The sequence below is a fragment of the Marinobacter sp. PE14 genome (genome assembly GCF_053566155.1).
The window spans coordinates 170,113-214,723 of the sequence record NZ_JBQXNY010000006.1 but is presented as its reverse complement, the minus strand read 5'-3'; the positions used below and the strand labels follow the sequence as shown (position 1 = coordinate 214,723).

Annotated in this window: 43 protein-coding genes and 1 tRNA gene (1 of these 44 cut by a window edge); 29 read left to right on the top strand and 15 right to left on the bottom strand. The window is 58.4% G+C overall.

The genetic code is table 11. The annotated features are described in order from the left end of the window. Nucleotides 1-279: 279 nt before the first annotated feature. Nucleotides 280-1,482 (bottom strand): tyrosine--tRNA ligase, encoded by a 1,203-nt coding sequence (tyrS, locus tag ACWJ62_RS18280; RefSeq protein ID WP_449287474.1) that lies wholly within the window; start codon nucleotides 1,480-1,482, stop codon nucleotides 280-282. Between the two features lie 304 nt (nucleotides 1,483-1,786). On the opposite strand from tyrS, the gene ACWJ62_RS18275 reads away from it, so the two are divergent. Both ACWJ62_RS18275 and ACWJ62_RS18270 read left to right on the top strand, forming a co-directional pair. Continuing rightward, entirely contained in the window at nucleotides 1,787-3,196 is a 1,410-nt protein-coding gene (locus tag ACWJ62_RS18275) for a peptidoglycan DD-metalloendopeptidase family protein (protein WP_449287473.1), read from the top strand. 7 nt (nucleotides 3,197-3,203) lie between these two features. Then, nucleotides 3,204-4,301 (top strand): anhydro-N-acetylmuramic acid kinase, encoded by a 1,098-nt coding sequence (locus ACWJ62_RS18270; protein WP_449287472.1) that lies wholly within the window; start codon nucleotides 3,204-3,206, stop codon nucleotides 4,299-4,301. Nucleotides 4,302-4,313: 12 nt separating this feature from the next. Here ACWJ62_RS18270 and erpA read toward each other — a convergent pair whose 3' ends face one another. The 4 genes from erpA to argC form a co-directional block, all read right to left on the bottom strand. Continuing rightward, complete coding sequence (gene erpA / locus ACWJ62_RS18265; RefSeq protein ID WP_008173146.1) at nucleotides 4,314-4,667, bottom strand: iron-sulfur cluster insertion protein ErpA; 354 nt, start codon at nucleotides 4,665-4,667, stop codon at nucleotides 4,314-4,316. Between the two features lie 63 nt (nucleotides 4,668-4,730). After that, nucleotides 4,731-5,216 carry a bactofilin family protein gene (locus tag ACWJ62_RS18260; protein ID WP_449287471.1) on the bottom strand — a complete coding sequence of 162 codons (486 nt, stop codon included), beginning with the start codon at nucleotides 5,214-5,216 and terminating at the stop codon, nucleotides 4,731-4,733. Between the two features lies 1 nt (nucleotide 5,217). Beyond that, the gene (locus ACWJ62_RS18255) at nucleotides 5,218-5,958 is read right to left on the bottom strand and encodes a DUF6776 family protein (protein WP_449287470.1); all 741 of its coding nucleotides are present in this window, start codon (nucleotides 5,956-5,958) and stop codon (nucleotides 5,218-5,220) included. 16 nt (nucleotides 5,959-5,974) lie between these two features. Further along, on the bottom strand, nucleotides 5,975-7,012 hold the full coding sequence (gene argC / locus ACWJ62_RS18250) for an N-acetyl-gamma-glutamyl-phosphate reductase (protein ID WP_449287479.1): 1,038 nt from the start codon (nucleotides 7,010-7,012) through the stop codon (nucleotides 5,975-5,977). A 154-nt stretch (nucleotides 7,013-7,166) separates the two neighbouring features. Between argC and ACWJ62_RS18245 the strand changes: the two genes are divergently transcribed. From ACWJ62_RS18245 to ACWJ62_RS18220, 6 genes are all read left to right on the top strand, one after another. Further along, nucleotides 7,167-8,942 (top strand): chloride channel protein, encoded by a 1,776-nt coding sequence (locus ACWJ62_RS18245; RefSeq protein ID WP_449287469.1) that lies wholly within the window; start codon nucleotides 7,167-7,169, stop codon nucleotides 8,940-8,942. A gap of 3 nt (nucleotides 8,943-8,945) precedes the next feature. After that, on the top strand, nucleotides 8,946-9,368 hold the full coding sequence (hemJ, locus tag ACWJ62_RS18240; protein ID WP_449287468.1) for a protoporphyrinogen oxidase HemJ: 423 nt from the start codon (nucleotides 8,946-8,948) through the stop codon (nucleotides 9,366-9,368). Nucleotides 9,369-9,409: 41 nt separating this feature from the next. Then, nucleotides 9,410-10,168, top strand: coding sequence for a bifunctional hydroxymethylpyrimidine kinase/phosphomethylpyrimidine kinase (thiD, locus tag ACWJ62_RS18235; protein WP_449287478.1), 759 nt, complete (start codon nucleotides 9,410-9,412; stop codon nucleotides 10,166-10,168). After that, entirely contained in the window at nucleotides 10,165-10,824 is a 660-nt protein-coding gene (gene thiE / locus ACWJ62_RS18230; RefSeq protein WP_449287467.1) for a thiamine phosphate synthase, read from the top strand. Before thiD ends, thiE begins: the two co-directional genes overlap by 4 nt. Before the next feature lie 15 nt (nucleotides 10,825-10,839). Then, nucleotides 10,840-12,120: a glutamate-1-semialdehyde 2,1-aminomutase gene (gene hemL, locus ACWJ62_RS18225; protein ID WP_008173155.1), complete on the top strand. Its 1,281-nt coding sequence runs from the start codon at nucleotides 10,840-10,842 to the stop codon at nucleotides 12,118-12,120. Nucleotides 12,121-12,447: 327 nt separating this feature from the next. Continuing rightward, nucleotides 12,448-13,368: a lipase family alpha/beta hydrolase gene (locus tag ACWJ62_RS18220; protein WP_449287466.1), complete on the top strand. Its 921-nt coding sequence runs from the start codon at nucleotides 12,448-12,450 to the stop codon at nucleotides 13,366-13,368. A gap of 34 nt (nucleotides 13,369-13,402) precedes the next feature. On the opposite strand, the gene ACWJ62_RS18215 is transcribed toward ACWJ62_RS18220, so the two are convergent. The 4 genes from ACWJ62_RS18215 to ACWJ62_RS18200 are packed head-to-tail and all read right to left on the bottom strand — an operon-like array spanning nucleotide 13,403 to nucleotide 16,449. Continuing rightward, entirely contained in the window at nucleotides 13,403-14,725 is a 1,323-nt protein-coding gene (locus ACWJ62_RS18215; protein ID WP_449287465.1) for a tetratricopeptide repeat protein, read from the bottom strand. Between the two features lie 53 nt (nucleotides 14,726-14,778). Then, entirely contained in the window at nucleotides 14,779-15,162 is a 384-nt protein-coding gene (locus ACWJ62_RS18210) for a hypothetical protein (protein ID WP_449287464.1), read from the bottom strand. Then, a complete protein-coding gene (locus ACWJ62_RS18205; RefSeq protein ID WP_449287463.1) occupies nucleotides 15,159-15,857 on the bottom strand; it encodes an anti-sigma factor family protein in 699 nt (232 codons plus the stop codon). Before ACWJ62_RS18205 ends, ACWJ62_RS18210 begins: the two co-directional genes overlap by 4 nt. A gap of 4 nt (nucleotides 15,858-15,861) precedes the next feature. Further along, a complete protein-coding gene (locus ACWJ62_RS18200) occupies nucleotides 15,862-16,449 on the bottom strand; it encodes an RNA polymerase sigma factor (protein WP_449287462.1) in 588 nt (195 codons plus the stop codon). A 224-nt stretch (nucleotides 16,450-16,673) separates the two neighbouring features. Between ACWJ62_RS18200 and ACWJ62_RS18195 the strand changes: the two genes are divergently transcribed. After that, nucleotides 16,674-17,615 (top strand): DUF4382 domain-containing protein, encoded by a 942-nt coding sequence (locus ACWJ62_RS18195; RefSeq protein ID WP_449287461.1) that lies wholly within the window; start codon nucleotides 16,674-16,676, stop codon nucleotides 17,613-17,615. A gap of 58 nt (nucleotides 17,616-17,673) precedes the next feature. Here the strand turns inward: ACWJ62_RS18195 and ACWJ62_RS18190 are convergent, their stop codons facing one another. Together ACWJ62_RS18190 and mrcB are read right to left on the bottom strand one after the other, a co-directional pair. Further along, nucleotides 17,674-18,255: a tetratricopeptide repeat protein gene (locus tag ACWJ62_RS18190; RefSeq protein WP_449287460.1), complete on the bottom strand. Its 582-nt coding sequence runs from the start codon at nucleotides 18,253-18,255 to the stop codon at nucleotides 17,674-17,676. Further along, a complete protein-coding gene (gene mrcB, locus ACWJ62_RS18185; RefSeq protein WP_449287459.1) occupies nucleotides 18,252-20,582 on the bottom strand; it encodes a penicillin-binding protein 1B in 2,331 nt (776 codons plus the stop codon). The genes ACWJ62_RS18190 and mrcB overlap by 4 nt, the downstream gene beginning before the upstream one ends. A gap of 157 nt (nucleotides 20,583-20,739) precedes the next feature. Between mrcB and ACWJ62_RS18180 the strand changes: the two genes are divergently transcribed. Genes ACWJ62_RS18180 through ACWJ62_RS18170 form a run of 3 tightly spaced genes read left to right on the top strand, consistent with a single transcriptional unit; the run spans nucleotide 20,740 to nucleotide 23,067 of the window. Continuing rightward, nucleotides 20,740-22,290, top strand: coding sequence for a bifunctional aminoglycoside phosphotransferase/ATP-binding protein (locus ACWJ62_RS18180; RefSeq protein ID WP_449287477.1), 1,551 nt, complete (start codon nucleotides 20,740-20,742; stop codon nucleotides 22,288-22,290). Nucleotides 22,291-22,330: 40 nt separating this feature from the next. Next, the gene (locus tag ACWJ62_RS18175) at nucleotides 22,331-22,699 is read left to right on the top strand and encodes a pentapeptide repeat-containing protein (protein WP_014575923.1); all 369 of its coding nucleotides are present in this window, start codon (nucleotides 22,331-22,333) and stop codon (nucleotides 22,697-22,699) included. Then, entirely contained in the window at nucleotides 22,696-23,067 is a 372-nt protein-coding gene (locus ACWJ62_RS18170) for a Rieske (2Fe-2S) protein (RefSeq protein WP_449287458.1), read from the top strand. The genes ACWJ62_RS18175 and ACWJ62_RS18170 overlap by 4 nt, the downstream gene beginning before the upstream one ends. On the opposite strand, the gene sfsA is transcribed toward ACWJ62_RS18170, so the two are convergent. Beyond that, nucleotides 23,051-23,782, bottom strand: a complete 732-nt coding sequence (gene sfsA / locus ACWJ62_RS18165) for a DNA/RNA nuclease SfsA (protein WP_449287457.1) — start codon at nucleotides 23,780-23,782, stop codon at nucleotides 23,051-23,053. The two genes, ACWJ62_RS18170 and sfsA, sit on opposite strands and share 17 nt — an antisense overlap. Before the next feature lie 179 nt (nucleotides 23,783-23,961). On the opposite strand from sfsA, the gene dksA reads away from it, so the two are divergent. The 10 genes from dksA (at nucleotide 23,962) to pgi (ending at nucleotide 35,841) form a co-directional block, all read left to right on the top strand. Continuing rightward, nucleotides 23,962-24,402, top strand: a complete 441-nt coding sequence (gene dksA / locus ACWJ62_RS18160; RefSeq protein WP_008173182.1) for an RNA polymerase-binding protein DksA — start codon at nucleotides 23,962-23,964, stop codon at nucleotides 24,400-24,402. Nucleotides 24,403-24,463: 61 nt separating this feature from the next. Then, nucleotides 24,464-25,336 (top strand): tRNA glutamyl-Q(34) synthetase GluQRS, encoded by an 873-nt coding sequence (gluQRS, locus tag ACWJ62_RS18155; protein ID WP_449287456.1) that lies wholly within the window; start codon nucleotides 24,464-24,466, stop codon nucleotides 25,334-25,336. 50 nt (nucleotides 25,337-25,386) lie between these two features. Continuing rightward, nucleotides 25,387-25,563, top strand: coding sequence for a hypothetical protein (locus ACWJ62_RS18150; RefSeq protein ID WP_048497702.1), 177 nt, complete (start codon nucleotides 25,387-25,389; stop codon nucleotides 25,561-25,563). After that, nucleotides 25,553-28,516 (top strand): ATP-binding protein, encoded by a 2,964-nt coding sequence (locus ACWJ62_RS18145; protein ID WP_449287455.1) that lies wholly within the window; start codon nucleotides 25,553-25,555, stop codon nucleotides 28,514-28,516. Before ACWJ62_RS18150 ends, ACWJ62_RS18145 begins: the two co-directional genes overlap by 11 nt. Before the next feature lie 7 nt (nucleotides 28,517-28,523). Then, nucleotides 28,524-29,927 carry a sigma-54-dependent transcriptional regulator gene (locus ACWJ62_RS18140; protein ID WP_449287454.1) on the top strand — a complete coding sequence of 468 codons (1,404 nt, stop codon included), beginning with the start codon at nucleotides 28,524-28,526 and terminating at the stop codon, nucleotides 29,925-29,927. 669 nt (nucleotides 29,928-30,596) lie between these two features. Further along, nucleotides 30,597-31,961 (top strand): polynucleotide adenylyltransferase PcnB, encoded by a 1,365-nt coding sequence (pcnB, locus tag ACWJ62_RS18135; protein ID WP_449287453.1) that lies wholly within the window; start codon nucleotides 30,597-30,599, stop codon nucleotides 31,959-31,961. Beyond that, a complete protein-coding gene (gene folK, locus ACWJ62_RS18130; RefSeq protein WP_449287452.1) occupies nucleotides 31,961-32,458 on the top strand; it encodes a 2-amino-4-hydroxy-6-hydroxymethyldihydropteridine diphosphokinase in 498 nt (165 codons plus the stop codon). Before pcnB ends, folK (ACWJ62_RS18130) begins: the two co-directional genes overlap by 1 nt. A gap of 59 nt (nucleotides 32,459-32,517) precedes the next feature. Next, a complete protein-coding gene (gene panB, locus ACWJ62_RS18125) occupies nucleotides 32,518-33,312 on the top strand; it encodes a 3-methyl-2-oxobutanoate hydroxymethyltransferase (RefSeq protein ID WP_449287451.1) in 795 nt (264 codons plus the stop codon). After that, entirely contained in the window at nucleotides 33,309-34,157 is an 849-nt protein-coding gene (panC, locus tag ACWJ62_RS18120) for a pantoate--beta-alanine ligase (RefSeq protein WP_449287450.1), read from the top strand. Before panB ends, panC begins: the two co-directional genes overlap by 4 nt. A 22-nt stretch (nucleotides 34,158-34,179) precedes the next feature. Next, nucleotides 34,180-35,841, top strand: coding sequence for a glucose-6-phosphate isomerase (gene pgi / locus ACWJ62_RS18115; protein WP_449287449.1), 1,662 nt, complete (start codon nucleotides 34,180-34,182; stop codon nucleotides 35,839-35,841). Here pgi and folK (ACWJ62_RS18110) read toward each other — a convergent pair. After that, nucleotides 35,824-36,348, bottom strand: a complete 525-nt coding sequence (gene folK / locus ACWJ62_RS18110) for a 2-amino-4-hydroxy-6-hydroxymethyldihydropteridine diphosphokinase (protein WP_449287448.1) — start codon at nucleotides 36,346-36,348, stop codon at nucleotides 35,824-35,826. The genes pgi and folK (ACWJ62_RS18110) overlap by 18 nt on opposite strands. Beyond that, nucleotides 36,348-36,704 (bottom strand): dihydroneopterin aldolase, encoded by a 357-nt coding sequence (locus ACWJ62_RS18105; RefSeq protein ID WP_449287447.1) that lies wholly within the window; start codon nucleotides 36,702-36,704, stop codon nucleotides 36,348-36,350. The genes folK (ACWJ62_RS18110) and ACWJ62_RS18105 overlap by 1 nt, the downstream gene beginning before the upstream one ends. Before the next feature lie 140 nt (nucleotides 36,705-36,844). On the opposite strand from ACWJ62_RS18105, the gene plsY reads away from it, so the two are divergent. Next, nucleotides 36,845-37,435 (top strand): glycerol-3-phosphate 1-O-acyltransferase PlsY, encoded by a 591-nt coding sequence (gene plsY / locus ACWJ62_RS18100; RefSeq protein WP_449287446.1) that lies wholly within the window; start codon nucleotides 36,845-36,847, stop codon nucleotides 37,433-37,435. A gap of 3 nt (nucleotides 37,436-37,438) precedes the next feature. Here the strand turns inward: plsY and tsaD are convergent, their stop codons facing one another. Continuing rightward, nucleotides 37,439-38,494, bottom strand: coding sequence for a tRNA (adenosine(37)-N6)-threonylcarbamoyltransferase complex transferase subunit TsaD (tsaD, locus tag ACWJ62_RS18095; RefSeq protein WP_449287445.1), 1,056 nt, complete (start codon nucleotides 38,492-38,494; stop codon nucleotides 37,439-37,441). Nucleotides 38,495-38,732: 238 nt separating this feature from the next. Here tsaD and rpsU point away from each other — a divergent pair, with 238 nt between their 5' ends. From rpsU to ACWJ62_RS18065, 6 genes are all read left to right on the top strand, one after another. Next, complete coding sequence (gene rpsU, locus ACWJ62_RS18090; RefSeq protein WP_007153483.1) at nucleotides 38,733-38,948, top strand: 30S ribosomal protein S21; 216 nt, start codon at nucleotides 38,733-38,735, stop codon at nucleotides 38,946-38,948. 149 nt (nucleotides 38,949-39,097) lie between these two features. Next, nucleotides 39,098-40,825 carry a DNA primase gene (gene dnaG / locus ACWJ62_RS18085; protein WP_449287444.1) on the top strand — a complete coding sequence of 576 codons (1,728 nt, stop codon included), beginning with the start codon at nucleotides 39,098-39,100 and terminating at the stop codon, nucleotides 40,823-40,825. A gap of 133 nt (nucleotides 40,826-40,958) precedes the next feature. Continuing rightward, the gene (gene rpoD, locus ACWJ62_RS18080) at nucleotides 40,959-42,806 is read left to right on the top strand and encodes an RNA polymerase sigma factor RpoD (protein ID WP_449287443.1); all 1,848 of its coding nucleotides are present in this window, start codon (nucleotides 40,959-40,961) and stop codon (nucleotides 42,804-42,806) included. Nucleotides 42,807-42,902: 96 nt separating this feature from the next. Then, a tRNA-Ile gene (locus ACWJ62_RS18075) sits at nucleotides 42,903-42,979 on the top strand. 199 nt (nucleotides 42,980-43,178) lie between these two features. Then, nucleotides 43,179-44,516, top strand: a complete 1,338-nt coding sequence (aupA, locus tag ACWJ62_RS18070; RefSeq protein WP_449287442.1) for an alkane uptake protein AupA — start codon at nucleotides 43,179-43,181, stop codon at nucleotides 44,514-44,516. A gap of 12 nt (nucleotides 44,517-44,528) precedes the next feature. After that, nucleotides 44,529-44,611: the 5' end (the start) of an Ig-like domain-containing protein gene (locus tag ACWJ62_RS18065; protein ID WP_449287441.1), read on the top strand. Its footprint extends 3,145 nt past the window's final position; the window shows 83 of its 3,228 coding nt (coding positions 1-83); the start codon lies at nucleotides 44,529-44,531; its stop codon lies beyond the right edge, outside the window.

Genomic DNA, 44,611 nt, shown 5'->3' with positions numbered 1-44,611 from the left:
CAACCGTTTATTTTTCGATGTTTTCCGTCTCCGGAAAGCGCCGAAAAATGACCCGGCTTACTGCTTGTTTCGAGGCGCGCATTCTACAGTGAATCGCCTGCCTGTCAACTGCTTTCTGAAGAATTTTGAAACTCATTTTCTTCAGCGCTTTCAAACAGTTATCTTTCGATTTCTGAGCCGCCTCAGCGGTGCTCCCCTCGAAAGAGATGCGCATTCTACAGACCTGCCCGAGGGTGTCAACGGCGATTCTGGAAAAAACTCAAAATCGCCCAAAATCGATCAGACAGTAATCAGAACCCGGGCAATCTTCTTCTTACCAGCCTGGATTACGCAATCATCGCCTTCCACAAACATCCGATCGCCTTCGAATTTCTGACCATCGACAAATACCGCACCGCGCCCCAGGACATCCCTGGCTGCTGCGCCGTTCTTTACCAAGCCCGCCAGGCGAAGCACCGCCGCCATGGGAATCTCGGACTGCCCCTCCAAAGACACCTCAACAGTCGGCACATTGTCAGGGATCTCGCCGAGAGCCACTCGGTTACCGGCGGACTTGTGAGCAGTCCGGGCTGCCTCTTCATCGTGAAAGCGGGTAATAATCTCTTCCGCAAGAAGCTTTTTATAGTCCTGGGGATTGGCGCCACCAGCAACGGCCTTTCGGAACTCGTCCACTTCAGCAAGCGGCCGGAAGCTCAACAGCTCAAAGTAGCGCCACAGGAGGTCATCCGGCATGGAAAGCAGCTTGGTGTACATTTCGCCAGGCGAGTCGTTTACGCCTACATAGTTGCCCAGAGACTTGGACATCTTCTGGACACCATCGAGGCCCTCCAGAATTGGCATGGTGAGGATCACCTGCGGCGACTGGCCGTATTGCTTCTGCAAAATACGCCCCATCAGGAGATTGAACTTCTGGTCGGTACCGCCCAGCTCAACATCCGCCTCCATGGCCACGGAGTCGTATCCCTGAACCAGAGGATAGAGGAACTCGTGAATCGCAATCGCCTGCTCGGCACGGTAGCGCTTAGTGAAGTCATCCCTCTCCAGCATGCGCGCAACGGTGTATTGTCCCGCCAGCTTGATCATATCCGCGGCGCTCATCTTGCCCATCCAGTCGGAATTGAACATGACGCGCGTTTTTGCGGGATCAAGAATTTTGAACACCTGCTCTTTATAGCTGACCGCGTTCTCGGCAACCTGCTGCCCTGTTAGAGGAGGACGTGTGGCGCTTTTACCGGTGGGGTCGCCGATCATTCCGGTGAAATCTCCAATCAGAAACATCACTTCGTGACCAAGATCCTGGAACTGCCGCAGCTTGTTAATAAGAACGGTGTGCCCAAGATGAAGGTCCGGCGCAGTGGGGTCGAAACCCGCCTTAATCCGCAGCGGACGACCTTCCTTCAATTTTTCGATGAGCTCATCTTCCGGAATGAGTTCGTCTACGCCTCGCTTGATTATCGCCAACGCTTCATCAATGGATGCCATGAACAACACGTCCCCGCTTTGATCTTGGAAAGATTCTGTCAGTTACAGAGTTCAACAAAAGAAATCTGTGAGTTACCTGTTCCCCTGCTACAGTATGTTGACCAGAATTTGACCAACACCGACTTTGCAGGGCGGCGTATTATAACAACGCTGTCAAAAGAAATCCGGAGGATGGAACAGCAACCGTAATGTTCCACGCTGTCCCGCATGCATTTTATACGGTAATCTGTTGGACTATACTTGAACAACAGCTTTAATTAGGTAGTACAAGCTGCCGTAATACCGATTAAAACGGGTGCGATACGTGCTGAAAATGTTTCCTAAAACTCACATTACCATTGCTGCCGCGGTTACCGTCGTTGTTACTGCTGCCATTCTTATGAGCCCCAGCAGCAACGTTGAAGCCAAACGGATGTCCTATGCCCTGGACCTGGAGCAAGGCACCGTTTCCGAAACCGGCGCAGCGCCGGAGCAAGCAACCCCGCCAGAGGCTTCCGTTGCAGACACTCAGCCGAAAGCGCCTGAATCCGATGTCGCGACAGAGGCCACGCAGCAGGCGAGACTTTCCGCTCCCGAACAACCTGTCGCTCCGAAGCCGCCGGAACTCGAATGGCAAACCTTCGCGATCAAGTCTGGTGACACGCTCTCCTCTCTGTTCAAGAAAGCTGGCTTTAATGATGGCATCATGCTCTCGGTTATTCATGGCGACGGTGAGGCCGAAAAACTTCAGCGCCTGTACGCCGGCGAGACCATTCGTTTTGCGACAACCGAAGACGGCGGGCTTGCTGCCGTTGACTTGCAAAGGAACCGACTGGAAACCCTGAAGATTAGCAAAGAGGGCGAAAGCTTTACCGGCGAAACCGAAGTTCGCAAACCGGAAGCGCGGCCAGCCTTTGCATCAGGCACCATCGACGGGTCCCTCTATCTGGCTGCGCGCGAAGCGGGCCTTAACGACAGCCTGACCATGGAACTGGCCGGCATTTTCGGCTGGGATATCGACTTTGTTTACGATGTCCGAAAGGGCGACCAATTCGAAGTGGTTTATGAAGAACTCTACCTGGACGGCGAAAAGTTCGACACCGGCCGGATCCTGTCTGCACGATTTGTTAACCGCGGCGAAGAAAACCTCGCACTGCTTTATACCGACAGCAATGGCGATAGCGATTACTACGCCCCCAATGGCAAGAGCATGCGCAAGGCATTCCTTCGAACCCCCATCAATGCCCGGATTTCTTCTCCGTTCAACCTTCAGCGCCGCCATCCCGTTCTGGACGTTGTGCGTCCGCATGAAGGCACCGATTACGCAGCGCCTCCCGGCACCCCCATCAAGGCGGCAGGTTCCGGTCGGGTGAAATTTGCCGGCTGGAAGGGCGGTTACGGACGAACCGTTATCCTCCAGCACGGTGACAACATCACCACGCTGTATGCGCATATGAGCCGCTTGGGCAAAGGCATCAAGAATGGCACCCGTGTCAAGCAGGGCCAGACCGTCGGACATGTTGGCTCGTCGGGCATGGTTACCGGACCTCACCTACACTACGAGTTCAGGCTGAACGGGGCGCCGCGCAACTCCCGCACGGTCAAGTTACCGGACGCCAAGCCCATTCCGTCTTCCGAGATGGCCCGGTTCAAACAATTCACCGAACAACGAATCGCACAGTTTGACGTGTTCCGCGAGAGCTATCAGCAACTCGCACTGGCTTCAGACGACTGAGCGACAAATGGAAGCCTGGATTGGATTGATGTCAGGCACCAGCATGGACGGCATTGATGCCGTGCTGGTGTCTTTCGGCCACAGTGCCGTAAAAATCCACGCATCACACACGATCCCCTACCCCGATCAGATTCGCCACCGACTGATTGCCGCCAGCCAGAACCAGGCCGAACCCGACGAAATCGGCGAACTGGACACTCTGGTCGGCACACTGTTTGCCCAGGCCGCGGACGCGGTCATACAAAGGTCGGAATTCGATCGCGCAAAAATTCTCGGCATTGGCAGCCATGGACAAACCATTCGGCACCAGCCGTCCGGCGCCGCACCTTTCTCCATACAGATCGGCAATCCTTCCGTGCTGTCCGAAGCCACCAACATTACAACGGTTGCGGATTTCCGACGACGGGACATGGCCGCCGGAGGCCAGGGCGCACCGCTGGTCCCAGCCTTCCACAAGGCCTTTTTCAGCTCAGACACGGAAAACCGCTGCATTCTCAATCTCGGCGGAATCGCCAATATCACCTGGCTCCCGGCCAGTGACGACATACCCGCAACCGGTTTTGACACGGGGCCTGCCAATGCGCTGATGGATGCCTGGTGCCTGGACCAGACCGGGCTGCCTTTCGACAGCGACGGTCATTGGGCCCTGGAAGGCTCGATTAACCAGGAGCTTCTTGATGACATGCTTTCCGACGCCTACTTCTCGAAGGCACCACCGAAAAGCACGGGCAAAGAGCGGTTCAATCTTGACTGGGTAAAAACACTGGTAAGCCGCCACCCGGGCATTCCAGCCGAAGATATTCAGAGGACCTTGCTGGAATTGACCGTTAAAAGCGTCGTTCAGCAACTGCCCAAGATCTCGGATCTCAGGATTTACGTGTGCGGTGGCGGGGCACGCAATCCGCTGCTGATGGATGCATTCGCCAAAGCGCTTCCCGGCGTCTCGCTCTCACTCACATCGGAACTGGGAGTAGACCCTCAAATGGTGGAGCCTGTTGCCTTTGCCTGGCTGGCAAGGCAGGCACTGGAAGGAAAGCCCGGAAACCTGCCGGACGTAACCGGGGCAGCTGGCCCTCGTATTCTGGGCGCCATCTACCCGGCCTGAAGCCACGGCCGATCAGATAGAGAAGGAGCTACCACACCCGCAGGTGGAACTGGCATTGGGATTCTGGACCACGAACTGCGAGCCTTGCAGGCCTTCCTGATAATCAATGGTAGCGCCCACCAGGTACTGGTAACTCATCGGATCCACCAAAAGAGAAACCCCGTCACGCTCGATCACGGTGTCCTCCTCGTCCTGGCTTTCATCAAACGAGAAGCCGTACTGAAATCCGGAGCAGCCCCCGCCCGTCACAAAGACACGGAGTTTGAGTTCGGGGTTCTCCTCTTCCTCAATCAACTCACGTACTTTGGCAACGGCACTGTCACTGAAGAACAGCGGTGTGGCTATTTGTTGCTGAACTGCGCTCAAGTTCGCCTCCGGATTATTATGAACAACTCAGGCGATTATGGTATTCCTGACTAAAACAATCAACTATTCGGACTTTCCACCATCGTCCGGACCACTGGGCTCCGCGGCTGAATCGCCAACGGAAGCCTGCTTTTCGCCGGATCCGGCGGATTTGGAATCCTGGGAGAGCAACCCGACCGGCTCCCGCTGATGCACCAGATTTCCGTTTACAGACGCACCCATCGCCATTTCAATGAGATTGTAGTAAACGCTGCCATTGATAGAAGCTTTTTCCGCCAGTTCAAGATGTGCCGATGCGTAAACATCGCCATTCACGGTCCCGTTGATAATGACGTGAGGCGCATTGATATCTCCCGTCACTTCCCCAACTTCTGAAATCCTCAGTACCGCGTCGGTGCCCTCATCGGCAACTACCTTGCCGCGAATCCGGCCATCCACGTGAAGCCCGCCGCTGAAATGCACATCGCCTTCAACCGTCGTGCGGGAAGAAATCAGGGTGTCAAAATGGCCCGTGGGCCGGCGCGGCTTCTGCTTTTTTTTGCCAAGCATGTCAGTTCTCCGTTAAATCGTCCCAGTTAAAGGTGCGCTCGGCTTGCGAGGATTTTTTGCCCTCTGCCTGGGCAACCACCTGGATCTCAAGTGGCTCAAATTGTTCCGGTAGTTTCAGGGCGCCTTCAACATCCTGAAAGTACCGGAAACGGAATTTCACACCGAGATCGGCTATGTCCTCAGAGAGATCACGCAAGGCGATGACCTCTTTTTCCTCATCACGCAAACCAATGACATTGACCGCCACCACACCGGAAATGTAGCTCTTGTTGTTGCCGACCTGGGTCAGCACCAGCTTGAAGTCATAAATTTCCTGATTGCGGGCCCGAACCAGTGTAAAGCTGTCTACCTGAAGCCCCTTGCTGGTTTCCGAAGGAGCCATGATGTTTTTATAGAAAGTCAGGTCCGATTGCAGTGACACAATGCGGGTTTCCAGATTCACGATGGTTTTTCGCGCCTGGTTCAGTGCCTGCTCGTCAATCACCTGCCCACGCTCCAGGTTGATCAGCTGCTGCCGAGCCTTGCGATAATCATCCCGGAGCTTCTCGACCTCGTTTTCAAGCGCCTGGTTCGACTCCTCGGCACTGGAAAAACGGAAACCGCCCTGGGCAAGCCCGGTGGCATACCCTGCAACCGCAGCCACCACGGTAAAAACCAGAAGGATGGCTGTTCTGCGCAGGCGATAACCCGGTCGATGCCGGATGACCACATACTCTTCAGCCGGCTTTCGCTGTTCGCTCACAATTTTCCCTTGGGTATCAAGGCAAAAGCGCCGGGGCCTCAAGCCCCATGGTTTCTTTCAGGCCAAACATGATGTTCATATTCTGGACCGCCTGCCCGGCTGCACCTTTAACCAGGTTATCGATGACAGAAGAGACAATAACAATGTTGCTCTGCTCTTGCCTGTGCAGCGCCATGCGACACTGGTTCGCCCCACGCACGCTCCGGGTTTCCGGATGGCTGCCGAAAGCCATCACATCGACAAAAGGCTCGTCACTAAAACGCTGCTCGAACAGGGTCTGGAGCCGATCAAAGTCCGCCGGGTTCTGCAGCTCGGCGTAAAGCGTCGCCTCGATACCGCGGATCATCGGGATCAGGTGGGGCACGAACGTTACACCCACATCACCGCCGGCAGCGCCACACAAACCCTGCCGGATTTCCGGCAGATGACGATGACCCGAGGCGCCGTAGGCCTTGAAGCTTTCACCGATCTCCCCGTGAAGCATGCCGATCTTGCCCTGCCTGCCCGCGCCGCTGGCGCCGGATTTGGCATCGGCGATCAGGCGGCTGGGATCCACCAGCCCCTGCTCCAGCAGTGGGAGGAACCCCAGCTGAACCGCTGTCGGGTAGCAACCCGGGTTGGCAACCAGTTGAGCAGTGCGGATTTCATCGCGCACCACTTCCGGCAACCCGTAGACCGCCTTCTCCGCCCATTCCGGGCTCTCATGGGCCATGCCATACCAGTTGGCCCAGACATCCAGATCTTTCAGACGGAAATCGGCGGACAGATCCACCACACGCACGCCGGCGGACATAAGTTCCGGCACCATTCTCATGGCCACGCCATGGGGCGTGGCGAAGAACACCAGATCGCAGGCCCCAAGCACATTAACGTCCGGCTCCGAAAACGCGAGATCGTAGTGGCCGCGCAAATTGGGGTACATATCCGCGACCGGCATGCCCGCCTCGGACCGGGAGGTAATGCAACTGACCGAAACTTCAGGATGAACCGCGAGAATTCTCAGCAGTTCCACACCGGTGTAGCCGGTGCCACCAACGATGCCTACTTTAATCACCATTTTCTCCAGCGACGTCGTATCAGAATTAAGAGCTTTAACGCCGTAGTCTACCATGATAAACCAATGACTTATTGCAGCCCTCAGGGCGACCGTTACAATGTTGTCAGAATCCTTCTGACAGACCACCCAAATCCACCGGAACTCTGGCCTCATGCAGAAAATCTGGCACCAGATTACCGAGCATCTGATCCCTGTTTTCCGGCGCCGACTATCCGGTGTTGATGCTTTGCCGCAACTGGCCGTGCTCGGCCTGCTGTCCGGATTGATAACCGGGGGCGTGATCCTGGTTTTTCGCCTGGCTATCGAATGGCCCCTTGAGCATTTCCTGCCCGGGGATGGCTCAGAATCCTTCGAACAACTGGACCTGCTGACCCGTGGACTCCTGCCCCTGGCTGGCGCACTCGGTCTGGGGCTGCTGATGCATCGTCTGGCCACCCACGACCGCAAGGTCGGGATTGTGCATGTAATGGAGCGCCTGAATTACCACCAGGGCTACATTTCAATGCGCAGCGCGATCGTGCAGTTCATCTCGGGCGTTGCCACCGTGATCAGTGGTCAGTCGGCCGGTCGTGAGGGGCCCGCCGTGCACCTGGGAGCGGCTTTTTCCAGCCTGATGGGGCAATGGATGCGGCTGCCGAACAACAGCATCCGGACACTGGTGGCCTGCGGTTGTGCGGCCGCCATTTCAGCCTCTTTCAACACGCCGATCTCCGGCGTCATCTTCGCCATGGAAGTGGTGATGATGGAATACACCATTGCCGGTTTTACACCGATCATCCTGGCCTCTGTCAGCGCCGCCATTGTTACCCAGGCGGTCTATGGCACAGAGCCGGCCTTTAACGTGCCGGCACTGACCATGAACTCGTTAACGGAAATCCCTTGGATACTCGCCATAGCGGTGATTATCGGCATCTCGGCCGCGCTGTTTATCCAGCTGGTCGACACCATGGGCAAGCACCACCACCGTCCGGTTCTGTTGCGCATCACCATTGCGGGCCTTCTGATGGTGCCATTCGCCATTTTTATTCCGGAAACCATGGGTATCGGTTACGACACCGTCAACGAAACCATTAACGGCGAACTCGGGTTCTGGCTCCTGCTCGGAGCCGGCGCCGCCAAACTGGTAATTACATCACTCTCCATCGGGCTGGGCATGCCCAGTGGCGTGATCGGTCCCACTCTGTTTATGGGGGCAACCCTGGGTGGCGCCATGGGGCTGATTGGCGCCCAGATCATGCCCGAGCAGGCTTCCTCCGTCGGCTTTTACGCCATGCTCGGCATGGGAGCCATGATGGGGGCCGTACTGCAGGCGCCACTCGCAGCCCTGATGGCATTGATGGAGCTCACGCGAAACCCCAATATCATTCTTCCGGGCATGCTGATTATTACCACCTCAAGCCTGGTTACCAGCGAGGCCTTCGGCAAAAGATCGCTATTCCTGACCATTCTCAAGAACCAGGGGCTTAGTTATCAGAACTCCCCGGTGATTCAGGCGCTGCGACGGGTATCGGTTGGCGCGATCATGGACCGTAGTATCTTGCGCACCGAGCGGCATCTGACTGTGGAAGAGGCGCGAAAAGTCCTGAAATCCGAGCCAAAGTGGCTGGTGGTTGAGGGCAGCAGCGGGCCGACCGCCCTGTTGCCGGCCGTGGATCTGGCCAGATACCTGGAGGACACGGAGAAGCTGGTATCCGAGGAAGAGACCGAACCGCCGGAGGCCATTGACCTGATGGACATACCCGCGAACCGTCGTGACGTTGCCCCGGTGCAATATCAGGCCACCCTGGAGGAGGCATTAAACGAGTTTGAAGCAACCAATGCCGAGGCCCTCTACGTACAACGTCATGTTGCGCCATTGATTCAGCGGGTTTACGGCGTGGTGCTGAAATCCGATATCGAAAGTTACTACCAATACCGACGGAGCTGACGAATGCTGTGGGTGAAAGCCTTCCATATTATTTCACTGGTGTGCTGGTTCGCCGGCATTTTTTATCTGCCCAGGCTGTTCGTCTACCACGCGGCCTGCGAGGACGAGCCCGGTCGTGAGCGCTTCAAGATCATGGAACGCAAGCTTTACCGGGGCATTACCACCCCTTCAATGGTCGCCACCGTCGTCTTCGGTGTCTGGTTGATCAGTTACAATGCCTCCGGCTATTTCAGCCAGGGCTGGATGCATGCCAAGCTATTTCTGGTGGCCATTCTGATCATTTACCATTTCTACTGCGGGCACCTTGTAAAGGTCTTCCGGGACGACCAGAACACCAGAAGCCACGTGTTTTATCGGTGGTTCAACGAACTGCCGGTGCTGATTCTTCTGGCCGTTGTTATCCTGGCTGTTGTCAAACCGTTTTGAGGAGCTGAGTCATCAAACGCTATACCCGACCACAGGTTCTGATTCTTTCCGGCCTTGATCCGTCCGGCGGCGCTGGCATTCAGGCCGACATCCAGGCGGTCACCTCCCTCGGCTGTCATCCCTTGCCGGTTCTTGCCTGCCTCACCGTGCAGGATACCCGTAACGTTTATGGCGCCGAGCCCGTATCGGCGGATCTGATCCAAAAGCAACTCCAGTGTCTCGCCGATGATTCGCCGATTCATGCGATCAAAACCGGTGCCCTGGGCAATGCTGCGGTGGTGGATGTGCTCGTGGATTTCATACGTAAACACCCGGGCATTCCGGTGATTACCGACCCGGTGATCAAGGCCGCAGGTGGCGGTGATCTGGCCGACGACGAATTGGTCAGCGCCATGAAGGAGAAGCTCTTCCCCCTGGCCGAGATGATCACGCCCAACGGCGTCGAACTGGCAATGCTGGGCAACAGTGAAAACGCCGATCAGGCCGCTGACAATCTGTTGAAGGGCGGCTGCGAATCCGTGCTGGCCACCGGTGGGCACGGCACCGGCATTCACATTATCAACACGCTCTATAATCACGCCCCTGAGCCCATGCGCTGGGAAATTGAACGCATCGGTGGCGAGTACCATGGCACCGGCTGTACCCTGGCAGCGGCCATTTCTGCCGGCAGGGCCTCCGGGCTGTCGCCCCGCGCCGCCATTTCCCAGGCCCAGAACTATGTCCATCGCGCCATCCTGCACGCCCTGGAAGTCGGCAAAGGCCAGCCGGTTCCGGATCGAGGCATTCTGTGGGAGCGATGAGTAAAGGGCTGCGCCCGGGGCTTTACGCGATTACCGACAGCGTACTGACACCGCCCGAAACGCTGATCGAATCGGTTGAGGCTGCGCTTCGGGGCGGCGCGGTCATGGTACAATACCGTGAAAAGAGCGCGCCGATGGCCGAACGGTTTTCCCAGGCGGCAAGTTTGCAGGCTGTATGCCGAAATGCGGGCGTTCCGTTGCTGATCAATGACGACCCGGGTCTGGCGAAACGGGTCGGTGCTGCCGGGGTACACATGGGGCAGACGGACGGTTCAGTGGCGGAGGCCCGCCGGCTTCTCGGTGATGGGGCCATAGTCGGCATAACCTGTCACGCCGATCTCGCACTTGCGAAGGCTGCACTGGAAGCGGGCGCAGACTATCTGGCGTTCGGGCGATTTTATACCTCATCGACCAAACCCGGCGCCCCGGCAGCGCCTCCCGGTGTACTGACCGAAGCGAAGCATTTCGGCCTCCCGATCACCGGCATTGGCGGGGTGACCACAGACAACGGCGAACTTCTTATCCGTGCCGGCGCCGACATGCTCGCCGTGGTAGGGGGTCTGTTTGGCGGCGACACTGACAACATTGAGATGCGAGCCAAAGCTTTTAAGCGCCTGTTCGCAAGCCATCACCCACTTTTTTCACTTCCAGAATAACAGGAGCCCAGATCCATGACGCACTCCGAAACCCTGTTCGAGCAGGCCCAGAAATACATCCCCGGTGGCGTGAACTCCCCGGTGCGGGCCTTTCGAGGCGTTGGCGGCACGCCGATTTTCTTCAAGCACGCCCAGGGTGCCTATCTGTACGACGAAGACGATCAGCGCTACATCGATTACATCGGCTCCTGGGGCCCCATGATTCTTGGTCACGGTGACCAGCGCATCAAGGACGCCCTGCATGCGCAGGTTGATCTGGGCGTTGGCTACGGTGCCCCCACGGCCCTCGAAACCGAGATGGCCAAGAAAGTGTGCGAACTGGTGCCATCCATCGAACTGGTCCGAATGGTGAATTCCGGTACCGAGGCCACCATGAGCACTGTCCGTCTGGCCAGGGGCTACACCGGTCGCGACAAGATCGTGAAATTCGAAGGCTGCTATCATGGCCACGTGGATTCACTGCTGGTAAAAGCAGGCTCCGGGGCTCTCACCCTGGGCGTGCCAAACTCCCCTGGCATCCCCGCCAGCCTGGCCGAGCACACCATCACGCTGACCTATAACGATATGGACAGCGTTCGGGAATGCTTCCGGGAAATGGGCGACCAGATCGCTGCCATTATCGTTGAGCCGGTCGCTGGTAATATGAACTGTATCCCGCCGGTCCCCGGCTTCCTCGAGGGGTTGCGGGAAGTGTGCGACGAGCACGGCACCGTGCTGATCTTCGACGAAGTAATGACCGGGTTCCGGGTTTCCCTCGGCGGCGCGCAGGGGCTGTATGGCGTAACCCCGGACCTCACCGCACTGGGCAAAGTGATTGGTGGCGGGCTTCCGGTCGGCGCCTTTGGCGGCAAACGGGAAATCATGGAGCACATCTCACCGCTGGGACCGGTTTACCAGGCAGGCACTCTAAGCGGTAACCCCCTGGCCATGTGCGCCGGCCTGACGACCCTGAATGCGATTTCCGAACCCGGTTTCCACGACCGGCTGACCGAGAAAACCAATGCCGTTCGCGACGGCCTGAAGGAAGCCGCTGATGCCACCGGCATCCCGTTGACGGTCCAGAGTGCCGGGGCCATGTTCGGGTTCTTCTTCACCGAGGAAAGCTCTGTTACCCGCTTTGACCAGGTGATGGGCTGCGATGTCGAGCGCTTCAAGAAGTTCTTCCAGGGCATGCTTAAAGAAGGCGTATATCTGGCACCATCCGCCTTTGAGGCAGGCTTTACGACAGCGGCACTGTCCGAACAGGACATCGCCGATACGGTAGCGGCGGCCAAAAAAGTCATGGCCACGCTCTGATATTTCCGCTGTCCCCATCGCTGCCCCGCAGGTCGGAACATGTCCTGCGGGGCCACCCATGTGATGGGCATCACACTTCCACGGCGAACACCCCTGCCTGGCCTCTTGTGCCGTTGACTTACTATCCCGACTGATCAAATGTTGATCTAATCTCTACCGAGATGCTCTGACGGCACCAATCTAACAAACACAAGAATCAAGTCAGCGCACGGAAGCACTCGGTCTGCCAACAGGCAGATGCAGTACGAGCAGGAAGTCTCTGGAGCAACCCGTTAGGTTGAGCCGCAGTTTGAATAACAAACACAACATCAAACTGTAGGAACGACAATGAAACTCTGGATCCAAGCAATGGCCCTGGCCCTGAGTGTGGCCTGGTCTGCCCCCTCCGCCGCGTGGTGGTGGAACTCTACCCCTTCAAACTATACGGATACTCGCTACCCGGTTGTGCTGGTGCATGGCATGTTCGGCTTTGATTCCATTGCCGGCGTGGACTACTGGTACGGCGTCGCCGAGGATCTCCGCAAATACGGCGCCGATGTCTACACCACCCAGGTGCCCGCCCTGGACAGCACCATTGCTCGCGGCGAAGCCCTGCTGCCGCAGGTACAGGCCATCGCCGCGGTGCACGGTAAAGTCAATCTGATTGGCCACAGCCACGGCGGCCCCACGGCGCGCTACATAGCAAGGGTGCGGCCAGACCTCGTTGCCTCGGTGACGTCCGTCGGCTCGCCACATAAAGGTTCACCGGTCGCAGACCTAATCTACGGCTCTCCCGCGGAAAGCCTTGCCGCCAACCTGGGTAATGCATTGGGTGGTCTGATCGATTTGCTCTCCGGCGGCGGCTACAACCAGGACCTGCGCTCCAGCCTGGAATCCCTCACCACACAGGGCAGCGCCGAATTCAACAACTTTGCCCCTGCCGGCATTCCAACCACCGCTTGCGGTGAAGGCGCCTACTCGGCTAACGGCGTACGCTTCTACTCTTGGGGTGGCACTGGTGTTCTGACCAACGTACTGGATCCGTCCGACGCGTTGTTGGGCACCACCAGCCTCGCCTTCGGCTTCAGCCAGAATGACGGCCTGGTGGGCCGCTGCAGCAGCCGGTTTGGCAAGGTTATCCGCGACAACTATTTCATGAACCACCTGGACGAGGTGAATCAGGCGCTGGGCCTGCATAGCCTCTTCGAGACAGACCCGAAAGCCGTTTTCAAACAACACGCCAACCGGCTGAGGAACGCCGGACTGTAATTGATAGCTGGCCTTCTGGCTTTGCATTGCAGTGCTAGAAGGCCCCTTCCAGGGTCAACATCAGCGTCTGGCGCTGATAATCATACTGCGACAGGCTGCTTCTGTTGTCACGAAACAACCACTCTCCCCGCACCAGCCAGCTGCTGTCCAGGGGCTTCTCCGCCAGCAATCCAATCTCCAGACGGTTATCTTTTCTGCGACCGCTCTCGCCTTCCCCGGCCACCAACTGGTGAGCGTCCCGGTACCGACTATGGCGAACAGAGCCCGTTGTTCCGAATACGATATCTGGCCGCCAGCGATAGCGACCGGCAAACTCCAGGGAATGGTGGGTAGGCGAGACACTGACAAACTCATCGGCTGTCTGCAGATCCCGCCGGTCGTTGATTTCAAGGGAATACGCGCCGTCAAATCGCCAGAAGCCGAGGTACTTCCGCGCATGGATACGTGCTCGGTACCACTGGCCATCATAGGCTTCGAAGCCGGAGCCACCGTTAACAGTGGCCGCTGCCAGGGATACGCCACATTGGTCAGGTGCCAACGGCAAGGAACACTGGCGCCAGCGATAAAACCCTTCCAATCCGTATCGCGTTTCAAGGGACTGGCTATCAAACCAGGATTTTGCTATCGACAACAGCACACCACGCTCACCGTCAGCCAGAGTCTCGGACAAGGCTACCCGCCCCTGTAAAACCTGGGTGTCGTATTGTTCATAGGACGGATGCTCACGGGAGTAGGCAGCGGCCTCCAGGGCGAACCGGGCGCGGCTGGCCACTGTCTGTGCATAGGTTCCGGCAGCCAATGCTTCGAGAAAGACGCCACCCTGACTGGATGCGGCATCATCGGGCAGGCCGGCAATGTTCGAGTCGTATCCACCGGTGATGCCCAGATAACCATCCATTAAAGGTTCGCTGTGCTGTGGCCGAATATCGCTTCCCAGTTTGTCCAACTGGGCGCGGGCCAACGCCCGGATTTTTTCGGTTTCGCTCACTACCCATGCCTGTTCAAACCAGTGGCGGGCTTTGACGAAATCCTCCCGGGCGAGCGCCACGAGACCGAGGTTGTAGCGCGCCAGGGCGCCATTGGCCCCATCAAGCAACACCCGAAACGCCGATTCAGCCTCAGAATAATCGCCAAGCTGATAGCACGTAACGCCGAGGTTGTAGAAGAGGGATGGAGATGACAGTCCAGCCGCAGCGGCACGCTGGAAGCGCTCTTTCGCGGCACTCAGATCGCCGGCTTCAAAGGCTTCAACACCGGCACGAAAATCGTCCATGCCTGCAGCTGTCTGAGCCGCGTGAAGGCCCACTGTAGGCATCAACAAAACGATCAGTAACAGGGCTCGCCAGAATACCAGCAAAAAGATCTCTCCGGATTAATCCACGGAAGGCAGAACCGATTGACTATCCGGCTTCAGCGATCCAGCCCTGGCGCATCCGGCATCTCTGGGCGTTCCGGCCGCTCAGGGCGCTCTGGCAACTGGGGTTTGCCTTTGATCAGTTCCCGGGATTCCCTGGCTTTTTCGGACATGGATTCACCGAACTCTCGCCCCCTTTCCCGGGCCTCGCTGGCCGCATCCGCTCCCCGGGAGCCGGACTGGCCTGGGCCTTCAGGTCTTTCCAGAGTGCGAGGCAATTCGATTTCCCGTACAACCGAATCGGTGAGCTCTGCGTCGTCAGTCACCATTCGCATGGTAACATCGAGGTCGTCATTAGCCAGTGCTGTCGACGAAATCCAGAACCCAACCATCAGCATTCCGGCCAGCCTCGCGCTCACTGGAAACCTGTCACCTGTCATGATTCGGGATCCTCGACCTGACGTTGTGGATACTCGGGAATCGGAGCCCGAAAGGTTTTCTGTCGATCTCCGGTGTCCAGTCGGGCCACTAACTCACCAGCACCGGGGAAGAGGAGTTTCAGAGGCAGCGACAAGACGTTCTCCCCGGCATTCAGGCTTACCTTCCAGCTAAGCTCACGATGCCCTGGCCAGGAGGCCAGTTCCACGTTAGGAGGCAGCTCGAGGGTAAGCGTAACGTTTTCCAGGGCCTCGCCGGAACGGAAGGCAAGACGCACGGTTTTCTCAACCGGCGCAGCAATGCCGGAGGCCGAGTTTTCAGCGGCATTTTCCGGCGACGCGACAACAGGCTCGGTGGTGTCAGTCACACTATCAGGCTGAAACAGCAAACCCAGACCAAGACCCAGTACCAGAGCCGCTGCAATAGCGCCACCCAATGCCCCGTGACTCCATCCAGACTTCGGACTGGTTCCGCCTCGGGCAGAGGACAAGACACGGCTGTAAAAATCAGGGGAAGGAGCGGGAACGCTGAATTGTTCCTGCAACGCCCGGGTCAGAGCACGCTCCGAGGCAAGCCTCTCGCTGCATGCCGGGCAGGCGGCAACATGCTCCTGCACGCGGTCACGGGCGGGGGCGGCAAGCTCATCGTTGATGTAGGCGGGTAGATCCACCCGGATTTCGTTGCAGGACATAGTCATCACCTCATTCCCCCACACGTCCGGCCGGCTTGATTGGTTCCAGCTCCCGCTGCAATTTCTTTCGCAGGGCCGCGCGACATCGATGCAGGCGCGATTTTACGGTTCCCAGCGGAATATCCAGCACCTCCGCGATGTCTTCCTGGCGCCAGCCGTCGACATCATGCAGGAGCATCAGGGTTCGCTGATCCGGCGTCAGGGTCATCATCACTCGATCCAACGCCGGCCCAAGGCGGGCCTGCTCCAGTTGCAGATCCGGCCCTATGCTGTCCGATTCGAGACTGTCCAGCCAGTCAGCCTGGCTTTCAGTGCCGACCAACTCGGTCAACGGGCGGTCGCCCTGGCGATTTTTGCGCCGAACCTGGTCAATAAACTGCCTGTAGAGCACCCGATTCAGCCAGGGCCGGAGCTGATCAACGCTTTCCAGCTCATCAAGTTTTGGAAATAGCTTGACCACGACGTCCTGAACGAGGTCCTCGGCATCCTGTTGCTGACCCGCCAAACGGTAAGCAAAACGGTACATCGCGTCCAGATGAGGCTGCACCAGAGCATCGAAACGCCGGGACCTGGAGGGCTTGAAAGGGAAGATTGCCAAAACCGTTGTTTACCTGCGTGGGTTCATGCCAGCGGCGCAGTCTATATCAAGTCGCCGTGCCGATGCATTTGCCGAGTTCCCGATCTGCCGATTCAACGATTGCCCGGACATTAGGGAACGTTAACAAAATTTCCGGAACTCTGCCCTCCACCGCAGCGTGATGGTGGAGTCAGGTAGCGATGTTGCTTCGCTATGATTCCAGCAAATAAACCTTGGAGGTTTATATGAAACGTTCGGTACAACTTCTTGCCATTTCGACTCTCGCCGCGGGCATGGCGGCCTGTGGTGGCAGTGGCGGCGACAGTGACAGCTCAGCCTCTTCAGGGACGGGCACGGTGTCCTTCGGCATTACCGACGCCCCGGCCATGGACCTGAGCAATGTCACCATTGCGTTCACCGAAATTCGTCTGAAACCCTTGAACGGTCAGTGGGTGGAGTTTCCTCTCGAGGGATTCGAACAGGTAAACCTGCTGGATCTCCAGGGTGGCCTGAGCGAACCACTGATTACAGACGAGGAGGTTCCTGCCGGCACCTACACCGAACTGCGCCTGATTGTCGACACGGACAACTCCTTCGTGAAGCTCGAATCCACAGGTGACAGCGAGTACTCACTGGCAGTGCCCTCTGGGGAGCAAAGTGGCCTCAAGCTGAAAGGCGATTTCCTGGTGGCCGCAGACACAACCACCAATTTCACCATCGACTTTGACGTGCGCAAGTCGATAGTCAACCCGCAGGGTAATGCCCTGGCCGATTATATGCTGAAACCGTCCCTGAGACTGGTCAATAACCTTGAGGTTGGCTCTATCAGTGGTGAGGTGGACGTCGCCCAAATCACTTCCACTCGTATGGCGGATGAAACTCTGGCTGACTGTCAGTACGAGGGCGCTGTGTACGTCTTCTCCGGTGAGAATGCCGAAACCTCGGATCTGAACGTAAACAACGAGGAAGGCAACCCTCTCATGATTGTACCCGTTCAGCTCGACGATGAATCAAGCCTCTACAGCTACACGGCAGCATTCCTGCCGGAGGGTAATTACACCATCAGTTACAGCTGCCAGGAGGATAACAACGAGCTGGATGACAACCTCGACTTCGAGGGAACCCAGAGCCTTGAGGTTGTTGCCAACCAGACAACCGAAGCCGCGCTGATTCCTCTCGTCGAATAAGCCTCTGTCCAGGCAGGCGGTCGCTGAACAACAGGGACCGCCTGCTGGCAAAACAGAGTTACAGTGCGGAGGCTCTTGCCTCCGCCTGATCCGCACCTGCCACATTACCTCGAGCCCGGCGAATATCCGCCAGCAGAAGCCAGCCCGCTCGCTGAAGCCGTGTATCAGTACCCGCCAGCGACAACCCCTTCAGTGTGAACTGCTCCGCAGAGCCCAGCTGATTACCCGCCACATAGGCCTCGGACAGCTTGAAATACACCTCGGCAGATCGGGGAGCAATCCGCTGTGCGCGCTCGAGGCGCGCAATAGCGCCGGATACGTTACCTTGGGCCAACAGCTGATCGGCCTCACGTACCAGGCTCAGCGCCGCCGGCGAGAGCCCATCCCCGGTTTCCCGATAGCTGGGGGAACTTGAACGGGACGGTTCCCGGGTTTCCGGAGCCGCCTCTGGCTGTTCGCTCTTGCGCCATACCGGGGCTTCGCTTTCTTCGCTATCAGTGCTGGTTCTGGGTGGTTCGGGCGCCTTGGCCGGCTCACTGCCGATCGGCACGTAGATTCCGCCTCCTGGCCCGGAGGCACAACCAGCCACTGACAGCAGCGTGGCGATCAGGGCAGCCCTTAACGACATTCGGTCAATCATTGAAACAGTCCTTCAAACCAACCCCGGATTCGGCGTTCCAGATTTCCGGAGCATGAAATTGTGTGCGTGGGTTCACTGCCAGCAATGTAGGGCAACAGCCGGGCATTGTCGCAGTATTCGTCTGTCAGTGCCTGCCGCTCCGAATTCACCCAGTGATAACTGACTCCGTCGGGTACCACCGGCGAGAAGCCGTGCTGGGGAACCTGCGCCATAAACCTCGACCACACCGGCAGAGCGCCACTGGCCCCGGTCAGTGATGTGGGCCCGTTATCATCCCGCCCAACCCAGGCCACCGCAAGCAGGTCGCCACTGAACCCGGCAAACCAGGAATCCCGGCCATCGTCGGTGGTGCCGGTCTTGCCGGCAAGACTCAGCTCTTGAGGCACGGTGTAGTATGCAGAGCGTCCCGTCCCCTCCTGCATGGTTTCCTGCATGGCGTATTGCACCAGGTGCACGGCGGCGGGATCAGCCACCTGCTCAACCTCAAGACTGTAGCGGGATAACGCCTCACCGCCAGCATCGGTCACTTCCCGGATCGTACGCAGAGGGGTGTTGAAGCCGGATGTCGCCAACCCCTGATAGATCTGCGCCACCGTCACCGGGCTCATGGAAACCGAGCCCAGAAGCATCGACGGGTAACGGGAAATCGGAGTATCAACGCCGAACGCCGTCAGCCTCTCCCGCACCTGATCCACCCCGATATCCAGCCCGACGCGAACGGCAGGCAGGTTGTAAGAGTGTGACAGGGCCTTGTGCAGGGGTACTTCGCCCCGCTCCTCGCCATCGTAGTTCTTGGGCTGCCAGCGTTTGCCATCGTCGAATTCCAGGGTGAAACTCTTGTCCAGCACCGGTGTGGTCAAGGTATACCTCTCCGGCTCCTGCAACGCCGACAGATAGATAAACGGCTTGATCAACGACCCGATGGGACGGTTGGCATCCAGTGCCCGATTGAACCCGGCAAATTGCGGGTCCCGCCCACCCACCAGTGCCAGCACCTCTCCGGAATCCTTCGCCGTTACCACCAGAGTGGCTTCCAGCGCCTCGGCATTCTGCCCACCACCCAACTTCGGAAGGGTATCGGTTACCGCATACTCTGCCGCGTACTGGATCGCCGGGTTCAGGGTCGTGAAAACCCGCAAACCTTCACTGCGCAGATCCTCTTCCTTGTAATCGCGGGCAAGGTGTCGCCGGACCAGATCGATATAGGCCGGGTACCGATTTTCCGAATACGACGGGCGCTCACTGACGCCCAGCGGCAATCCACGGGCCCTGGACGCGCGACCCGGCTCAATGAGGCCGGCCTGTTCCATTTCAGAAATCACCAGATTCCGCCGCTCGGTTGCGCGCTCTGGGTGGCGGCGCGGATTGTAGTAACTGGGGCCTTTGACCATGCCCACCAGCAAAGCGATCTGGTGCACGTCCAGATCCTTGAGGGATTCGCCAAAATAGAACTGGCTGGCAAGACCGAAACCATGAATGCTGCGTGTACCGGCTTGTCCGAGGTAGACCTCGTTCAGATAGGTTTCGAGGATATCGTCTTTTTCATAGTGCAACTCCAGGAGCACCGACATCAGGGCTTCGTTGGCCTTTCTCACCAGCGTCTGCTCGCGAGTCAGGAAGAAGTTTTTCACCAGCTGCTGGGTCAGCGTGCTGCCACCCTGAACGATGCGCCCGGCCTGGATGTTGGCAAGCATGGCCCGGCCAATAGAGAGTGGCGCAATGCCGAAATGATCGTAGAAATTACGATCCTCCACCGCCATCAGAGTGGTGGGTAACAGGGCCGGTACTTCGTCCAACTGGACCAGCACCCGGTCCTCCTTGTGCGCCGGGTAGATACCGCCAATCTGAGCCGGCTCTAGCCTCACAATCGCGGCATTATCGCCTTCAATCACCGAAAAGCCCTGAACCCGATCGCCAGAAATCATCAATGAGATCCTGCGCCTGGGTTCATCGCCGTCCGGGAACGAAAAGCCCCGGGTACTGATAACAAAGCGATTTCCCGAGCGCTGGTAACTGCCGGACTTCCTGCCGTCACCCTTGCGGAAACCGGAGAGGCTCAGCTCCCTCTCCAGGGCACCGGCACTGACGCTGGCACCGTCGAAAAGCTCCAGCGGGCGCGCGTATACCCGGGACGGAACTTCAAAGCGCCGGCCTTCGAAACGGGAGGTCACTACGGCATCGAGATAAACCATCCACCCAGCCAGCAAAACGAGACCGATGGCACACAACCGGAACATAAAACGCCAGAACCACGGCCGGCGACCGTTGTTGGAGGAACGTCGGGAGGGCTTTCGTCTGGGGCTGGAAGATGCTTTGGATTTTTTCATGGCGCGATTATAACGAAGGGAGCGGTGGGTAAGGCAGGCCAACCGTGTGTTATTTCTGTAATCTGCCCGTTATGATAGGGCAAGAAAAATCAATGGGTTCAGGGAACGCGAGGAGAACACGGTGAGTGAGACATCCCCAGGCAATCTGATTCTGTCCATGCAGGATCCAGACCTGTACGACCATCCTGTCGATGGCTTTCAGGTTATCGAAACTCACATCTCTCAGGTTATCCTGACCGGTGACTACGCCTACAAGATCAAGAAGCCCATGGATTTCGGCTTCCTGAACTTCTCCACCCTCGATCGCCGGAAACATTTCTGCGAGGAGGAGCTGAGACTCAATCGACGGCTGGCCGAAAAACTGTATCTGGAAGTTGTGCCCATCTCTGGCACGCCGGAAAACCCGATCCTCGGTGGCGAGGGCGAAGCCTTCGAATATGCCATCAAAATGCGCCAGTTCGGCCAGGAACATCTCTTCGATCATTTACAGGAGCAGGGAGGGTTGGCCCCCGAACCGCTGACAGACCTGGCCCGCCAGGTCGCTGCCTTTCACGACCAGTTGCCGCCCGTGCCCGATGAAAAACCGCATGGAACGCCAGAGGCGGTGTTTTCCGCCATGCAGGAGAATTTTGACCAGATCCGCCCGATGATTGACGACCCGGATCTGCTCATGCAGCTGGATAACCTCCAGGCCTGGACCGAATCCACCTTCGAGCGGCACCGGGAGCTGATTGCACACCGCCGCGCCAGCGGCATGGTCCGGGAGTGCCATGGCGACCTCCATCTGGCCAACATCACCCGCTTCGAGGGCGAGGTGACCGTCTTTGATTGCATCGAATTCAACGAACCGTTCCGCTGGATAGATGTCATCAACGATCTCGCGTTCCTTCTGATGGATCTCGAATCCCGTGGGGAAAACGCCCTGGCCAATCAGGTGCTCAATTCTTACCTGGAATACCGGGATGACTTCGAGGCACTGCCGTTACTGCCGCTCTACAAGGCGTACCGCGCCATGGTCCGCGCCAAGATCGCCCTGTTCACTATGGGCAACCCCGGAATCACTGACGCCGAAAAGGCCGACCTGATGCAGCGCTATCGCGATTACGCCCAGTTGGCGGAGGATTACGGCACTATTCCCAACCACTACCTGCTGGCAACCACCGGCCTGTCCGCCAGCGGCAAGACCTGCGTCAGCGCCGCCATGGCAAACGAGCTGGGGCTGATACGCCTGCGTTCCGATGTCGAGCGCAAGCGCCTGCATGGGCTGGCTCCGCTGGAAAGCTCGCGCTCACCGACCGGTGGCAACCTGTACACCGAGGAAGCAACAGAGAAAACCTATCAGCGGCTGGCCGAGCTTGCCAGTCACGTTCTGGCAGCCGGTTTCCCGGTGATTGTGGACGCCGCCAGCCTGAAACAGAAAGAGCGGGCGCTGCTGACATCCATAGCCGAAGATCAGGGTGTACCCTTTGCCCTTATTCATTGCGAGGCGCCGGAAGATCTGCGCCGGGAATGGATCCGCAACCGCACGGGCGATGCCTCCGAGGCAACCGAGGAATTGCTGGACGCCCAGCAAACCTGGTTTGAACCGTTAACCACGGAAGAGAAGAGCCACACCATCCACCTGCACACTGATCAGGAGCATGTGGCAGAGGCGGTGGCCGACCGGATCCGTCAACATCTGGGCATCCCTGGCGGCAAGGCCGACTAAGAACAACAACTGGCTCCCACTGGCGAGCGCGAGGTTCGATATGGACGATAAAAGCGAACACGAAGTACATCAGATCAGCCACCCGCTCTACGATATTCTTCGTAGCGAGGACATGCAGGCGTTCAATGCTGAAAAGGCAAAGCTCGCAGAGCTCCCCAGTTTCGCCCATGGCGATTTCCGGGGGCTGGATCTGAGAGGAATGGATGCCAAGGGACTGGATTTCCGCCACGCCTACTTCCGGGGCGCCGACCTTCGGGGCGTGGACTTCTCGAAGTCCAGGATGGAAGGCTCCAGCATTGCCAGCGCCAAGATTTCCGGCTGCTATTTTCCGCACCGCCTGGACGCAGACGAGATTGTCATGTCCCTGAATCACGGGACCCGCATGCGATACACGATTTTGCCGAAATGAGCAGCAACCCGCGCCCCTGGCAGCCCGTCTGTCCTGCATCTGAGTTGACAGCGGGCCAGTTCGTCGAATTCCGGCTTCGGGAGAAGGCCCGGGAGCCGGCAGGCATGCCGCTAACCGGATTCCTGTTTCTGGACGGTGGCGCGCCCCGCGCCTACCTGAATATCTGCCCGCATCTGGGCGTTGAACTGAACTGGATGCCCGGCCGGTTCATGGATTCCGACAACCTGTTTATCCAGTGTTCGACCCACGGCGCCCTGTTCAAGCCCGCCGACGGGGAATGCATTGCCGGGCCCTGCCAGGGCGATGCTCTCACTCAGTTGGACTTGCGGGAGCGGGACGGCCAGATCGAGATCAGACTTCCAGAATAACGGGCACCGATTCGGTTAGAGTCAACACACCTGTTGGCGTACCGTCGCTCTCACTCAAATCGGCACGATAGGCAATCACTTCCACGCCAGCATCGCAGGCCTCCCGCAGCAACTCACCGTATTTCCGATCGATATGGTCCGCCGGGCGAACGGTTTGAATGCCGGTGTGATTCACCACGAAAAACAGCACCGCGCGATCGCCCTGCTGGACCTGGGCAATCAGTTCTCGCAGGTGCTTCTGGCCGCGCTCGGTCACCGCATCGGGGAAAAAACCCTGAGCATCTTCCGCCAGCGTGACATTCTTGACCTCCACCCAGGCATCGGCCGCGGTGTCATGGCCGGAAAGCAGCAGGTCGATCCGGCTTTTCTCCGAACCATACTTAACCTCGGCGCGGCACTCGGAATAACCGGCCAACTCAACGACGGTGCCGGCCTGCACGGCCTCCCGGGCCTGACTGTTAGGCCGAGCGGTGTTCACACAGGCCAGTTGCCCGGGCGACGTTTCCACCAGCTCCCAGGTGTACTGGAGTTTGCGCTTGGGGTTATCACTCCGGCTGAGCCAGACCCGAGCATCCTCTGGCTGACAGCCCAGCATGGAGCCGGTGTTCGGGCAGTGGGCGGTTACCTCCGAGCCATCCGGCAGCCGTACGTCTGCCAGAAAGCGTTTGTACCGGCGGATAAGCCGGCCTTCAACCAACGGTTCTGGAAACTTCATGTGATCTCCATACAAAAGTCGATGTCACAAGGCTGGCACCCCCGTGACTAATCTGCTATTTTCCGCAAATTCCCGTTTCAGGACGAATGCTTCATCCAGGGTATAACCGCGCAGCCACGGGGGCTCACGCGGAGGGAAGCAAACCGTTCTTGTGAAGTACAAACAAGAGGCCGGGTTCAATGGCAACGACTGCAGAACAACCACGCGAACGTTTTACCAACTTCACCCCCTATGAAATGAAGAAGGGTGAAGAGTACATGAGTGCGGAAATGCTCCAGCACTTCAAAGATCTGCTGCTGCAATGGAAGCAGGAGCTGATGGAAGAAGTCGACCGCACCATGCACCACATGCAGGAAGACGCCGCAAATTACGCGGATCCCAGCGATCGCGCAACCCAGGAAGAAGAGTTCAGCCTGGAACTGCGCACCCGTGACCGGGAGCGGAAACTGATCAAAAAGATTGACCAGACCATCGACCGCATCGACAAAGACGACTATGGCTTCTGCGATCAGTGTGGCGTGGAAATCGGTATCCGCCGTCTGGAAGCGCGTCCGACAGCCACCCTGTGCATCGATTGCAAGACACTGGCTGAGATTCGCGAACGCCAGACCGGCATCTGAGCCCACCACTCAACAGCTGCCGGCTGGGACTTTTTCCAGCCCCGCCGGCTGACTGACCGCCATGAACAATCCTTCGTATCGGGGGCGCTTTGCGCCCTCGCCGACCGGCCCACTGCATTTCGGCTCCCTGGTTACCGCACTTGCCAGCTTTCTGGAAGCCCGAAGTCAGGGCGGCCAGTGGTTTATCCGCGTTGAAGATCTGGATCCTTTGAGAGAACCGCCGGAAGCGACCGGCCAGATCATTGCCAGTCTTGACGCCCACGGACTGTTTCCCGACGAGCCGGTGCGCTTTCAATCCAGACGTCACGACGCCTATCAGCACGCCGTTAACCGGCTGCTCGAAAGCGGCTACGCTTATCGTTGCCAGTGCTCGCGCAAGGAGTTGCAGGCCAACGAGGGGCGCCACCCGAACCACTGCCGCGGTTGCACAGAAATGGACGGTGCCCGGCCATTCGCAATTCGCTTTGCCCTCGAAGACGAGGACTGCCACTGGCAGGACCAGCTGTTGGGGCCACAACACCAGACGGTGCAAGCAGAGCTTGACGATCCGGTCATCCTCCGCAAGGAGGGGTTCTACGCCTATCAGCTGGCGGTGGTGGTCGATGACATTGATCAGGGCATCACGGACGTGGTGCGCGGCTCGGATCTGCTCGACATGACGGCGCAGCAGCAACAGATTTATCGGGCTCTGGGCGCTCTTCCTCCACGGTGGCTGCACATCCCGGTCATACTCAACGAGCAGGGTCAGAAACTCAGCAAGCAGACCCATGCGCCAGCTCTTGATGACGACAAGCCTGTCGACAACCTGTTCGGGGCGCTTATTGCCCTTGGCCAGAACCCGCCTGCCGACCTTGCCAACGGTTCGCTGGATTCGCTGTTGGAGTGGGGCCGGAGCAACTGGCAACGGGGCGCCATCCACCTGACATCCCGGTGAGGGACATGGTATAAAGCCCTTCTCACACCTCAGCGCGGATAGCATGCCTGATGTATATCTACCGTCTGGTCTTCCTGTTGGTACTGGCCATCTATATCTTTTCGCCCAACATCCTTGACTGGTGGACTTCGCCGGGAAACGTCTGGTATAGCCCCTACATTATCTGGGCCGGGCTGATTGCCATCGGTTTCTGGCTTGAATGGCGGCGGGACCCCAATGAGTTTTAGTCCCTCCGGCCTGCTGCTCGCCAGCCTCCTGTATCTGATTCTGCTGTTCGGAATTGCCTGGTTCACCGAAAAAGGCATGGTCCCCCGGCGCTGGGTACGCCACCCCCTGGTTTATGTGCTTAGCCTGGGCGTATATGCCGGCATATGGGCGGTCTACGGCGCGGTTGGTATGGCCGCCGAATCCGGCTACGGCTTTCTGGCCTACTATCTCGGCATCAGCGGCGCTTTCCTGCTGGCCCCGGTGCTTCTGAACCCGGTCATGAGGATCGGACGCGCCTATCAGCTCACGTCCCTCGCCGATCTGTTTGCCTATCGCTACCGAAGCCAGTGGGCTGGCACCCTGGTCACTCTCTGCTCCGGCGGGGCCATTCTGGCCTTGCTGAGCATGCAGATACAGGCCGTCGCCACCTCTGCCAGCATCCTCGCGCCGGACACGTCGCCTGCGGTGATCAGCGTGATGTTCAGCATGATCGTGGTGCTTTTCGCCATGCTTTTCGGGGCAAGGCGCGACCAGAACTCGGAAAATCATCAGGGGCTGGTGCTGGCCATCGCTTTTGATTCGCTGGTAAAACTTGTGGCATTGCTGGTGCTCGGGGGCGTCATTCTCTTCGGGGTCTTTGACGGCATGAGCGGACTGGAAAGCTGGCTCGACAACCGGACGTCGCCAGCCACTACCATGACCCTGAGCATTGACGACGGCAGTTGGCGGGCACTGATGCTGATGTCCTTTGCCGGCGCTCTGGTGCTGCCGCACATGTATCACATGACCTTCAGCGAAAACCCCTCACCCAAGGCCCTGGCAAAAGCCAGCTGGGGCCTGCCACTTTACCTGTTGCTGCTCGGCCTGCCGGTGCCCCTGATTCTCTGGGGCGGCCAGGAGCTGGCGGTGACCACAGGGCCCGGATTCTTTGCCATCGGGGCAGCCCAGGCTATGGAAAGCCCGGCACTTACACTGCTGATGTACATTGCCGGCCTGTCAGCGGCCAGCGGCCTAATGATCGTCAGCACCCTGGCACTGGCGGGCATGGCCCTGAACCACGTGGTGTTGCCCCTGAAAACCCCGAAAGACCAGGGCGATATCTATCGGTGGCTGCAGTGGATCAAGCGCCTGCTCATCGCCGTGATCATTTTCCTGGCGCTGCTGTTTCATGAAGTTGTGGGCAAAAACCTCGACCTGTCCATTCTGGGCGCAATTTCCCTATCCGGCACCTTGCAACTGCTGCCCGGCGCCCTGGGCGTGATTTACTGGCCCGAGGGCAATCGCCGCGGCCTGATCGCCGGTCTGATTGTCGGGCTGGCCATCTGGGTGGTAACGCTGGTGCTGCCGTTCTCGCACACGGCTAATCTGCTGGCCTGGCTGGATGCGCCACTGATACCGGATTACAGCAACTGGCATATCTTCACGTTCGTCAGCCTGACCGCAAACATTACCGTATTTGCGCTGATTTCCATCCTCAGCACCAGCACCAGTGAAGAGAACAGCGCAGCGCAAGCCTGCTCACTGGGCGCGCTATCGCGACCCCAACGCCGTGAATTGCTGGCCACCTCCTCCAGCGACTTTGTTCGGCAGTTGGCGGAGCCCCTTGGCTATGGTGTCGCACGGAGGGAAATTGAGCGGGCTCTGGGCCAGCTGAAGCTACCGAATGTGGAGTACCGTCCATACCAGCTCAGGCGACTGCGGGACCAGGTAGAAATAAACCTGTCCGGCCTGCTCGGCCCCTCCGTGGCCCGGGACATGGTCAAACGCCATCTCGGCTTCAAGCCCATGGCCCAGGGCGGCACCGCCCAGGACATTCGATATGTGGAGCGCGCCCTCGGCGACTACCAGAACCGATTGACCGGCCTGGCTGGCGAGCTGGACAACCTGCGGCGCCATTACCGCCAAACGCTGCAAAACCTGCCGATTCCCGCCTGTTCCGTGGGCGAAGACGGTGAAATTCTCATGTGGAACCACGCCATGGAGGCGCTCACCGGCATTACCGCCGACGATGTGGTCGGTGCCAGGCTGATGGCACTGCCCGAACATTGGCACCTGCTGCTTGATGACTTCAACCGTGGCCCGGACCTGCATCGTTACAAGCACCGGCTGGATCTGCGTGGCAAACCCCACTGGCTGAACCTTCACAAAGCGGCCCTGAGCGGACCGGACCACACCGAAGGTGGCAGCATTATCCTGGTGGAGGACCAAACTGAAACGCGGCTGCTTGAGGACGAACTGATGCACAGCGAACGGCTGGCATCCGTGGGAAGGCTCGCGGCCGGTGTCGCCCACGAGATCGGAAACCCCGTCACCGGTATTTCCTCCCTGGCCCAGAACCTGAAACTGGAAACCGACAACCCGGACATCCTGGACACTGCTGACCAGATCCAGCAGCAGACCCGGCGAATCTCTACCATCCTGCAGTCGCTGATGAACTTTGCCCGCACCGGCAATCACGCCCAGGCCAACCGATACGAGCCGGTAACGATTCACCGCTGCGTTGAAGAGTCGATCAACCTGCTGTCTCTCAGCGACAAGGGTCTGGGCATTCACTATGTCAACGACTGCCCACCCTCTTTGCAGGTGCTGGGAGATGAGCAGCGCCTTGTGCAGGTATTCGTCAACCTGCTGGCCAACGCCCGCGATGCGTCACCGGAAGGCGGCACCATCCGGGTCAGTGGAAAGGGCGATGGCTACTCCGCTATCATCGAGGTGGTTGATGAGGGCTCCGGCATTCCCGGAGATCAACTCGATCATATCTTCGAGCCGTTTTACACCACCAAGGCCCCCAACAAGGGAACCGGTCTTGGCCTTTCGCTGGTGTACAGCATTATTGAAGAGCACTATGGCAACGTTCAGGTGGAAAGCCCGGCTAATGCCGACACCGGCCGCGGAACCTGCGTGAGGCTGAGATTGCCAGCCTACGAACCGGAAACCGGCACTATTGCCATCAGCCAGAACCAAAGGTCTTGAGACTGTTATGCCTCGCATTCTGATCGTGGAAGACGAAGACATTATTCGCTCGGCAGTGCGCAAACTGTTGCTGCATGCCGGCTATGAGGTCGCCGATGCTGCCTCCGTTGAGGAAGCCGAACAGAACCACGAACCCGATCAATTCGATCTGATCATTTCCGACCTGCGCCTGCCGGGCGCAGCGGGCACCGAACTGATCAATCGCGCACCCAACACGCCCGTGCTGATTATGACCAGCTACGCCAGCCTCCGATCAGCGGTGGACTCCATGAAAATGGGCGCCGTTGAGTACATCGCCAAACCGTTTGATCACGATGAAATGCTGGCTGCGGTCGAAAACATTCTGGCCCGGAAACCCGCCGGCCGGAACTCGGGTGACGACTCGGCGCCAGCCCTGGAAACGCCGGAAAGCAGCGATCCTGCCAACATCATGTTCGGCCAGTGTGAGCCGATGCAGCGGGTGTTCACTCTGATCCGTAAAGTGGCACCGACAGAAACCACTGTTTTGATCCAGGGCGAATCAGGAACCGGCAAGGAGTTGGCGGCCCGTGCCCTGCACCTGCTCAGCCCCCGCGCCGCCAAGCCGCTGATTTCGGTGAACTGCGCGGCCATCCCCGAAAGCCTGATTGAATCGGAACTGTTCGGCCATGAAAAAGGCGCTTTCACCGGTGCGGTATCGGCAAGGACCGGCCTGATCGAGGCCGCAGATGGCGGCAGCCTGTTTCTGGACGAAATCGGCGAACTGCCGGCCGAAGCCCAGGCGCGTCTGCTGCGGGTTCTGCAAGAAAGCGAGATCCGGAAAGTCGGCTCCACCCAGAGCCGCACCGTCAACGTGCGGATGATTGCCGCCACCCACCGAAACCTCAAGGCCATGACGCGCACCGGGGAATTCCGTGAAGACCTGTACTACCGGTTGAACGTCATGCAGATTCGTATCCCGCCCCTACGTGAGCGCCAGAGCGATATTCTGGGCCTGGCCGGCCGCTTCCTGAAGCGCCAGGGCGAGAGGATGGGCAAACCCGATCTCAATCTCAGCCCCGAGGCCATGCGCGCCCTCGAACGCCATCGCTGGCCGGGAAACGTACGGGAACTGGAAAACGCCATCGAGCGCGCAACCATTCTGTGTGACCGGGACGTGATCACGCCCTCATTGCTGGACCTGGACAGCGAAGGCAGCGACGAATACATCCCCGAGACCCTCGTGGACGGCAATAACGAGCAGACACATACCCGGGAGGTGGACGCGTCCAACGATCTCTCCCTCGAAGATTACTTCCAGCATTTTGTTCTCGAGAACCAGGACCGCATGAGCGAGACGGAACTGGCCCAGAAACTTGGCATCAGCCGAAAATCGCTCTGGGAACGTCGCCAGCGTCTCGGTATCCCCCGGAAAAAATCCTCGGGCAACTGAGTCCGGCATAATATGAACCCGGACTCAGTTGTTACCCCATGTTCCTGTCGGTAACACTCCTCACGGAAGTAACGTGACCTCAGTAACACTTAGGTTGAATACGGGGTAACACTTATGGCCTACAAAATCGTAAGACTCTGTTAATAAACGAAATTTAAAAACTGGCACATGGACTGCAACCTATTTGGCGCACAACAACAAAAACAAGAGTGACAAAGCAGCGCCAACAACAAGAACAAAAAGCTGCAGAGAACGTTCGGTAACAAAAACAACAACAGAACGTGAGCGAACTGAGTGTTTTGGGTACTTTGCTTTTTAGTGGTCCCACGGCACGTGCGAGTTGTAGATGTAGAGAAGAATCACCTTGGAGGTGACGCTGCAGCTACTCCAAACCCGCCCGATGTCTCTGACTGCTCTGTGTATTCAAAGCTTTCCGTTTGCACTGCTGAGATGCCCCTTAATGGGGATATGCAGTGGGGTACAAAAACCAAGAAAAATCCCGGCAAAAACAAAAACAATGCAGATCGTCAACGCTTTGAGGGCGGATTCGTGAGAACGGATCCGCCTTTTGATTTTCTGGGCTCCGGAAGGTAATCCACGGCAAACGTGTGCAAATCCTGCTCAAACCGTTAAACTCTCGGTTTTTGCTCATCGCAACCACGGATTTCAATGCCTAAACGACTCGTCGATAAACTCCGTTCCTTCATGCCCGGCAACGGAAAAAAGAAAGCCCGCACCTACCAGCGACGGGAAATCCCCCGGGACCAACATAACGTCTCACGCTCGGTGATCAGCGAGCCTGCCAAGAAAGTTCTGCATCGTCTGAACAAGTCAGGCTATGAAGCCTACCTTGTAGGAGGCGGCGTCAGAGACATCCTGCTGGGTGGGAAGCCCAAGGATTTTGACATTGCAACCAATGCCACACCGGAGGAAGTTCACGATCTGTTCCGCAACTCCCGGTTGATCGGACGGCGGTTCCGGATTGTCCACGTGGTGTTTGGCCGTGAAGTGATTGAGGTGACGACCTTCCGGGGCAACGCCACGGAAGCCGATACCGACACCGATGATGACGATCGCAGGACCAGTGAACACGGCCTGCTTCTGCGCGACAATGTGTACGGCAACCAGGAAGAAGACGCCCTGCGTCGGGACTTTACCGTCAATGCCCTGTACTACTGCATCCGCGACTTCACCGTTATTGATTTCGCCAACGGCATCGAGGATCTACGCAACCGACAGCTGCGCCTGATCGGCGATCCGGAGACCCGCTACCGGGAGGACCCGGTACGCATGCTCCGCGCCATCCGCTTTGCCGCCAAGCTCGACTTCGACATTGAGCCCGAGACTGAGGCCCCCATCGGGGAACTGGCGCCACTCTTAACCCACATCCCGCCGGCTCGCCTGTTTGAGGAAGTACTCAAACTGTTTTCCGCAGGCCAGGGCGAAGCCACTTACGACCTGTTGACCCGTTACAACCTGCTGGAACCCTTGTTTCCAGAGACGGTCAGGGCCATTGAGAACGGCGAGCCGGACGAGCTCATTCGCCAGGCCCTGAGAAATACGGATGCCCGGATTGCCCAGGGCAAATCGGTCACGCCTTACTTCCTGTTTGCCGCCATGCTCTGGCCGGCACTCCAGTCGGAATGGCATCGCAGGCAGGACAACGGTGATCCAGTCCAGCCGGCACTGCACGGAGCCATCGGCAAGGTGATTGGCCGCCAGGTACAGGCAACCTCCATTCCGAAGCGCTTCTCAGGGCCCATGAAAGAGATCTGGGAACTCCAGATGCGCCTGCCCCGTCGGCAGGGCAAGCGGGCCTTTGCCACCATGACACACCCCAGATTCAGGGCCGCTTACGATTTCCTGCTGGTTCGCGAAGCGTCTGGCGAGATTGAACCCGGGCTTGGCCAATGGTGGACCGAGTTCCAGGCGGAGGACGAGCGGGGGCAGGAACGGATGCTCTCTCAACTGAGCACCGATGCCCCAAAAAAGCGTCGTCGCCGCCGCAAACCGGTCAAACGCCCCGCCCAGTAATGATGACAGACGCCTTTATCGGTCTTGGCAGCAACCTGAAAGACCCAGCTGCCCAACTGGCCCGGGCAGTCTCCGCCCTGGCCAACCTGCCGGAAACGGTTCTGGTGGCCCAATCGCCGTTTTATGCCAGCCGCCCGGTCGGCCCCCAGGACCAGCCGGACTTCGTCAACGGTGCGGTGTGGCTGAGGACATCCCTGCCACCACACCAACTGCTTGACGAACTGCAGAGCATCGAACAGAAGCATGGCCGGGAACGGCTCATACACTGGGGCCCCCGCACGCTCGATCTGGACATACTGCTCTACGACGAACAGGTCCTCGACGATGAGCGCCTCACCATCCCCCATCGGGAGCTTCGGAACCGGGACTTTGCAATCCAGCCCCTGCTGGACCTGAAGGCCGACCTGACTCTGCCTGACGGCACCCCCATTGCCGAACTGCGCCGCCAATGCCCCGACAACGGCTTGCGCAAGCTTCCACCGGCGGATTACCCTTAACACTTCAATGCCGATACCCCGGCACGCCCAGGCCCATCCACCCAAAAGGCAAGGATTCTATGGCTGTTACCATCAATACCCTGCGTGAGTTCAAGCAGAAGGGCGAAGCCTTCTCTGCCCTTACCTCCTATGACGCCACCTTTTCCCAGGTGGTCAGCGAAGCGGGCGTTCACGTAATCCTGATTGGCGACTCCCTCGGCATGGTACTCCAGGGACATGACAGCACCCTGCCGGTGACCATGGACCAGATGGTGTATCACGTCAGCTGCGTGGCCAAAGGAAACCGTGGGTCCCTGATCATGGCCGACATGCCCTTCATGAGTTACGGCACGGTGGAGTCTGCCCTCGAAAACGCAGCAGAACTGATGCGCGCGGGCGCCCACATGGTAAAACTCGAGGGTACGGACTGGATGAAAGAAACCATTACTGCTCTGACCGAGCGCGCCGTGCCCGTGTGTGCGCACCTTGGCCTGACGCCGCAGTTCGTCAATAAATTTGGCGGCTACAAGGTCCAGGGCCGTGATGAGAAAGCGGCGGAGATGATGATCGAGCACGCCTGCGAGCTGGAAGCCGCCGGCGCCGATGTCATCCTGCTGGAGTGCGTTCCCGCGCCGCTGGCGGCGCGCATCGCCCAGGCCGTCAAAGCACCTGTCATCGGGATAGGTGCCGGGCCAGACACCGACGGACAGATTCTGGTATTGCACGATATGCTGGGTATTACCACTGGCCGCAAGCCACGATTCGTCAAGAACTTCCTGGCTGAAACAGATTCGGTACAGGAAGCCCTCCAGGCCTACGTGAAAGCGGTAGGTGAGCGCTCATTCCCCGCTGAGGAGCATACGTTCAAGGCATGAGAACCGTACATTCCCTGAAAGAATTGAGAACCATCCTTCGCGGCTACCGGCAGCAGGGCAAGACCATCGGCCTGGTGCCCACCATGGGCAACCTGCACGAAGGCCATATCTCGCTGGTGCGCAAAGCGGCGGAGATGGCGGATGTGGTGGTCACCAGCATCTTCGTGAATCCGATGCAGTTCGGAGCCGGCGAAGATCTTGAGACCTACCCGAGAACCCTGGCTGAAGACCAGGACAAGCTCGCCTCGGCCGGCAACACACTGGTATTCGCGCCCGCCGCCGAGGAAATCTATCCGGAAGGGCTGGCAAGTCAGACCCAGGTGGTCGTGCCGGATGTCAGCGATGGCCACTGTGGCGCCAGTCGCCCGGGTCACTTCGAGGGCGTAGCCACGGTGGTCACCATGCTGTTCAATATGGTGCAGCCGGACTTTGCCGTATTCGGCGAGAAGGATTTTCAGCAACTGGCCGTGATCCGGAAAATGGTCCGAGATCTGATGCTCCCTGTGGATGTGGTGGGCGGCCCCACGGTGAGAGAGGACGACGGCCTGGCGAAAAGCTCGCGCAATGGTTACCTGACGCCTCAGGAACGGCAAATCGCGCCGGCGGTCTACCAGACTCTTCAGGCCACGGCGGCCAAGATCACCGATGGTCGTACAGACTTCCAGGCTCTGGAAACCGAAGCTGAGCAAAGTCTCGGGGACGCAGGGCTCAGGCCGGATTACTTCAATATCGTCAACAGTCAGACACTCAAACCGGCGACGGCCGAGGATCGGGAGATTACCATCCTGACGGCAGCTTTCCTGGGCACCACCCGTTTGATCGATAACCTGTCCCTGACCCGATAAGCCAACAGAAAAGGAACCTCTGATGCCCGCACATCCTGCAGTACTGACCTCGAAACCCGAATGGCAGACACTGAAGGAGCAACGGCAACGCCTGGACGGCGTTCTCATGAAGGATCTGTTCAACCAGGATCCCGGGCGGGCAAAGCGCTATTTTATTGAAGGCGCAGGACTGTCACTGGATTTTTCCAAGAATCGGATCACTGACGAAGTGCTCGACGCTCTTCTGGCGCTGGCCAGCGGCTGCAACCTGGAAGCAAGGCGGGAGGCCTTGCTCAGCGGAGCGAGAGTCAACGTTACCGAAAACCGTCCTGCCCTGCACACGGCATTGCGCAACCCGGGAACCGACGCCATCACCGTTGACGGCGAAGACGTAGTCGCCGAGGTGCAGCGCACCCTGCAACGCATGGAAAGCCTGGTGGAAGAGGTGTTGGGCCAACGCCGCACCGGTTACACCGGCAAGCCTTTCACCGATGTGGTAAGCATCGGTATCGGCGGCTCCTACCTGGGACCGAAGCTGGTGGGCGAAGCCCTTCAACCCTATGCCCAGGCCGGCATTCGCTGCCATTACGTGGCCAACATTGATGGCACCGAGATTTGCGAGGCACTGCGCCAGGTCAATCCGGAAACCACTCTGTTCCTGATCCAGTCCAAGTCATTCCGCACCCAGGAGACCCTGGAGAACAGCAAAGTCGCGAAACAGTGGTTTCTTGATCACTGCGGTGATGAGCAGGCGGTTTCGCAGCACTTCATGGCCGTGACTGCCAATGTGCCGGCGGCGCAGGACTTCGGCATCGACCCGGAAAACGTCTTCCCGATGTGGGACTGGGTGGGCGGCCGTTACTCGCTGTGGTCAGCCATCGGGCTACCCATTGCCTTTACCGTTGGCATGGCCAACTTCCGTGCCCTGCTGGCCGGCGCCCATGCCATGGACCAACACTTCCGCAATGCGCCATTGGCGGAGAATCTGCCGGTGGTGATGGCCATGCTGGGCATCTGGTACACCAATTTCTGGGGTGCCGAGACCCATGCGATCCTGCCCTACGATCATTACCTTCGCAGCCTGCCCGATCACCTCCAGCAGCTGGATATGGAAAGCAACGGCAAGAGCGTGACGCAAGCGGGCTCCCCCCTCGCCTGGCAGTCGGGCCCGATCATCTGGGGCGGCGTCGGAGCCAATGGCCAGCACGCCTATCACCAGCTGATCCACCAGGGCACCCGTCTGATTCCGGCGGACTTCATCATACCCCTGAAAACCCACAATCCGGTGGCCACCCATCACGCCGACCTGTTTGCCAACTGTCTGAGCCAGTCCAGGGCCATGATGGCCGGGAAATCACTTGAGGAAGCCAGGGCCGAACTGAAAGCCGAAGGGCGGGATGAAAGCGAGATTGAACAGCTTGCGCCACACAAAGTAATCCCTGGCAACAAGCCAAGCAACACACTGGCTATGGAGAAGGTAACCCCGGAAACCGTGGGCGCGCTGATCGCGCTCTACGAGCACCGCACCTTTGTGCAGGGGGTTATCTGGGACGTGGATTCGTTTGACCAGTGGGGTGTGGAGCTCGGCAAGCAACTGGGCAAAGGCATCCTGCCGCGGCTATTGGGCGAGGAAGGTGGCAGCCAGGCCAGCGACAGCTCGACCGATCACCTCATTGAGCTGTTCCGCTCAACCGGCAGCGTGTGAAATCTGCCGACCCTGCCAGCTGAAGCCCACCGGCCAGAGCTTCTGGCCGGTATTGTACTCCCGCCATAACTGGCCATAGGTTTTCCCGCACACCGGGTGCTCTGCTTCAGGCGCTATGTCGGCCAATGGCCGAAGCACAAAAGCGTTTTTCAGGATTTCACCCCTTGGCAGTTCGACGCCATCGATGCGCCCGACGGCACTGCCATAGGTGAGAATATCGAGGTCCAGCGTTCGCGCACTGAATTTAGGCACATCCCGACGCCGGCCGTTATCCGCTTCCAACTGTTTGAAACGCCTCGAAAGCTCGGCCACCGACAGGGACGTATCAACGCCCACTACGAGGTTCAGGAAGGGAGAGCCATCAAATCCGACCGCTTCGCTGTCGTAGACCGGGGAGATGGTCAGCTCGCCAAACCAGGCGGAGAGCGCATCGAGCGCTGCCCTGACGTAGCGCTCCCTGTCGACATTGCTGCCAATACTGATGTAGACCCGTACGGCCGCTGCCATCACCGAACTCCCCTCTCGATTTTCACACCCACCGCCTGTGCCGCAGGTACGGCGCCCGGCTTGCGTATCGCCAACCGCAGCCACGTGATACCAAATTCATCCTGCAAGGTTTTCGAGAGCACCTCAGCGCCGTGCTCAAGGAGTTGCGGCCTGAGCGCCTGCAGACAGGTCTCCACCCGGGCACTGACCGCCGCATAATCCAGGGCATCGGCGACATCGTCTGTTTGACCCGGCACCCTGTTATCCCAGGCCATTTCCAGATCGATCAACAAGTTCTGGGTGACTTCCCTCTCCCAGTCGTAAACGCCGACCACAGTTTCCACAACGAGGCCTTCGATCAATACAGTGTCTGCCAAGGGTACTCCGGAGTTCTTCCACTCTTTGGTGATTGAATAACGCACAACCAGGGGATACTGTGAAGAGAATGGCCTGCGCTTTCAGGGCGGGCATTTTCGCACATATTGGTTGTATACGTCTTTGCTTCCGAGCCCACAGCATGTTTCCCAGTGACCCGGTTTTAACGGTTTTACTCTGCGCCGCCGCTTACCTTGCAGGCTCGGTGCTGTTTGCCCTGCCGATCTGCCAACTCTGGAAACTCCCGGACCCGCGGGCGCAGGGTTCGGGCAATCCCGGCGCCACGAATGTCTACCGAACCGGCGGGTGGCCGCCAGCGCTGCTCACGCTTGCACTGGATGCCGCGAAAGGCTGGTTACCCGTTTGGCTGGCCCATGCCGCCGGTCTTTCCGTAATGGTTCAGGCTGTCGTTGCCTTGTGCGCTGTAACCGGCCACATGATCCCGATTTTCTATCGGTTCAAGGGTGGCAAAGGGGTCGCAACGGCGCTCGGGGCCGGCCTTGCGCTGGCGCCGGTCACAACGCTGATGATGGCCGCTATCTGGATGCTGGTGATCTGGCGCTGGCGCATTTCAGCGCTGGCCTCCCTGGTGGCGATTGTCAGTGGCCCGCTGATCAGTGTCTTCCTTGAGCCGGAAACCCTGCCCCTGTTCGGCCTGCTCGCGCTGCTCATCGTCGTTCGCCACCGCAACAACCTGATCCGGCTCGCCCAGGGCCGGGAAGCAGGGCTCTGAACGTCAGTCCACCAGGCCGGTGGATCTGGGCTCGTTGATCGGTGGCAGCGTATTCATCGGCCATCGGGGCACCGCCACAATCCGCTCTCCGTCCTGTTGACCCGCCTTCATCCGCTGGGCACCGGCGTAGGCGATCATTGCACCATTATCCGTGCAGAATTCCGGACGGGCGTAAAAGACGTGGGCTTTGAGCTTGTCGGCCATTTTCTCCAGGCCCGCCCGCAACCGTTTATTGGCGCTCACCCCCCCGGCAATGACCAGTCGCTTGCAGCCTGTCTGTTCCAGGGCCCGGCGGCACTTGATGGTGAGCGTATCGACCACGGCGGCCTCGAACGCCAGGGCAATATCCGCCCGGGTCTGGTCCGTCAGCCCCTCCGCCTCACGAGCAGCATTCACGGTATTGAGCGTGAAGGTTTTCAGGCCGCTAAAGCTGAAATCCAGGCCGGGACGGTCAGTCATCGGCCTCGGGAACCGATAACGGCCCTCAGTGCCGTTTTCCGCCAGCGCTGCCACCCGCGGGCCACCCGGGTAATCCAGACCGAGCATCTTGGCGGTCTTGTCGAAGGCCTCACCGGCAGCGTCGTCGACTGATTCTCCCAGCATTTGGTATTCACCAATGCCATCAACCCTTACCAACTGGGTATGGCCACCCGAAACAAGCAGTGCAACGAAGGGAAACGCGGGTGGATTATCCTCCAGCATGGGCGCCAGAAGGTGGCCCTCCATGTGATGCACACCGAGCACCGGCACACCCAGGGCAAACCCCAGCGAATGGGCTACCGCTCCCCCGACCATGAGCGCGCCGACCAGGCCCGGACCTGCGGTGTAGGCAATTCCCTCTATATCGGCACGACCTTTGCCGGCATCCGAAAGCACCTGATCGCACAGGGGCAGGAGCTTGCGAACGTGGTCCCGGGACGCCAGCTCAGGGACGACACCACCGTAATCGGCATGCATGTCGATCTGGCTGAACAGGGCGTGCCCCAGCAGGCCCGCTTCGGTGTCATAAAGCGCTACGCCAGTCTCATCGCAAGAGGTTTCTATACCTAGAATCAGCATAATCTCGGGCCACATTGGTTGGCGGAAATGAAAACGACGCGCATTTTAGCAGAAACCCCAAACCCACTGGCAGATTCATCGAACAAACATTGACCTTGCCATAATGCAGGCGCTATCATTGCCGCCCTAAAATATGCACTGGTCGAGTTTTAGCCAATCTGACCAGGGATCGAGAACCGGTCTGGCCTGGCCAGACGGACAAAATTGAAACCGAATCTATCAGGTAGGTGATTTTCGAATGCCAGCTGTTAAAGTGAAAGAGAATGAACCGTTTGACGTAGCACTGCGTCGCTTCAAGCGTTCCTGCGAAAAAGCGGGTGTACTTTCTGAAGTACGTCGTCGTGAGCACTACGAGAAGCCGACCGCTGTTCGTAAGCGCAAAGCAGCCGCTGCCGTTAAGCGTCATCTCAAGAAGCTTCAGCGGGAACAGCGCAAGTTCGAGCGTCTGTACTAAGTTTTATCTGACGCCGCTTGACTGCAAAGCACTGATTGCCTGTACAGCCGCAGGCTGCACAGAGCGACTCAAAAATGCCGCCGAGGCCTGGCTTCGGCGGCATTTTTGGCTATTGGCCAACTCCGATGACGGCCTGATGTGGAGCCCCCATGAGCGGACTGATCCCTCAACAGTTTGTTGAAAACCTGCTGGATCGTATCGACCTGGCGGAACTGATCGGTTCGCGCATTACCCTCAAGAAGGCCGGGGCCAACTACAAGGCCTGCTGCCCGTTCCACGATGAGAAAACACCCTCATTCAACGTGCGGCCGGACAAAGGCTTTTATCATTGTTTCGGGTGCGGCGCCCATGGCGATGCCATCAGCTTTGTCAGGGAGTTTGAAGGCCTGGGTTTTACCGAGGCGGTAGAGGAACTGGCCAAGCGGGTTGGTCTCGAAGTGCCCTACGACCGGGCCGCAAAGCAGGAAATCCAGCAGGCGCGAACGCTGACCGATGCACTGGACTTTGCCAGTCGCTTCTATCAATCCGCGCTCAAGGGTCAGCAAGGTGCCTATGCCCGGGACTACCTGCAACAACGAGGCCTGGACAACACCATTATTGAGCAGTACCAGGTGGGCTATGCGCCCTCAACTGGCACGGCGCTGTTCGATGTTGCCAGCAAGGACCTGCAGGGTCCGCTGATTGAAACCGGCACGGTTTCCGACAAGTACGGCAAACCCAGGGACCTGTTCCGCAACCGGGTGATGTTCCCGATTCGTAATAGCCGGGGCAGAACCGTGGCCTTCGGCGGCCGCACCCTGGGAGACGACAAGGCGAAATACATCAACTCCCCGGAGTCGGATGTGTTTCACAAGAGCCGCGAGATTTACGGGCTTTTCGAGGCCAAGCAGGCCATCCGGCAGCTGGACAAGCTACTGGTGGTTGAAGGCTACATGGATGTGATCGCCCTCGCCCAGCACGGCATTCACTATGCGGTTGCGACGCTGGGCACAGCAACGAACCAGGATAGTCTCACAGCGCTATTGAAGCAGGTTAGACACATCGTGTTCTGCTTCGACGGCGACCAGGCGGGCTTCCGGGCCGCGGACAGGGCCATGGAGAACGCACTGGAACTGATGGCCGATGGCCTTCACCTCCAATTCCTGATGCTGCCCCAGGGCGAGGACCCGGACACCCTCGTGCGCAAGGAGGGGCCGGAAGCGTTCCAGAAGCGCATTGAAGGGGCAACGCCTCTGTCTCGCTACCTGTTTGACCGGCAGAGCGAAGGGCTGGACCTGCAACTGCCAGAGCACCGGGGCGAATTGCGAGCCAGGGTCGAACCCCTGCTCAACAAGATGCCCAGAAGCACCCTCCGGGATGCCATGTGGCACGAGATGCTCCGCCTTTGTGGTGGCCGGAACCAGTGGCAGAGCCGCCAGCAGGGGCAGAAAGGACGCTGGAACGGCGAGCGACGGGATCGGGTTTCCGAAGATCGGATTGATGTGAAGCTCAGCAAGGACAGCATTCTGTGCCTTGCCCTGCTGGAAGCACCGGACCTGGCCACCGAGGTGACCGAACTGGCCCGCAGCTCACGGCAATTCAATCAGGCCCGGAATTTTGCCGAGTGGATTCTGGCAAACGACATCCGGGACCGGAAAACACTGGTGCGCACGCTGGCACTGGATACGGGCGCTCGTGAGCGCTTTTACCACCTGTTTGACGGGATCGAGCATATTCCGGCGCGGGAGAGCACGCTGGCCGCCGCCCGTGAGCTTCTGAGCCCAAACGAAGAGGCATCCCGCCAGCAGCGGCTTGCCACACTATTGAGAAATCTGTCGAACCTCACAAGCGAGGAACGACAGGAGCTGAGAGCCCTGAGCAGTGGCACCGGGGACTAGCAGCACTTGAAACTTGACGCACTGATCACCATCTAACGTTTGAGCCTAGGCTCCTTGGTGGCAGAGCAACTAAGCGACAGCTATAATGGCTGTTTAACTTTTTTCCTTTTAAAAGCGAGTTTACAGGGTGTCTATGTCAGGCAATTCGCAGAAATCACGTTTGAAAGACCTCATTGCACGAGGCAAGGAACAAGGTTACCTGACTTACGCCGAGGTAAATGACCACCTCCCGGAAGACATCGCTGACCCGGATCAGGTCGAAGACATCATTCGCATGATCAACGACATGGGTATCCAGGTGTGCGAAGAAACACCAGACGCCGATACCCTGTTGATGACCGAGGGCGACTCAACCGCTGACGAAGCTGCCGCCGCGGAAGCCGCTGCCGCTCTGGCCGCTGTAGAGACCGATGCCGGCCGCACTACGGATCCCGTGCGCATGTACATGCGCGAGATGGGCACCGTAGAGCTACTGACCCGCGAGGGCGAGATCGTCATCGCCAAACGTATCGAAGAAGGCATCCGCGATGTGATGGCCGCCGTTGCCCATTTCCCGGGTACCGCGGGCACTGTCATTCAGGCCTACGACCGAATTCTGGAAAACGAAGGTCGCATCAGCGACATCGTAACCGGCTTCCTGGACCCGGATGACGCCGAACCGTTCATGGGCGAAGAAACTACCGCCGAGAGCTCTGACGATTCCGACTCTTCGTCGGACGATGATGACGACGACTCGGAAGAAGAAACCGACAACGGTCCGGATCCGGAAGAGACCCGTCTGCGTTTCGAGCTGCTCAATGAAAAACTCGACGCTGCCAACAAGGCGCTGGCCAAGCATGGCCGCTCCGACAAGAAAACTCAGGAAGCTCTGAACGAGCTTGGCCAGGTATTCGCACCGTTCAAACTAGCTAACAAGGCATTCGACGAGCTGGTGAACGTGGTTCGCTCCACCAACGACCTCGTTCGTGAGAACGAGCGCGCGATCATGCAGATCTGTGTTCGCGAGTGCAAAATGCCCCGCAAGGACTTCATCAAGTCGTTCCCGGGCAACGAGATCAATCTGGAATGGGCCGAGAAGATCGCCAAGAGCAAGAAGCCTTTCGCAGCCCCCATAGCCGAGCGTATTGACGAAATTGTTCGCCTGCAAAAGCGTATCCAGAACGTGCAGACTGAAGTGGATCTGGACGTAGCCGATATCAAGGAAATCAACCGTCGCGTCTCCATCGGTGAAGCCAAGGCCCGCCGTGCCAAGAAGGAAATGGTTGAGGCTAACCTGCGTCTGGTTATTTCCATTGCCAAGAAGTATACCAACCGTGGGCTTCAGTTCCTTGACCTGATCCAGGAAGGCAACATCGGCCTCATGAAGGCCGTCGACAAATTCGAGTACCGTCGTGGCTACAAGTTCTCGACCTACGCCACCTGGTGGATTCGTCAGGCCATAACCCGCTCTATCGCGGACCAGGCACGCACCATCCGTATTCCGGTGCACATGATTGAGACTATCAACAAGCTCAACCGGATCTCCCGCCAGATGCTGCAGGAAATGGGCCGCGAACCGACACCGGAAGAGCTTGGCGAGCGCATGGAAATGCCTGAGGACAAGATCCGCAAGGTACTTAAGATTGCGAAAGAGCCGATCTCTATGGAAACACCGATCGGCGACGACGAAGACAGCCACTTGGGCGACTTCATTGAGGATATCCAGGCCCTGTCCCCGGTGGATTCGGCCACGGCCGAAGGCCTTCGCGAGTCGACCCGAATGGTACTGGCTGGCCTTACCGCCCGCGAGTCGAAGGTATTGCGGATGCGTTTCGGCATCGAGATGAACACCGACCACACCCTGGAAGAAGTCGGCAAGCAGTTCGACGTCACCCGGGAGCGGATCCGTCAGATCGAAGCCAAGGCTCTGCGCAAACTGCGCCACCCGTCACGCTCCGATCACCTGCGTGGCTTCATCGACGATCAGGGCAATCAGGGATAATTTCCCAAACAGTAGCGGGCGCCACACCTCACCGGTATAATGGCGCCCGCTTTGTTTCCCCCCAGGAAACACCTTTCAAAACAGCATTCGCTGAACGGGCCTATAGCTCAGTTGGTTAGAGCAGGGGACTCATAATCCCTTGGTCGCTGGTTCGAGTCCAGCTGGGCCCACCATTCCCTGTGTTTGTATTCAGTCCAATAAATGTTCAAGCCGTGACAATCGCTTGTCGATACATGGTTCTGCAGCCCTTCATTTTCGTCAAAAAAGCCAACGTCCCCCAAAGACAAGCCGAATACACTACCTCCTGAACAAAAATACCAGCCGCCCTTTCGCGGCCCGAGTATAAAAACAACGAAGTAATGGAGTGTATCAATGGCTTTTTCCTCCCGTTCCCGGTCAAGGGCACTTTCCCTTGCGATCGCCACCGCCTCTGTCGGTTTCTCTGTTTCCGTTCATGCCAGTATGGGCAACATCGGCACCACCTATGGCGTGATGCCCGTGGATGTTGCTACAGCCCAGTCACTGTCCATGTTCAATGACCAGGTGTCAGCCACCTATTACAATCCTGCCTACCTCACGAAAGACGAGCGGGGGGAACTGACGGCAGGCATTCTGCACGCAGAGCAGGAGCTGCGTTCTGCGAATCCGAATGCCAACGGCGACATCCTGGCCAACTCTCCCAGCCAGCACGTGCTGATCGGCATGAAAACCAATCTGGGGTCGTTGACTCGCTTCAAGCACCCGATCTATCTGGGCTTCATTGCCGGGGTCGAGAAATACGGTAAGGAAATGCTGGCGTTCGATTCGCAGACCACGGAGAACGGCCAGTTCCTACAGTACGGGAAGGAGCCTTTGTTCCTGAACATTGGTGGCGCAACGCCACTCTGGCGCGGAATCTCCGCCGGGGCGTCGGTGCGTGTTACCCTGGACGCCCAGGCAAACCTCGATGCGGTCTCGACTCTGGGCGGTGAAACCAGCCGCGAGCGGCTTGCAGTCAATGCTGAACCTTCCCTGAAAACCATTCTTGGAACCAGCATTGATCTGGGCAGCACGTTTTGCCCGGACAGCGACTGCTTCCTGAGCGGTTGGGAAACCGCATTCACCTATCGAACGAAGTCAGCAGCCTCTACATCCGTGGATTCCAACATCATTGTTACCCAGACCATTCCTGATCCCGGCCTTAGCCTGGCGGTATCGACCATTGATTCCTTCCAACCGGAAACCTTCGGTTTTGGCGCCCAGTACAAGGGCGAAAACTGGCGGATTGGTGGCAGCGTGGAGCAGCAGAACTGGTCAGAGCTTGAGAACGAGTTTTCCTCCGACACCATCAAGGACCAGCAGTCCGTTGCACCGGGCAGCCGGATCAAATTCGACGACGTGCTCGTTCCAAGGATCGGTGCCGAATATGCCCTCAACAAGAACTTTTCCGTTCGCGGCGGCGTTGCCTATGAAGAGTCTCCACTGAAGTCTACCCGCAACCCGGAAATCAATTATCTCGATACCGACAAAATCGTGGTCGGCCTTGGCCTGAGCGCCACCTATGACCGCACCCGTCTGCTGGCCTACCCCGTCCGTCTGGACATTGGTTACCAGTACCAGCAGCTGCAGGAGCGCGATTTCACACTGGTGGATTTTGACGGCAACGAAACGCCCGTAACTGCAGACGGCGACGTTCACGTTGTCAGCGGCTCCATCACCCTGAAGTTTTAAGGAGGGCACGCCATGAAGTACAACAAAACACTGGCACTGATACCCGCCCTGTTGCTGGCCGCCTGTGGTGGCGACGAACAGACCATGAATGAGAA

Coding starts and splice junctions, on each gene's coding strand:
- ACWJ62_RS18145 (WP_449287455.1), top strand. CDS start 25,553: ATGAGTTTTAGTCCCTCCGGCCTGCTGCTCGCCAGCCTCCTGTATCTG.
- ACWJ62_RS18245 (WP_449287469.1), top strand. CDS start 7,167: ATGCAGAAAATCTGGCACCAGATTACCGAGCATCTGATCCCTGTTTTC.
- ACWJ62_RS18175 (WP_014575923.1), top strand. CDS start 22,331: ATGGACGATAAAAGCGAACACGAAGTACATCAGATCAGCCACCCGCTC.
- hemJ (WP_449287468.1), top strand. CDS start 8,946: ATGCTGTGGGTGAAAGCCTTCCATATTATTTCACTGGTGTGCTGGTTC.
- ACWJ62_RS18170 (WP_449287458.1), top strand. CDS start 22,696: ATGAGCAGCAACCCGCGCCCCTGGCAGCCCGTCTGTCCTGCATCTGAG.
- ACWJ62_RS18150 (WP_048497702.1), top strand. CDS start 25,387: ATGTATATCTACCGTCTGGTCTTCCTGTTGGTACTGGCCATCTATATC.
- tyrS (WP_449287474.1), bottom strand. CDS start 1,482: ATGGCATCCATTGATGAAGCGTTGGCGATAATCAAGCGAGGCGTAGAC.
- panC (WP_449287450.1), top strand. CDS start 33,309: ATGAGAACCGTACATTCCCTGAAAGAATTGAGAACCATCCTTCGCGGC.
- folK (WP_449287448.1), bottom strand. CDS start 36,348: ATGGCAGCGGCCGTACGGGTCTACATCAGTATTGGCAGCAATGTCGAC.
- pgi (WP_449287449.1), top strand. CDS start 34,180: ATGCCCGCACATCCTGCAGTACTGACCTCGAAACCCGAATGGCAGACA.
- ACWJ62_RS18205 (WP_449287463.1), bottom strand. CDS start 15,857: ATGACTATGTCCTGCAACGAAATCCGGGTGGATCTACCCGCCTACATC.
- ACWJ62_RS18210 (WP_449287464.1), bottom strand. CDS start 15,162: ATGACAGGTGACAGGTTTCCAGTGAGCGCGAGGCTGGCCGGAATGCTG.
- panB (WP_449287451.1), top strand. CDS start 32,518: ATGGCTGTTACCATCAATACCCTGCGTGAGTTCAAGCAGAAGGGCGAA.
- ACWJ62_RS18195 (WP_449287461.1), top strand. CDS start 16,674: ATGAAACGTTCGGTACAACTTCTTGCCATTTCGACTCTCGCCGCGGGC.
- aupA (WP_449287442.1), top strand. CDS start 43,179: ATGGCTTTTTCCTCCCGTTCCCGGTCAAGGGCACTTTCCCTTGCGATC.
- ACWJ62_RS18270 (WP_449287472.1), top strand. CDS start 3,204: ATGGAAGCCTGGATTGGATTGATGTCAGGCACCAGCATGGACGGCATT.
- sfsA (WP_449287457.1), bottom strand. CDS start 23,782: ATGAAGTTTCCAGAACCGTTGGTTGAAGGCCGGCTTATCCGCCGGTAC.
- rpoD (WP_449287443.1), top strand. CDS start 40,959: ATGTCAGGCAATTCGCAGAAATCACGTTTGAAAGACCTCATTGCACGA.
- gluQRS (WP_449287456.1), top strand. CDS start 24,464: ATGAACAATCCTTCGTATCGGGGGCGCTTTGCGCCCTCGCCGACCGGC.
- ACWJ62_RS18190 (WP_449287460.1), bottom strand. CDS start 18,255: ATGATTGACCGAATGTCGTTAAGGGCTGCCCTGATCGCCACGCTGCTG.
- hemL (WP_008173155.1), top strand. CDS start 10,840: ATGACGCACTCCGAAACCCTGTTCGAGCAGGCCCAGAAATACATCCCC.
- thiE (WP_449287467.1), top strand. CDS start 10,165: ATGAGTAAAGGGCTGCGCCCGGGGCTTTACGCGATTACCGACAGCGTA.
- ACWJ62_RS18180 (WP_449287477.1), top strand. CDS start 20,740: ATGCAGGATCCAGACCTGTACGACCATCCTGTCGATGGCTTTCAGGTT.
- tsaD (WP_449287445.1), bottom strand. CDS start 38,494: ATGCTGATTCTAGGTATAGAAACCTCTTGCGATGAGACTGGCGTAGCG.
- dnaG (WP_449287444.1), top strand. CDS start 39,098: ATGAGCGGACTGATCCCTCAACAGTTTGTTGAAAACCTGCTGGATCGT.
- plsY (WP_449287446.1), top strand. CDS start 36,845: ATGTTTCCCAGTGACCCGGTTTTAACGGTTTTACTCTGCGCCGCCGCT.
- pcnB (WP_449287453.1), top strand. CDS start 30,597: ATGCCTAAACGACTCGTCGATAAACTCCGTTCCTTCATGCCCGGCAAC.
- rpsU (WP_007153483.1), top strand. CDS start 38,733: ATGCCAGCTGTTAAAGTGAAAGAGAATGAACCGTTTGACGTAGCACTG.
- ACWJ62_RS18220 (WP_449287466.1), top strand. CDS start 12,448: ATGAAACTCTGGATCCAAGCAATGGCCCTGGCCCTGAGTGTGGCCTGG.
- ACWJ62_RS18140 (WP_449287454.1), top strand. CDS start 28,524: ATGCCTCGCATTCTGATCGTGGAAGACGAAGACATTATTCGCTCGGCA.
- ACWJ62_RS18260 (WP_449287471.1), bottom strand. CDS start 5,216: ATGCTTGGCAAAAAAAAGCAGAAGCCGCGCCGGCCCACGGGCCATTTT.
- dksA (WP_008173182.1), top strand. CDS start 23,962: ATGGCAACGACTGCAGAACAACCACGCGAACGTTTTACCAACTTCACC.
- mrcB (WP_449287459.1), bottom strand. CDS start 20,582: ATGAAAAAATCCAAAGCATCTTCCAGCCCCAGACGAAAGCCCTCCCGA.
- folK (WP_449287452.1), top strand. CDS start 31,961: ATGATGACAGACGCCTTTATCGGTCTTGGCAGCAACCTGAAAGACCCA.